The 57,671-nt window shown below is 72.8% G+C and carries 48 protein-coding genes (1 of these 48 running past the window's edge); 12 read left to right on the forward strand and 36 right to left on the reverse strand.

The features are described from left to right. Positions 1–139: 139 nt before the first annotated feature. From J2W20_RS03800 to J2W20_RS03810, 3 genes are all read right to left on the reverse strand, one after another. Positions 140–745 (reverse strand): nucleotidyltransferase family protein, encoded by a 606-nt coding sequence (locus J2W20_RS03800; protein WP_307004739.1) that lies wholly within the window; start codon positions 743–745, stop codon positions 140–142. After that, positions 742–2,367 carry a nucleobase:cation symporter-2 family protein gene (locus J2W20_RS03805; RefSeq protein ID WP_307004741.1) on the reverse strand — a complete coding sequence of 542 codons (1,626 nt, stop codon included), beginning with the start codon at positions 2,365–2,367 and terminating at the stop codon, positions 742–744. Before J2W20_RS03805 ends, J2W20_RS03800 begins: the two co-directional genes overlap by 4 nt. Positions 2,368–2,496: 129 nt before the next feature. Continuing rightward, positions 2,497–2,994, reverse strand: coding sequence for a nucleoside deaminase (locus J2W20_RS03810; protein ID WP_307004743.1), 498 nt, complete (start codon positions 2,992–2,994; stop codon positions 2,497–2,499). Between the two features lie 411 nt (positions 2,995–3,405). Here J2W20_RS03810 and J2W20_RS03815 point away from each other — a divergent pair, with 411 nt between their 5' ends. The 4 genes from J2W20_RS03815 to J2W20_RS03830 are packed head-to-tail and all read left to right on the forward strand — an operon-like array spanning position 3,406 to position 8,970. Continuing rightward, positions 3,406–4,611, forward strand: coding sequence for an XdhC family protein (locus J2W20_RS03815; RefSeq protein ID WP_307004746.1), 1,206 nt, complete (start codon positions 3,406–3,408; stop codon positions 4,609–4,611). Further along, positions 4,602–5,576, forward strand: a complete 975-nt coding sequence (locus J2W20_RS03820) for an FAD binding domain-containing protein (protein ID WP_307004748.1) — start codon at positions 4,602–4,604, stop codon at positions 5,574–5,576. The genes J2W20_RS03815 and J2W20_RS03820 overlap by 10 nt, the downstream gene beginning before the upstream one ends. Further along, positions 5,573–8,431 carry a molybdopterin-dependent oxidoreductase gene (locus tag J2W20_RS03825; RefSeq protein WP_307004749.1) on the forward strand — a complete coding sequence of 953 codons (2,859 nt, stop codon included), beginning with the start codon at positions 5,573–5,575 and terminating at the stop codon, positions 8,429–8,431. The genes J2W20_RS03820 and J2W20_RS03825 overlap by 4 nt, the downstream gene beginning before the upstream one ends. After that, positions 8,428–8,970, forward strand: a complete 543-nt coding sequence (locus J2W20_RS03830) for an iron-sulfur cluster assembly scaffold protein (protein WP_307004750.1) — start codon at positions 8,428–8,430, stop codon at positions 8,968–8,970. Before J2W20_RS03825 ends, J2W20_RS03830 begins: the two co-directional genes overlap by 4 nt. 41 nt (positions 8,971–9,011) lie before the next feature. Here J2W20_RS03830 and J2W20_RS03835 read toward each other — a convergent pair whose 3' ends face one another. From J2W20_RS03835 to J2W20_RS03855, 5 genes are read right to left on the reverse strand one after another with little or no spacing between them, the layout of a single operon-like run. Next, positions 9,012–10,283, reverse strand: coding sequence for an MFS transporter (locus J2W20_RS03835; RefSeq protein ID WP_307004752.1), 1,272 nt, complete (start codon positions 10,281–10,283; stop codon positions 9,012–9,014). 23 nt (positions 10,284–10,306) lie between these two features. Next, complete coding sequence (locus tag J2W20_RS03840; RefSeq protein ID WP_373457955.1) at positions 10,307–11,359, reverse strand: ketopantoate reductase family protein; 1,053 nt, start codon at positions 11,357–11,359, stop codon at positions 10,307–10,309. A gap of 45 nt (positions 11,360–11,404) precedes the next feature. Beyond that, positions 11,405–12,286 carry a zinc metalloprotease HtpX gene (htpX, locus tag J2W20_RS03845; protein ID WP_307004756.1) on the reverse strand — a complete coding sequence of 294 codons (882 nt, stop codon included), beginning with the start codon at positions 12,284–12,286 and terminating at the stop codon, positions 11,405–11,407. A gap of 12 nt (positions 12,287–12,298) precedes the next feature. Then, positions 12,299–13,117 carry an esterase/lipase family protein gene (locus J2W20_RS03850; RefSeq protein WP_307004757.1) on the reverse strand — a complete coding sequence of 273 codons (819 nt, stop codon included), beginning with the start codon at positions 13,115–13,117 and terminating at the stop codon, positions 12,299–12,301. Further along, positions 13,114–13,860: an alpha/beta fold hydrolase gene (locus J2W20_RS03855; RefSeq protein WP_307004759.1), complete on the reverse strand. Its 747-nt coding sequence runs from the start codon at positions 13,858–13,860 to the stop codon at positions 13,114–13,116. The genes J2W20_RS03850 and J2W20_RS03855 overlap by 4 nt, the downstream gene beginning before the upstream one ends. Before the next feature lie 101 nt (positions 13,861–13,961). Here J2W20_RS03855 and J2W20_RS03860 point away from each other — a divergent pair, with 101 nt between their 5' ends. Both J2W20_RS03860 and J2W20_RS03865 read left to right on the forward strand, forming a co-directional pair. After that, positions 13,962–14,414 carry a Fur family transcriptional regulator gene (locus J2W20_RS03860; protein ID WP_307004761.1) on the forward strand — a complete coding sequence of 151 codons (453 nt, stop codon included), beginning with the start codon at positions 13,962–13,964 and terminating at the stop codon, positions 14,412–14,414. 67 nt (positions 14,415–14,481) lie between these two features. Beyond that, complete coding sequence (locus tag J2W20_RS03865; RefSeq protein WP_307004762.1) at positions 14,482–15,933, forward strand: catalase; 1,452 nt, start codon at positions 14,482–14,484, stop codon at positions 15,931–15,933. A 144-nt stretch (positions 15,934–16,077) separates the two neighbouring features. Here J2W20_RS03865 and J2W20_RS03870 read toward each other — a convergent pair whose 3' ends face one another. The 3 genes from J2W20_RS03870 to J2W20_RS03880 form a co-directional block, all read right to left on the reverse strand. Further along, positions 16,078–16,677: a TetR/AcrR family transcriptional regulator gene (locus J2W20_RS03870; protein ID WP_307004764.1), complete on the reverse strand. Its 600-nt coding sequence runs from the start codon at positions 16,675–16,677 to the stop codon at positions 16,078–16,080. A 91-nt stretch (positions 16,678–16,768) separates the two neighbouring features. After that, on the reverse strand, positions 16,769–18,277 hold the full coding sequence (locus J2W20_RS03875) for an APC family permease (protein WP_307004765.1): 1,509 nt from the start codon (positions 18,275–18,277) through the stop codon (positions 16,769–16,771). A gap of 115 nt (positions 18,278–18,392) precedes the next feature. Further along, positions 18,393–19,856: an FAD-dependent oxidoreductase gene (locus J2W20_RS03880; RefSeq protein ID WP_307004767.1), complete on the reverse strand. Its 1,464-nt coding sequence runs from the start codon at positions 19,854–19,856 to the stop codon at positions 18,393–18,395. 63 nt (positions 19,857–19,919) lie between these two features. Here J2W20_RS03880 and J2W20_RS03885 point away from each other — a divergent pair, with 63 nt between their 5' ends. After that, positions 19,920–20,669 (forward strand): ABC transporter permease, encoded by a 750-nt coding sequence (locus J2W20_RS03885; protein ID WP_307004769.1) that lies wholly within the window; start codon positions 19,920–19,922, stop codon positions 20,667–20,669. A gap of 29 nt (positions 20,670–20,698) precedes the next feature. Next, on the forward strand, positions 20,699–21,691 hold the full coding sequence (gene rarD, locus J2W20_RS03890; RefSeq protein ID WP_307004771.1) for an EamA family transporter RarD: 993 nt from the start codon (positions 20,699–20,701) through the stop codon (positions 21,689–21,691). Positions 21,692–21,845: 154 nt separating this feature from the next. On the opposite strand, the gene J2W20_RS03895 is transcribed toward rarD, so the two are convergent. From J2W20_RS03895 to gabT, 3 genes are all read right to left on the reverse strand, one after another. Next, positions 21,846–22,586 carry a hypothetical protein gene (locus J2W20_RS03895; RefSeq protein WP_307004773.1) on the reverse strand — a complete coding sequence of 247 codons (741 nt, stop codon included), beginning with the start codon at positions 22,584–22,586 and terminating at the stop codon, positions 21,846–21,848. 274 nt (positions 22,587–22,860) lie between these two features. Next, on the reverse strand, positions 22,861–23,733 hold the full coding sequence (locus J2W20_RS03900; RefSeq protein WP_307004775.1) for a universal stress protein: 873 nt from the start codon (positions 23,731–23,733) through the stop codon (positions 22,861–22,863). A gap of 199 nt (positions 23,734–23,932) precedes the next feature. Then, a complete protein-coding gene (gene gabT, locus J2W20_RS03905) occupies positions 23,933–25,291 on the reverse strand; it encodes a 4-aminobutyrate--2-oxoglutarate transaminase (RefSeq protein WP_307004777.1) in 1,359 nt (452 codons plus the stop codon). A 125-nt stretch (positions 25,292–25,416) separates the two neighbouring features. Here gabT and J2W20_RS03910 point away from each other — a divergent pair, with 125 nt between their 5' ends. Then, positions 25,417–26,850: a PucR family transcriptional regulator gene (locus J2W20_RS03910; protein WP_307004779.1), complete on the forward strand. Its 1,434-nt coding sequence runs from the start codon at positions 25,417–25,419 to the stop codon at positions 26,848–26,850. 4 nt (positions 26,851–26,854) lie between these two features. Here the strand turns inward: J2W20_RS03910 and J2W20_RS03915 are convergent, their stop codons facing one another. The 12 genes from J2W20_RS03915 to J2W20_RS03970 all read right to left on the reverse strand — a co-directional run bounded on the left by J2W20_RS03915 (position 26,855) and on the right by J2W20_RS03970 (position 42,374). Continuing rightward, entirely contained in the window at positions 26,855–28,306 is a 1,452-nt protein-coding gene (locus J2W20_RS03915) for an FAD-dependent oxidoreductase (protein WP_307005431.1), read from the reverse strand. 25 nt (positions 28,307–28,331) lie between these two features. Continuing rightward, entirely contained in the window at positions 28,332–29,561 is a 1,230-nt protein-coding gene (cobA, locus tag J2W20_RS03920; RefSeq protein ID WP_307004781.1) for a uroporphyrinogen-III C-methyltransferase, read from the reverse strand. Then, positions 29,558–30,448, reverse strand: coding sequence for an ABC transporter permease (locus J2W20_RS03925; RefSeq protein ID WP_307004783.1), 891 nt, complete (start codon positions 30,446–30,448; stop codon positions 29,558–29,560). The genes cobA and J2W20_RS03925 overlap by 4 nt, the downstream gene beginning before the upstream one ends. Then, the gene (locus J2W20_RS03930; protein WP_307004784.1) at positions 30,438–31,163 is read right to left on the reverse strand and encodes an ABC transporter ATP-binding protein; all 726 of its coding nucleotides are present in this window, start codon (positions 31,161–31,163) and stop codon (positions 30,438–30,440) included. The genes J2W20_RS03925 and J2W20_RS03930 overlap by 11 nt, the downstream gene beginning before the upstream one ends. 14 nt (positions 31,164–31,177) lie before the next feature. Then, positions 31,178–32,365, reverse strand: a complete 1,188-nt coding sequence (locus tag J2W20_RS03935) for an ABC transporter substrate-binding protein (protein ID WP_307004785.1) — start codon at positions 32,363–32,365, stop codon at positions 31,178–31,180. 299 nt (positions 32,366–32,664) lie between these two features. Continuing rightward, complete coding sequence (gene katG / locus J2W20_RS03940; RefSeq protein ID WP_373457961.1) at positions 32,665–34,884, reverse strand: catalase/peroxidase HPI; 2,220 nt, start codon at positions 34,882–34,884, stop codon at positions 32,665–32,667. A gap of 262 nt (positions 34,885–35,146) precedes the next feature. Further along, a complete protein-coding gene (locus J2W20_RS03945; protein WP_307004789.1) occupies positions 35,147–36,517 on the reverse strand; it encodes a sulfate adenylyltransferase subunit 1 in 1,371 nt (456 codons plus the stop codon). Continuing rightward, positions 36,517–37,467, reverse strand: a complete 951-nt coding sequence (gene cysD, locus J2W20_RS03950; RefSeq protein WP_307004791.1) for a sulfate adenylyltransferase subunit CysD — start codon at positions 37,465–37,467, stop codon at positions 36,517–36,519. The genes J2W20_RS03945 and cysD overlap by 1 nt, the downstream gene beginning before the upstream one ends. Next, complete coding sequence (locus J2W20_RS03955) at positions 37,464–38,210, reverse strand: phosphoadenylyl-sulfate reductase (RefSeq protein WP_373457956.1); 747 nt, start codon at positions 38,208–38,210, stop codon at positions 37,464–37,466. Before J2W20_RS03955 ends, cysD begins: the two co-directional genes overlap by 4 nt. Beyond that, positions 38,174–39,916 (reverse strand): nitrite/sulfite reductase, encoded by a 1,743-nt coding sequence (locus J2W20_RS03960; protein WP_307004795.1) that lies wholly within the window; start codon positions 39,914–39,916, stop codon positions 38,174–38,176. The genes J2W20_RS03955 and J2W20_RS03960 overlap by 37 nt, the downstream gene beginning before the upstream one ends. A gap of 452 nt (positions 39,917–40,368) precedes the next feature. Beyond that, entirely contained in the window at positions 40,369–41,586 is a 1,218-nt protein-coding gene (locus J2W20_RS03965; RefSeq protein WP_307004798.1) for an MFS transporter, read from the reverse strand. After that, the gene (locus J2W20_RS03970) at positions 41,583–42,374 is read right to left on the reverse strand and encodes a sirohydrochlorin chelatase (protein ID WP_307004799.1); all 792 of its coding nucleotides are present in this window, start codon (positions 42,372–42,374) and stop codon (positions 41,583–41,585) included. Before J2W20_RS03970 ends, J2W20_RS03965 begins: the two co-directional genes overlap by 4 nt. A gap of 70 nt (positions 42,375–42,444) precedes the next feature. Here J2W20_RS03970 and J2W20_RS03975 point away from each other — a divergent pair, with 70 nt between their 5' ends. After that, positions 42,445–42,882: a hypothetical protein gene (locus tag J2W20_RS03975; RefSeq protein ID WP_307004801.1), complete on the forward strand. Its 438-nt coding sequence runs from the start codon at positions 42,445–42,447 to the stop codon at positions 42,880–42,882. 366 nt (positions 42,883–43,248) lie between these two features. Next, the gene (locus tag J2W20_RS03980) at positions 43,249–44,172 is read left to right on the forward strand and encodes a hypothetical protein (protein WP_307004803.1); all 924 of its coding nucleotides are present in this window, start codon (positions 43,249–43,251) and stop codon (positions 44,170–44,172) included. A 108-nt stretch (positions 44,173–44,280) separates the two neighbouring features. Here the strand turns inward: J2W20_RS03980 and J2W20_RS03985 are convergent, their stop codons facing one another. The 4 genes from J2W20_RS03985 to J2W20_RS04000 are packed head-to-tail and all read right to left on the reverse strand — an operon-like array spanning position 44,281 to position 48,554. After that, positions 44,281–45,384: a polyprenyl synthetase family protein gene (locus J2W20_RS03985; RefSeq protein WP_307004805.1), complete on the reverse strand. Its 1,104-nt coding sequence runs from the start codon at positions 45,382–45,384 to the stop codon at positions 44,281–44,283. A 10-nt stretch (positions 45,385–45,394) separates the two neighbouring features. Then, positions 45,395–46,726, reverse strand: coding sequence for a geranylgeranyl reductase family protein (locus tag J2W20_RS03990; RefSeq protein WP_307004807.1), 1,332 nt, complete (start codon positions 46,724–46,726; stop codon positions 45,395–45,397). A 17-nt stretch (positions 46,727–46,743) separates the two neighbouring features. Next, the gene (locus J2W20_RS03995) at positions 46,744–47,517 is read right to left on the reverse strand and encodes a demethylmenaquinone methyltransferase (RefSeq protein ID WP_307004809.1); all 774 of its coding nucleotides are present in this window, start codon (positions 47,515–47,517) and stop codon (positions 46,744–46,746) included. 20 nt (positions 47,518–47,537) lie between these two features. Continuing rightward, the gene (locus J2W20_RS04000) at positions 47,538–48,554 is read right to left on the reverse strand and encodes an L-idonate 5-dehydrogenase (protein WP_307004811.1); all 1,017 of its coding nucleotides are present in this window, start codon (positions 48,552–48,554) and stop codon (positions 47,538–47,540) included. 169 nt (positions 48,555–48,723) lie between these two features. Between J2W20_RS04000 and J2W20_RS04005 the strand changes: the two genes are divergently transcribed. Beyond that, the gene (locus J2W20_RS04005) at positions 48,724–50,073 is read left to right on the forward strand and encodes an isochorismate synthase (protein ID WP_307004813.1); all 1,350 of its coding nucleotides are present in this window, start codon (positions 48,724–48,726) and stop codon (positions 50,071–50,073) included. An 89-nt stretch (positions 50,074–50,162) separates the two neighbouring features. Here J2W20_RS04005 and J2W20_RS04010 read toward each other — a convergent pair whose 3' ends face one another. The 6 genes from J2W20_RS04010 to J2W20_RS04035 form a co-directional block, all read right to left on the reverse strand. Further along, entirely contained in the window at positions 50,163–50,969 is an 807-nt protein-coding gene (locus J2W20_RS04010; RefSeq protein ID WP_307004815.1) for an amino acid ABC transporter ATP-binding protein, read from the reverse strand. Further along, entirely contained in the window at positions 50,966–51,967 is a 1,002-nt protein-coding gene (locus J2W20_RS04015) for an amino acid ABC transporter permease (RefSeq protein WP_307005433.1), read from the reverse strand. Before J2W20_RS04015 ends, J2W20_RS04010 begins: the two co-directional genes overlap by 4 nt. Before the next feature lie 5 nt (positions 51,968–51,972). Further along, positions 51,973–52,914 carry an ABC transporter substrate-binding protein gene (locus J2W20_RS04020; RefSeq protein WP_307004817.1) on the reverse strand — a complete coding sequence of 314 codons (942 nt, stop codon included), beginning with the start codon at positions 52,912–52,914 and terminating at the stop codon, positions 51,973–51,975. Positions 52,915–53,101: 187 nt separating this feature from the next. Continuing rightward, positions 53,102–54,799, reverse strand: a complete 1,698-nt coding sequence (menD, locus tag J2W20_RS04025) for a 2-succinyl-5-enolpyruvyl-6-hydroxy-3-cyclohexene-1-carboxylic-acid synthase (protein ID WP_307004818.1) — start codon at positions 54,797–54,799, stop codon at positions 53,102–53,104. Between the two features lie 39 nt (positions 54,800–54,838). Further along, the gene (locus J2W20_RS04030; protein WP_373457957.1) at positions 54,839–56,917 is read right to left on the reverse strand and encodes a PhoX family protein; all 2,079 of its coding nucleotides are present in this window, start codon (positions 56,915–56,917) and stop codon (positions 54,839–54,841) included. Positions 56,918–57,040: 123 nt separating this feature from the next. Further along, a protein-coding gene (locus tag J2W20_RS04035) for an o-succinylbenzoate synthase (RefSeq protein ID WP_307005437.1) crosses the window boundary here: on the reverse strand, positions 57,041–57,671 show its 3' portion. The gene runs 317 nt beyond the window's last position; the window shows 631 of its 948 coding nt (coding positions 318–948); the start codon falls outside the window, past its right edge; it ends in the stop codon at positions 57,041–57,043.

Consider the following 57,671-nt stretch of genomic DNA (forward strand, 5'->3'; position numbering starts at 1 on the left):
TCCCCCCCGCGCCCACCCCGCCCCGAGCACCCCCCCCCCCCCCGCGCCCCCCCCCCCCCCCGCGGGGGGGGGGGGCGCCCCCCGCCCCCCCCCCCCCCCGGGGGGGGGGGCCCCCCCCGACGTCGTTCTCGCCGCGTTCTCAGCCCAGTCCGGGCCAACGGGCCAGGTCGGCGGCGACGTCGATGTCGTCGTCGCTGCCGAGGTCGGCGCACTCGACCGTGTCGATCGACTCGGGGTGGGCCTGGAGGTACTCGCGGGCCCCCGTGTCCCCGTGCGCCTGGCGCGCGGCGGCCGCGGCGTGGTCGGGGTCGAGGACCACGGGGTGGCCCGGGCGGCCCTGGTAGGCGGCCCTGGTGATCCGCCCGGGGCGGTGGGCCGAGAGCAGCCGGGAGATGACGTCGGGGCCGACGCCGGGCTGGTCCACCAGCACGATCGCCACGGGCAGCCCGGGCTCCAGCTGGAGCGCGCGCCCGACTCCCGCGCGCCAGGCGCGGGACATCCCCTCCTCCCATCCGGTGACGCGCAGGACCACCGGTTCCACCTCGCGGTCCGGGGGCCGGACCGAGGCCGCGATCTCGTCGGCCCGCGGCCCGAGGACCAGGAGGGGCCGGCCGCCCGCCGCGCTGGCGGCCCGGACGGCCCGGGCCGCCAGCGTCTCCCCCTCGAGCGTCAGGAGGGCCTTGGGGCCGAGGCCCAGCCGCCTCCCGAGCCCGGCGGCGAGCACGACGATGCAGGGGCTGCTCACCGGGGCGCCTGGCGTTCCTGCAGGATCCTGTGCACCCCTCCAGTGTCGGTGATCTCTCCGGCCCCGATCATCCGGTGCACGTCCTCGAAGCAGTGCTCGGGGACGACCGCCACCTCGGCGCCGTCGCGGTCCACGATGGCTCCGTTGCGGAGCTGGTCGCCGTCGCGCAGATGGGCCAGGGCATCCGCCCGCACGATCCGCACCGGGGCGGCAGCCAGGACCGACGGGTTCCGGGAGTTGCCCGCCCGCAGCTCGTTGAAGAGGAGGTTGAGGATGATCGCGACGATCGCGGCGGCGCTGATCCCGGATCCCAGGATCGTCTGGGCCCAGGCGGGGAAGTCGCGGTAGAAGTGGGGCGCGGCCACCGGGATCAGGCCGAAGGCGAACGCGACGGCCACGACGACCAGGTTCATCGAGTTCCGGTAGTCCACCTTGGCCAGGGTCCGGACACCGGAGGAGGCCACGGTGCCGAACAGCACGATCGAGGCTCCGCCCAGGACCGGGGCGGGGATGGCCGCGACCACCTGGCCGATGGCGGGGAACATGCCGAGCCCGGCCATGATGACGCCGGCCGCGGCCACCACGAAGCGGCTGCGGATGCCCGTCACGGCGACGAGGCCCACGTTGGCCGCGAACGCCGTCTGCGTGAACGAGTTCAGCAGCGGGGCGCAGGCGGAGGAGAGCATGTCCGCCCTCAGGCCGTTGGCGACGCGGCGCGAATCGACCTTGGCCCCGACGATCTCGCCCACGGCGAGGATGTCCGCCGTCGTCTCCGTCATGGTCACGAGGACCACGATGAGCATCGAGACGATGGAGGCCACCTCGAAGGTCGGCGGCCCGAAGGCCAAGGGGGCAGGGAAGGTGATTGGGGCGCCGCGGCCCACGCCCGAGAAGTCCACCATGCCCAGGGCCGCGGCCACGGCAGTGCCGAGGATGAAGGACAGCAGGATCGACAGGCGCGAGATCATCCCCACGCCCACCTTGGACAGCAGCAGCACGATGAGCAGGGTCGCCCCGGCCAGGCCGAGGCTGCGGAGGTCTGCGGCCCCGTCCGTGCCGTGCCCGGCGGCCCAGGAGATCGCCACGGGGAGCAGCGAGATCCCGATGACGGTGATGACGGTGCCGGTGACGACCGGCGGGAAGAAGCGGATGATGCGCGAGAACGCGCCGGCCGTCAGGAAGCCCACCGCCGAGGAGACGATGACGGCCCCGAAGATCGCGGTGAGATCGTGGCCTCCGGCCAGGATCGCCAGCATGGGGGCGACACCGGCGAAGGAGACGCCCTGGACGAGCGGCAGCCGTGAGCCGATGAACGGGGCGCCCACGCTCTGCACGATGGTGGCGAAGCCGCCCATGAGCAGGCACGAGCTGATCAGCAGTGCGGTCTTCTCGCCGGAGAGGCCGGCAGCCTGGCCGATGATGAGCGGGACGGCGACGATCGCGCCGTACATGGTGAGGACATGCTGGAAGCCGTAGGCGCCGGTGCGTCCCAGCGGGAGCCTCTCGTCCTCGGGGCCCGGGGCGTGGTCCGTGCGTGCTGCACGTCCCCAGCGGGCCGCCAGGGCCTGGGTCTTGGTGCCGGCGGCCGGTGTGGTCGGTCTGGTCGGTGTGGTCGGTGACATGGAAGGAGCCTCCTTCGGCGCGCGGGCGGTGCCCGGCGCGCAAGGTTGGGCGATCCTCTGTTGTTCCCGGGGCCATCGTGGGGGCCCTCGCCGGGAAGTGTCCAGATCTTGTGGGGGGGGTAGGGGGAATCAGTACTCGGTGCGGCTGGCGTTGGCGGCCCAGGCCTCAAACGGTGCGGTCCGGCGCTCCACGGCGATGTGGCGCACCGGGAGGGCCCGGTCCCGTTCCTCGGGGCTGCGGGCGAAGAACTCGTAGAACTCCGCGTCGTCGAACCCGCCGGCGGCGGCGTCGTGGCGGTCCGCGGCGAAGTACACGGCGTCGAGCCGCGCCCACAGCGACGCGGACAGGCACAGCGGGCACGGCTCGCAGCTGGTGTAGAGCACCGACCCGGTGAGGTCGAAGGTGCCCAGGGCGCTGCACGCGGTCCGGATCGCCATGACCTCGGCGTGCGCCGTCGGGTCGTTGTCCGCGGTCACCCGGTTGACGGCGAAGAACTCGCGCCCGTCCGGGGTGACGACGACAGCGCCGAACGGGCCGCCGTCGGCGGCCGCGTTCCGGGCGGCGAGATCGATGGCGCGCTCGAGGAAGTCCTGCGTGCGGAGGGTGCCTTGGGGTGTGGTCGACATGATGCTCACGTCCTGTGCGTCATGGGAGGACCCAAGGGAACGGTTCATGTCCATCGGCGGGTCCACCCGGCTGTCAGATCATGCCCGGTAGATAGCCCCTGAAGCCGGGGCCCGCCATTGGCTGAGACAACCGTAGGGCAGCCGCCCGTGAGGCGCAACACATCTTCGGAAAACTATTTCCATTCTCGGTTCGACGCGCCCGGAAGCCGTTGCAGTCCGCGCAGCCTTTCCGCTACGGTGTGACCCAGCCCATGGCGGGTCCTGACTGGACTATCTACCGGGCGAGCAACCACGCCACCGTGCTGGACTGCCGCCAGAGAGCTCCCGGTACCTCCTCCCGACGTACCGGCGCTCCGCCCCGCGGCGGCCCAGAGCCACCGAGGAGTTGACCGCCGTGACCTTCCCTTCAGCATGCCCCTGCCCCGCCTGGCGGCGGTGACCGTGCTCGAGCGACTCCAGGATTTTGCCCCGGCCCTGTCCGACCCCGAGGAGTGGGCCATCGCCACAGTGGTGGCCGCCTCGGGCTCCGTCCCCCGGCCGCCCGGGACTTCCATGGCCGTCCGGCGCGACGCGCTCGCCGTCGGCTCCCTGTCCGGGGGCTGCGTCGAGGCCGCCGTGGTGGACGCGTGCCTGACCGTGCTGGAGACCGGGACCGCCGGCGTCGTCGAGTTCGGCTACGGCGACGAGGACGGCCTCGGCGTCCGCCTGACCTGCGGCGGAAGCCTCCAGGTCCTCGCCCAGCCGACGACCGACCTCCGCGGCGCGCTCCCGTCCCTGGCCGCCGCGGTGGAGGACCTCCCGGTGAGGGCGGTCGCCCTCCTCCGCGCCCTCCCGGGGGCAGCTGTCGACCTGCCGGCGCCTGCGCTCCTGGACCCGGCCGCCCCGCTGCCGGCCGCGGTGACCGGGATGCTGCCGGAGCGGTCAGCGCAGGAGCTTCGGTCGGCGCTGGAGGCCGGAGGCACCCGGACCGTACCCGTGCACGGCGCGGCGGCTGACGGCTGCCCGGTCCTCGGGCGCCTGCTCGTCGAGTCGCACCGGCCGCCGCCGCGGCTGATCGTCTACGGCGCCAACGACTATGCCGCGGCGCTGGCCGCGGCCGCCCGGCCCCTCGGCTGGCGTGTCACGGTCTGCGATGCCCGACCGCTGTTCTCCACCGCCGCCCGCCACCCCTCGGCGCACGAGGTGGTGGCCGAGACACCGGCCGTGCACCTGCGGTCCGAGCACGCCGCGGGGCGCCTCGACTCGCGGACGGCCGTCGCCGTCCTCGGCCACGACCCACGATTCGACCTCGCCGTCCTGGACCAGGCCCTCCGCATGGACCTGGCCTACGTGGGGGCGATGGGATCGCGCACCACCCATGGGCGCCGCGCCGAGGACCTGCTGCGCGGCGGCCTCCCCGAGGGCCTGCTGAGCCGGCTCCACTCCCCCATCGGCCTGGACATCGGCGCCCTGACCCCGGAGGAGGTGGCCGTGGCGATCCTCGCCGAGATCATCGCGACCCGGCGCGGACGGGACCGCGCGGTGCACCCCCTCCGGGACACCGCCGGGCCCGTCCATGCGCCCCGCGGCATGGACACGGCTCCCGCCTCGTGGAAGGTGCACCCCCGATGGACATGACCAGCGTCGAGGAAGTCCTGATGAGCGCCGACCCCGACACGTGGCGGCCCGGCGACTCCTGGCTCGCCGGCGGGACCGTGCTGCTCTCCTACGGGACCGACATCACCCGGGGGCGGCCGCGGCGCCTCCTGGACCTCACGGGGGCGGGATGGCCGTCCGTGGTCTGGCACGCCGAGGGAGAATCCGAGGCCGGGAACGAGGACGCCGGCCCCAGACCCGGACAGGAGGTGTGGCCCCTGCCCGCGCTCGAGCTGGCCGCGACCTGCCGCGTCGCCGAGGTGTATGCACTGCCCGACGCCGCAGACCTGCCGCTGCCCCGGGATCTCCTGCCCGGGCTCGACCTCTTCCGGCCCTGCTGCGACTCCTTCGTGGCCTCCTACAAGATCTGGAACGTCTCGACCGTCGGCGGCAACGTGGCGACGGCCCTCCCGGCGGGGCCCATGACCTCGCTGCTGGCCGGCCTCGACGCGGTCGCCGTCCTGCTCGGCCCCGAGGGCACGCGCCGCGAGCTGCCGGTCGCCGACCTCGTCCTCGGCGAGGCCCACACGGCGCTGCGCGGCGGCGAGCTCATCCGCTGCTTCCGCATCCCGGTGGGCGCCCTGCGCCAGCCCTCGGCCTTCCGGCGCATCTCCCTCACCGAGCGGGGACGGTCCGCCGCCCTGCTCATCGGCCGCCGCACCGGCCCCGACCGCCTCCGCATCGTCGTGACCGCCTCCACGCGCCGCCCCCTCGTGGTCGACCTCGGAGGGGCAGGACAGCCCCCGGCCAGCGGCGACGGCTGGCGTTCCGCCGTCGACACCGCGGTAGCGGACGGGGGCTGGCACGACGACGTCCACGGCGCCCCCGACTGGCGGCGCGCCATGACGCACCGGCTCGGCGACGAGATCCTCGCCGAGCTGCTGCCCGGCATGGCCGGCGCAGCGAGAACCACCGGCGACATCACCGTGGAGAGGACCACCCGATGACCACTGCACCCAGCACCGCCGGCGATCCGCTGTTCCCCTCGCCCCGGGAGGGCGAGGCCCTCGTCGACGGGCGCCCCGTCCCCGTCCGGCCCGAGCCGGGGCAGTGCCTGCGCACGTGGCTGCGCGACAACGGCGCCCTCGGCGTGAAGAAGGGCTGCGACGCCGGGGACTGCGGCGCCTGCACCGTCCACGTGGACGGGACGCCCGTCCACAGCTGCATCTACCCCGCCCACCGGGCGTCCGGGCGCACGGTCACGACCGTCCAGGGCCTCGGCACCCCGGAGCACCTGCACCCGATGCAGGAGGCCTTCCTGCGGGCCGGCGCCTTCCAGTGCGGCTTCTGCACCGCCGGCATGATCATGACCGCCTGCACCTTCACCGACCGGGAGCGCTCGGACCTGCCCCGCAGCCTCAAGGGCAACCTCTGCCGGTGCACCGGCTACCGCTCCATCGAGGACGCCGTCCGCGGCCGCGTGAACGTGGAGGAGGGCTACGGCGGGGTCGGCTCGAGCACCGGGGCTCCCCAGGGCCCCGGCGTAGTGACCGGCACCGTGCGCTACACGATGGACATCGACCCCGCGGAGCTGCCGGGCGCGCTGCTGCACGCCGCCGTGGTGCGCTCCCCGCACGCCCACGCGCGCGTGCTGGGCATCGACTCCTCCCTGGCACTCAGCGAGCCCGGAGTCGTCGCCGTCCTCACCCACGAGGACGCCCCTGCCCTCCGGTTCTCCTCGGCGCAGCATGAGCTGTCCACGGACGACCCCGACGACACCCGCATTCTCGATGACGTGATGCGCCACGTCGGCCAGCGCGTGGCACTCGTCGTGGCCGAGACGCCGCGGGCCGCCGACCGGGGAGCGCGGCTCGTGGACGTCCGCTACGAGGTGCTCCCCGCGGTGCTGGACCCCGAACAGGCGGACGCGCCGGGGGCCCCGGCCCTCCATACCGGACGCGATGCCGAGGAGTCCCGCATCGCCGATCCCGAGCGGAACATCCTCGCCGTGGCGCACGGGGAGATCGGGAACCTCGACGAGGGGCTCGCAGCCGCGTCCGTGACCCACGAGGCCACCTACCGCACCCATCGCCTCTCCCACGTGGCGCTCGAGACCCATGGCTCCATCGCATGGACTGACGGGGAGGGCCGGCTCGTCGTACGGTCCAGCACCCAGGTTCCCTTCCTCGTCCGCCGCACGCTCTCCCGTATCCTCGGCCTCCCCCAGGACCGGGTCCGGGTCTTCTGCGAGCGCGTGGGAGGCGGCTTCGGCGGCAAGCAGGAAGTGCTCACCGAGGATCTGGCCGCACTCGCCACGCTCGCCACCGGCCGGCCGGTCAAGCTCGAGCTCTCGCGCAGCGAGGTGTTCTCCGCCACCACGGTGCGCCACCCCTTCCGGATCCGGGTGCGGGCCGGTGCCGACGCCGAGGGTCGCCTCACCGCTCTGGGCGTGGACGTCCGTGTGGACACGGGGGCCTACGGCAACCACGGACCGGGGGTGATGTTCCACGGGTGCGGGGAGTCCCTCTCGGTCTACCGCGCCCCGAACAAGAAGGTCGACGCCTGCGTGGTCTACACCAACAACGTCCCCTCCGGCGCCTTCCGCGGATACGGGCTGAGCCAGATGATCTTCGCGGTCGAGTCCGCCATGTCCGAACTGGCCGGCCAGCTGCACCTGGACCCGCTCGAATTCCGCCGCCGCAACGTGGTCGGCGTCGAAGACCCGATGATCTCGATGCACGAGGAGCCCGAGGAGGACGTCCACTTCGGCAGCTACGGGCTGGACCAGTGCATCGATCTGGTCCGCGACGCGCTCGCCCGCGGCCGTGACCGTGAGGAGGCGGCGGAGGCCGCCGGGCACGCCGATCCGCTCGGGGCCGAGTGGAAGGTCGGCGAAGGCACGGCAATCGCCATGATCGACACCGTGCCGCCGCGGGGCCACCACGCCCACGCACACGTGCGCCTCCTGCCGGGCGGACGGTACGAGGCCCGCGTGGGGACGGCAGAGTTCGGCAACGGCACTTCCACGGTGCACGCGCAGCTCGTGGCCACCGCCCTGGGGACCACCACCGAGCACGTGGTCCTGCGCCAGTCCGACTCGGACCTCGTCGAACATGACACGGGCGCCTTCGGGTCCACGGGCACCGTGGTGGCCGGCCGCGCCACCGACGCCGCCGCGCGGGAGCTGGCGGACGCCCTCCGCGCGGCCGCCGCCGCACGCACCGGCAGCGACGCGGCGCGCTGCGAGATCGCGGGCTCGGTGGTGCGCACCCCGCACGGCGACGTGGAGCTCGATGCGCTGCTCGGCGACGTCGCCGGGAGCAGCGACCAGGAGCGCTACGTCGGGCGGGGCCACTGGGGCGGCACCCCGCGGTCGGTGTCCTTCAACGTCCACGGCTTCCGCGTGGCGGTGAACACGGGCACCGGCGAACTGCGCATCCTGCAGTCGGTCCAGGCCGCTGACGCCGGGAAGGTGATGAACCCGCACCAGTGCCGCGGCCAGGTCGAGGGAGGCATCGCCCAGGCCATCGGCGCGGTGCTGCACGAGCAAATCCGCATCGACGACGCCGGCCGGGTCACCACCGACATCCTGCGCCAGTACCACGTGCCGACCTTCGCGGACATCCCCCGCAGCGAGGTGTACTTCGCCGACACCGAGGACTCCCTCGGACCCCGCGGGGCCAAGTCCATGAGCGAGTCCCCCTTCAACCCGGTGGCCCCGGCGATGGCCAACGCCATCGCCGACGCCATCGGGATCCGCTTCACCTCCACGCCGATCGCCCGCGACACCCTCCATGCCGCGCTGCGCGCCCGCGAGGACCAGCACCCGGCGCGGCCCCACGACGAGGACGTTCGCCGGTGAGCGCCGACGAGCGCGGGGAACTCCTCGCGGTCATCGAGCAGCACGGCAGGACGACGCCGGGACTGATGGCCCCCGGCGCCGGCGACGGGGCACGTGGCGCCCCGCGCCTGGAACAGGTCAATCCCACGTGCGGGGACCGGGTGGACCTCACCCTCACGGTCGACGACGGGAGGGCTGTGCTCCGCGGCACGGCCGACGGCTGCACCCTCTCGCGGGCTGCCGCGTCGCTCCTCGCCGCCACCCTGCACGCGATGGCACCCGAGGAGGCCGCAGCCCTGCTCGGCGTCCTGGTCCGGGCCCGCTCGAGCGGCCGCCCCCTCGAGCACTCGGCCCTCCCGGGCCGCATCGGCAGCTGGACCGAGGGGACCGCGGCATGCGCCGGGGCCCCCTCCACCCCGGACACCTGCGCCGGGCCGCTGCTCGCCCTCGCGGAGCTGGCCGTCGCACCCCTGCGCCGCCGGTGCATCCTCCTGCCGTGGACCACTGCCCGGACACTCCTCGAAGCCGCGCTGCCCGAGGCCGCAACGGAGGCGGGCTGAGCCCGCCCGCGCGGGGTGGGCGGCCGGCGTCGTGCTCGCCGCTACGGCGTGGGGCGCTCCGCGTCGTAGCGGGCGAAGCCCGGCTGCGCCACGTGCAGCACCCAGACCAGCGCGATGCACACGAGCGCCCCGACCACGATCGAGGTGCCCTCGCCGAGCCATGACGCCATGCCGCCGGAGAACACGTCGCCGAGGCGCGGGCCGCCGCCGACCACCACGGTGAACACGCCCTGCAGGCGGCCGCGCATGGAGTCCGGCGTGGCCGCCTGCAGGATGGTGGAGCGCAGGGCCGCGCTGACGGAGTCGGCCGCACCCGCGGCGACCATGCAGAGGATGGCGGGCGGCACCCACCAGGTCGGGCCGTCCGGCGAGGTCCGCCCGGCCGAGAGCACCACGATTCCGAACGCGAGGATGCTCGCGCCCCACGCCACCACGGACCACTGGACGCCTCGGCCCTGCCAGCGCAGCCGCGCGACCGGCCCCGAGAACAGGCCGCCGAGGAAGGTGCCGGCGGCGATCCCCGCCAGCAGGGCGCCCGCGGTGGCCGCTCCGCCGCCGAGCGCGAGGGCCGCGACGGCCGGGAGCACGGCGCGCGGCATCGCGAAGACCATGGCGCAGATGTCGATGAGGAACGTCATGCGGATGTTGGGCCGGGTCCCGAGGAACTGGAATCCCTCCGCGACCGAGCGGATCCCCGCCCGCCGCACGGCCCCCTCGGGCGGCAGCGGCGGCAGGCGGAAGAGAGCCCACATGGCCACGGTGAAGCTGAGCACGTCGAAGGTGTAGGTCCAGCCGTAGCCCACCGAGGCCACCAGCGCGCCCGCGAGCAGCGGCCCGGCGGCCCCGCCGAGGCCGAAGGTGATCATATTCAGGGCGTTGGCCGCCGCGAGCTTCTCGGGGCGGAGGAGCCGCGGGATGATCGCGCTGCGCGCGGGCATGTTAAGGCCGGTTCCGAGCGCCTGGATCCCCACGAGCAGGTAGATGAGCAGCACGTTCTCGAGGCGCAGCCACGCCTGCAGCGCGATGAGCGCGCTCGTGCCCCACAGCAGCCACGAGGAGGCGATCGCGACGGTGCGGCGGTCGTGGGCGTCGACGATCGCGCCGCCGTACAGGCCGGCGAAGACGAACGGGACGAGGGCCACGAGCCCGAGCAGGCCCACGTTGAAGCTCGAGCGGGTGAGGTCGTAGATCTGCAGGCTCACGGCCGTGACCGTCAGCTGGGATCCGAGGATGCTCAGCAGCTGGCCGAACCAGAGGCGCCTGAACTCGGGGCTCTCCGTGAGGGGACTCGTGTCGGCCAGATAGTTGCGCACCGCAACAGCCTAGCCGCGGCCGACTACCGCAGGCGGATCCCGCGCGCGACCTCGTGGGGCGTGCGGAAGCGGTGGTCGCGCTCGACCTCGTGCACCAGCTCGGTCATCGCGGCGTTCACGGGGGCGTCGGCGCCGCGGGCCCGGGCCCGGTCGACGATCGCGCCGTTGAGGTGGTCGATCTCGGTCGGGAGTCCCCGCTGGACGCTCTGCAGGGTCGAGCCGAGGACGGGCTCGCGGCCGAGGCGGCGGCCCATGAGGCGCAGCAGGGCGTTCCCCACCGGCGCGGGCGCGGACCGGAGGAGGCCGAGGGCGAGAGAGGGCATGCCGTCGAGGGACCCGAACGCGATGCCCTCGCGCCGCCCGGTGCGCAGGGCCTCGCGCATGCTCGCGAGGATGATCCGCCGCAGGGCCGGATCGGCGAGCGTCTCCTGCACGCTCAGGCCGGTGATGGCCGGCATCGCATTGATCTGGTTGACCACGAGCTTGGTCCACTGGCAGCCGGCGAAGTTGGCCACGGCCCGGCACGGGATCCCCGTGGAGAGCGCCCGGGCGGCATCGGCGGCCTCGGCGGAGGGCGGCTCCGTCCCCGAGCCGAGGTACAGGGGTCCCGGGACGAGCACCCGGGACTCCCCGGGGACCGGGCAGTCGGCGCTGAAGAAGGCGATGGCCCCGATCACCGGGCCCGTGTGGGCGCGGGCGCCGGCTGCGCCGTCGAGCCCGTTCTGGACCACGACGAGGGGCACGCCGGCGAGCGCGGCCTCGTTGGCCCCCAGTGCCTCACCCTCGTCCTGGGCCTTGACGCACAGGAGCGCGAGATCGGGGACGGAAGCGAGCCGCTCGCCGGCAGCGACGGGTGCGCGGTGCTCGCCCCACCGGCCGGTGAGCCGGAGCCCTCGTGCCCGGATGGCGGCGAGGCGCTCGCCGCGCACCGCCACGTCGACGCTGTGGCCGGCGCGGTCCAGGAGGGCGGCGAGGGTGCCGCCGATCGCGCCCGCTCCGATGACGCCAACCTTCATGCGCGACCTCCTGACAATCCCTCCCCCACTCAACCCCGCATCAGGACATGCCGCAATCACTTCGGCATAGCGGCATGTCCTGATGCGGCGTTGGGAAGGAGGGCGTCAGCGGCCGAGCTCGCGGCCGGCCATCTGCTCGAGGCGCACGATCCGGTCCGACATCGGCGGGTGCGTGGCGAACAGCCGCGTGAGCCCTGCCCCGCCGCGGAAGGGGTTGGCGATCATGAGGTGCGAGGTGTTGACCAGCTTCTGGTCGTCGGCGGGCAGGGGCGCCAGGCGCACGCCGCCCTCGATCTTGCGCAGCGCGGAGGCGAGGGCGAGCGGGTCGCCGGTGAGCTGGGACCCGTCCTCGTCGGCGTCGTACTCCCGCGTGCGGGAGATCGCGAGCTGGATGAGCGAGGCGGCGAACGGGGCGAGCAGGCTCAGGATCAGGAGGGCGAAGGGGTTCGCGTTCCGGTCACGGCCCCCGCCGCCGAAGAACATGGCGAACTGGGCGACCGAGGTGATGACGCCGGCGACCGCAGCCGCGATCGAGGACGTGAGGATGTCCCGGTTGTAGACGTGCATGAGCTCGTGGCCCAGCACGCCCCGCAGTTCGCGGGCGTCGAGCAGCCGCAGGATGCCCTCGGTGCAGCACACCGCGGCATTGCGCGGGTTGCGGCCCGTGGCGAAGGCGTTCGGGGACTCCGTCGGGGAGATGTAGATGCGCGGCATGGGCTGGTTGGCGCGCTGGGAGAGCTCCCGCACGATCTGGTACAGCCCCGGCGCCTGCTCCTCCGTCACGGGGTAGGCCTGCATGGAGCGCAGCGCGATCTTGTCGCTGTTCCAGTAGCTGTAGAACGTCATGACCAGGCCGAGGCCGGCGAAGATCAGGACGGGCGAGCCGCTGCGCGACCAGACGCCCACCAGCCCGCCGATGCCCAGCAGGACTGCCCAGAGCACGCCGAAGAGCGCCGCAGTCTTGATCCCGTTGTAGTGGTTGTGCACGGTTACCTCCGCCTACTCAACGTTTCTGCCCTGCCCCTCGGTTCCGCGTTCTCGCGGCGATTTTCTTGCGGTCCCCGCCTCATCGAGCAGCTCGTCGAGGAGCGCGAGGAAGGCCGGGTGGGACAGGATGCGGAAGTGTCCCACGACCGGCAGGCAGACGTTGCGCGCGCCCTCGAGCCAGGTCCCGCCGATCACGATCGGGTCGAGCTCTGCGCTGATGGACACGATGGCGGCGTTCGCGGCGCGCTCCGCCGCGAGCGCGAGCATCACGGGGTCCGTGGCGCGGAAGGCGCGCAGCGCCGGTGTGGGCGCGATGCGCGAGAACGGGTGGCCGCCGTACGGGGTCGAGATCGAGATCATGCCGCGCACGAGCGAGGGCTCCGTGACGAGGAGCTCCTTGCCGATGAGGCCGCCCTTCGAGTGGGCCACGATCAGCACGTCGGCGAGCCCGAGCTCGCGGAGGCGGTCCGCGACGAGGGCGGCCGAGTCGGGGACGCTGCGGAGGTTCCAGCCGAGCTCCTCGACCACGGCGACCTCGTGCCCGCGTTCCTCGAGCCGGCGGCGGAGGGGATCGAGGAACGCCGCCGGCTCGTAGATGCCGGGGATGAGCACGACGGCGGGCGGCCGGCCCCCGCGGGGAGGCTCCGACGTCGTGCGCACGGTCGGGCCGCCCTCGGGACCGGTGGCGACGCGCCGGCCGCCCCGCGCCCGGAAGGCGGCCGCCTGGCGGACCGTCGCGTAGAGGGCATCGAGGGCGAGGCCGCCGGCGACCCAGCCCGCGCGTGCCCCGGCCCGCCGCGCGGCCGCCACCGCCTCCGAGGCCCTGCTCACGCGTCCCCCCGTGCTGCCTCGGCCCGCAGGGACTCGGCCACGGGCACCGCGCCCCGGTACATGACCACGTGCGCGTGGGACGGCACCGAGCGCACGTGGGCGGCCGGGGCGGACCGGGCCAGCCGCTCGAGCCACCGCAGGGGGCTGATGCGGTCCCGGGAACCCCGCAGGAGCAGCACGGGCGCGGCGACCAGGGCGAGCCGCTGCTCGATGCGGTGCCGCATCATCCCGCGCAGCGTGGCCAGATACCAGGCCAGGCCGCAGCGGAAGTAGTCGCGCAGGATGGTCGCGGCCACGACCGGGGGCTCGGTGGCGGTGTCCCAGGCCAGGCGCAGCCCCTGCCGCACCACGCTGTGGGCGTCCGCGTCCACAGTGGGGCCGAGGAGGGCGAGCAGCTGGCCGGTGCGCCGCTGGAGGGCCATCTCGACGGCCACCTGCGCTCCCATGGAGTGCCCGACGAGGACGGGGGCGTGCACCCCGAGCCCGTCGAGGGCCTCCCACACGCACGCGGCGAAGTCCTCGATCGAGAGCGGGTGCCGCGGCCTCGGCGTCTGCCCGAAGCCCGGCAGCTCGACGGCGTGCACCCGGTCCCGGCGCGCGAGCTCCTCGGCGAGGGGCCGGAAGTACGCCGGAGACACGCCGATGCCGTGGACGAGGACGTAGTCCCGCGGGCCCTCTCCGCCCGAGCGCACGCGCAGCTCGTGGCCGCGGGCCACCATGCGGCGCTCCTCGAACTCTCCCATGTGCCTCCCCGTTCCGGATGGACTCCAGCCTACCGACGGCGCGAGGCAAGCTTAGGCTGACCTTATTGTGAGTTGCTAAAAATAAGTGCTCTAATGGGGCCATGGAACGGAGCACCGAGCACAGCGGATGGGCCTCGGGCCTGCGCGCTCACGGGCGCCGGGTGACCAGGCAGCGCCTCGCGGTGCTCGGTGCGGTCGAGTCCCACCCGCACTCGTCGGCAGAGGCCATCCTCGCCGCCGCCCGCGAGGAGCTCCCGGACATCACGCCGCAGTCCGTCTACGTGGTCCTCGGCGACCTCACCGACCTGGGGATGCTGCGGCGCTTCGAGCCGCCCCACTCCCCCGCGCTCTACGAGACGAGGGTCGGCGACAACCACCACCACGCGATCTGCTCGGTCTGCGGCCGCGTCGAGGACGTCGACTGCGCGGTGGGCCACGCCCCGTGCCTGACGCCCTCGGACACCCACGGCATGACGATCATGATCGCGGACGTCACCTACGTCGGGGTCTGCGCCGAGTGCGCAGCCAGGCCGGCCCCCGAGCCGGCGGCCTGACCCCGCCCACAAGCCTTCCTCCCACGGAACCAGTACGGCGCAGTACGCGCGGAACAGAAGGAGAGACATGACGGTCAACTACTCGACCACCCAGTCCGGGGCCCCGGTCGTCTCGGACGCCCACGCCCAGTCGGTCGGCGCCGACGGCGCGATCATCCTCACCGACCACTACCTGGTCGAGAAGCTCGCGCAGTTCAACCGCGAGCGCGTCCCGGAGCGCGTGGTCCATGCCAAGGGCGGCGGGGCCTTCGGCGTGTTCAAGACCACCGAGGACGTCTCGAAGTACACCAAGGCGGCCCTGTTCCAGCCGGGCACCGAGACCGAGATGCTCATCCGCTTCTCCTCCGTGGCGGGCGAGAACGGCTCCCCTGACACGTGGCGCGACCCCCGCGGCTTCGCCATCAAGTTCTACACGTCCGAGGGCAACTACGACCTCGTGGGCAACAACACCCCGGTGTTCTTCATCCGCGACGGCATCAAGTTCCCCGACTTCATCCACTCGCAGAAGCGCCTCCCGGGCAGCCACCTGCGCGACGCGGACATGCAGTGGGACTTCTGGACCCTCTCTCCCGAGTCCGCCCACCAGGTCACCTGGCTCATGGGCGACCGCGGCCTGCCCAAGACCTGGCGCCACATGCAGGGCTACGGCTCCCACACCTACCAGTGGATCAACGCCGAGGGCGAGCGGTTCTGGGTCAAGTACCACTTCCACACGAACCAGGGCGTCGAGAACCTCACGGGCGAGGAGGCCGAGCGCATCGCCGGCGAGAACGCCGACTACTACATCCAGGACCTCTACGAGAGCATCGAGGAGGGCAGCTTCCCGAGCTGGGACCTCTTCGTGCAGGTCATGCCGTACGAGGACGCCAAGACCTACCGGTACAACCCGTTCGACCTGACGAAGACGTGGTCCAAGAAGGACTACCCGCTCATCAAGGTCGGCACGATGGAGCTCAACCGCAACCCGGAGAACTACTTCGCGCAGATCGAGCAGGCCGCGTTCGCGCCGTCGAACTTCGTGCCCGGCATCGCGGCCTCGCCGGACAAGATGCTCCAGGCGCGCATCTTCTCCTACGCGGACGCGCACCGCTACCGCGTGGGCACCAACCACGCCCAGCTGCCGGTCAACGCCCCGAAGTCCGAGGTGCGCAACTACAGCCAGGACGGCGCCGGCCGCATCAGCTTCAACTCCCCGAGCACCCCGGTGTACGCGCCGAACTCGGCCGGCGGTCCCGCCGCGGTCGAGCCCGCCGCCGGCACTGTGGGCGGCGGCTGGGAGAACGACGGCGAGCTCACCCTCGCCGCGCACTCCCTCCATGCCGAGGACGGCGACTTCGTGCAGCCGGGCATCCTCTACCGCGAGGTGTTCGACGACGCGACCCGCGCCCGCTTCCTCACCACGATCGCCGGCGCGGTCGGCGGAGTGAAGCGCGAGGACATCAAGGAGCGCGCGATCCAGTACTGGACCAACGTGGATTCCGAGCTCGGCGCCAAGCTCCGCGCGGAGCTCGGAAAGTAGCCGCTCGGATACCGGCAGTACCCACGGACGACGCCGGGGTCCCCACTCAGGTGGGGACCCCGGCGTCGTCCTTCTGGGTCCGCCGCGTACCCGGAAGGGCGGAACGGCGACGAGATGCGTACCCGCACCGGGTGGTGGTGGGGGCTAGGAGGGGACCCGGTGCGCCGCGCGGTCGAGGTGGGCGACGAACCCGTCGGCCAGCACGTCGAAGGAGTCGAGCGCGGCGCGCCGGTCGCCCGAGAGCACGAAGTCGTACAGCAGCCCCATCACGGCGCCCATGTACGTGCGGGCCATCGCGCGGGCCGTGCGGGGCGGGAGGCCCCGGCCCCGCAGCCACCTGGCCAGCAGCCCGCACCAGTGATCGAAGGACTGGGCCGCCGGCCGGCGCGGGTCGTCCGCGACGACGTCCTGCACCGAGGCCTCGAACTCGAGCCGCTGCAGGTGCCGGCCGCGGTGGTCGAGGCCCAGCTCGAACGCCTTGCGGGCCAGGGCGACCACGTCCTCCGGGGAGTCCGAGGCCGGCCTGAGCGCCGTGAGCGGCTCGAGGCGGCGCATGATGCCGCGGATGATCTCGGTGACCAGCTGCTCCCGGTTGCCGAAGTGGTACACGAGCACGTAGCTGCTGATGCCCAGCGCGTCCGCGAGGCTGCGGAACGTCAGGTCCGCCAGCGTCGAGTCGAGCAGGTGGTCGAGGATCTGGTCGAGCAGCTCGTATTTCCGCTCGGGCCGTGGAGGTCTCGCCATGGCCCCATCCTAGACGCGGACCATCACAGGCGTTGACAATTCCTGCAACGCAAGTGGCTGTCCGGGCAAACTCCCAGACAGCGCGGGCAGACTACTGCGACGTTTCCGACACCGCGTTCCGCTCCGCCGCGAAGCGCTCGTTGAGCCGGGAGTGGCGCTGCCCGTAGGCGAAGTAGATGACGAGGCCCACCACGAGCCAGCCCGCGAAGTAGATCCACGTCTCGACCGCGAGGTTGGTCATGAGGTAGAGGCACAGCACGGCGGAGACGATGGGCAGCACCTTGCCGAAGGGCACGCGGAACGCGGCCTTGAGGTCGGGGCGCTTGCGCCGCAGGACCACGATGCCGAGGCTGACCACCACGAACGCCGAGAGGGTGCCGATGTTGATCATCTCCTCGAGCACGTCCACCTTGGTCAGGCCCGCGACGAGCGCCACGGCGGTGCCGCAGATGATCTGCAGGCGCGCGGGGGTGGCGCGCTTCTCGCTCGTGACGGACAGCGCCCGCGGGAGCAGGCCGTCGCGGCTCATCGCGAGGATCACCCGGGCCAGGCCCATGAGCAGGACCATGATCACGGTGGTGAGGCCCACGAGGGAGCCGAACGCGATGACCTTGGCGGCGTCCGTGTTGCCCACGGCCTCGAACGCCGTGGTCAGGGTCGGGGCCTCGGCCTGGGCCAGGACGGTGTAGGGGACCATGCCGGTCAGCGCGAGCGAGACGAGGATGTAGAGCAGGGTCACGACCGCCAGGCCGCCGAAGATGCCGCGCGGCAGCGTCTTCTGCGGGTTCTTGACCTCCTCGGCGCTCGTGGCCACGACGTCGAAGCCGATGAACGCGAAGAAGACCAGGGCGGCGCCGCCGAAGATCCCGAACACGCCGTACTGCGCGGGTGCGGCACCGGTGAGGAACGAGAAGAACGACTGCTTGAGCACCTCCGTGCCGCCGGAGCCGGAGGCCGGGACGGCGGGCGGCACGAACGGGCTGTAGTTCTGGGCCTTGACATAGAAGAAGCCGACCACGATCACGAACAGCACCACGGCGATCTTCACCACGGTGATGACGTTGCCCACCCGGGCCGAGAGCTTGGTGCCGAGGACCAGGAGCACGGTGAAGATCGCGACGATGAGGAACGGGCCCCACACGAGCTCGACCGGTCCGAGCTGGATGCTCGCCGGCACATCGAGCCCGGCGAGCGAGAAGACCTTGCTGAGGTAGATGCCCCAGTACTTGGCGATCACGGCGCCCGCGGTGAAGAGCTCCAGGATGAGGTTCCAGCCGATGATCCAGGCCAGCAGCTCGCCCATCGTGGCGTAGGTGAACACGTAGGCGGAGCCGGCCACCGGCATGGCGGTCGCGAACTCGGCGTAGCACATGATGGCGAGCGCGCACGCGACGGCCGCGATCGCGAAGGAGACCGTGACCGCCGGCCCCGCGAAGCTCGCGGCGGCCTTGGCCCCGACCGAGAAGATGCCCGCGCCGACGGCGACTGCGACCCCCATGATCATGAGGTCCCATGAGCTCAGCGATCGCTTGAGCCGGCGCCCGGACTCCTGCGAGGCCGCGATGGTGGCCTCGATCGGCTTCGTGCGGAGGATCTGCATCCCACACTCCTGGTCTTCAGTGACGAACAAACCTGTCCACTGTACGAGTCCAGCCTGTGAGACCTTCAGAAGGTCTCACGATGTGAGACCGGCAGCGGCCCGTGCCCAGCCGCGCTCAGGCGCCCGGCGCCGCCTTGCGCGAGATCCGGATCATGTCCTCGCGCGGCACCACCTTCACGCGCTCGCGCCGCACCTGGCCGCCGCCGCCCGCGGCGCCGGCGGCAGCGCCGGCGTCGGCCGTGTCCGCGGCCCACGCCTCGCCGAGGGCCCGCTCGTGGGCGTCCAGCTCGTTCCAGCCCTCCCACGTCGTGTACTCGACGCCGCGCTCCTCGAGCAGCGCGATGACGGCATGCTCGTCCGGGTTCTCGGCGGCGGGGAGCGAGTCGCGGTCCTCGAGGAGGCACCCGATGGTCTCGAGCGCGTCGCCCTTGGTGTGGCCGATCAGCCCCACGGGGCCGCGCTTGATCCACCCGGTGGTGTAGAGCCCAGGCATCGGGGTCCCGTCCTCGTCGAGGACGCGGCCGCCCTCGTTGGGGATCACGCCGCGGCGGGCGTCGTACTCGATCTCGGCGAGCTCCGAGCCGCGGTAGCCGATCGCCCGGTACACGGCCTGGACGGGGTAGTCCTCGAACTGGCCGGTGCCGCGGACGTTGCCCGTCCCGTCGAGCTCCATGCGCTCGAACCGGATGCCGGCCACGTGGCCGGGGGTCTCGGGCGAGTCGTAGATCTCCACGGGGCTCTGCAGGAAGTGCAGGTGGAGGCGGCGGGAGGCGCCGGTGTCCTGGTCCTCCGCGATCCAGTTCGCGAGCGTGTTGACCATGGTCTTGACCTGGTTGTTGGTCTTGATGGCCTCGTCGGAGGCGTCGTCGAACTCGAAGTCCTCCGGGTACAGGACGATGTCCACGTCCCGGGAGTGGGAGAGCTCGCGCAGCTCGAGAGGGGTGAACTTCACCTGCGCGGGCCCGCGGCGGCCGAAGACGTGGACATCCGTGACCGGGCTGGCCTTGAGCGCGCGGTAGACGTTGTCCGGGATCTCCGTGACCAGCAGGTCGTCGGCGTGCTTGGACAGCATGCGCGCCACGTCGAGGGCCACGTTGCCGTTGCCGATCACCGCGACCTCCTTCGCCGTGAGCGGCCAGTCCCGCGGCACGTCCGGGTGCCCGTCGTACCAGGAGACGAAGTCGGCGCCGCCGAAGGAGCCTTCGAGCTCCACGCCCGGGATGTCCATCGGGGCGTCCTTGAGCGCGCCCGTGGCGAAGATGACCGCGTCGTAGAAGCCGCGGATGTCCGCGAGCGTGAGGTCGCGGCCGTAGGTCACGTTGCCGATGAAGCGGATGTCGCCGCGGTCCAGGACCCGGTGCAGGGCGTTGACGATGCCCTTGATGCGCGGGTGGTCCGGGGCCACGCCGTAACGGATCAGGCCGTAGGGCGCCGGGTACTGGTCGAACAGGTCGATGCTGACCTCGACGTCGCCGCCCTTGACCTCGTTGGACTTGGTCAGGATGTCCGCAGCGTAGACGCCGGCTGGACCGGCGCCGATGATGGCAACACGCAGCGGGCGGGCGGGGGCTTCGGACACGTCGGATTCCTTCCGGTGGTCGGCGCGCGGGTGGGGCGCGCCCAGCCCCCTATTGTAGTTCTCGTGCAGACCGGGACGCTTCTGGGACTCGGGCCAGGGGTCATCGTCTCGGTCGTCGTCCTCGCCGCTGCCGCCGCGGCGGTCCACCGGTGGGCGCTCGGCGGCGGCTGGCTTCCCCCGCTCACGGCGAGCCTCCGCGCGGTCGGCCAGCTCGCCGTCGTCGCCCTCCTCGTCTCCCAGCTAGGGCGGGACCCGTGGCTCGCGCTCGGGTTCGCCGCCCTCATGTTCGCCGTCGCGACCGCCACGACCGGCCGGCGCGTGGACCCGGCGCGCTGGTGGTGGGCCGCCGCGCCGATCGCGGCGGGGGTGCTGCCGGCCTCCGCCGCGCTCCTGGCCACGGGGGTCCTGCCGTTCGAGGGCCTCGCCCTCATCGCGCTCGTGGGCCAGCAGGTGGGCGGGGCCATGACGACGGCGAGCCTCGCCGGCCGCCGGGTCGCCGCCGAGCTCGCGGGCCGGCGCGGGGAGGTCGAGGCCGCCGTGGCCCTCGGGTTCGACTGGCCCGCCGCGCGCCTCCTCGTGGCACGCCACACCGCCCGGGAGTCCCTCGTGCCGCCGCTGGACCAGACCCGGACCGTGGGCACCGTGACCCTGCCCGGGGCATTCGTGGGCATGGTGCTGGGCGGCGCGAGCCCCGTCGACGCCGCGATCGTGCAGCTCGTGGTGCTCGTCTCGCTCCTCGCCGTCGACGCACTGGCCGCCGCCGTCGCCCTGTGGCTGTGCACGTCCCACGGCTGGGGGCAGCCGCGGGAATAACCCCGCGCCCGGCGGCGTTGGCTGCAGCCGTGACCTCTGAGCCGACTGCCGCCGCCCCAGCCCCCGCGAGAACCGCCGCCGAGCGCGCCCGCCCGGGCGGGACCACGGGCCTCCTCTACGGCATCGGCGCCTACGGGCTGTGGGGCCTCCTCCCCCTCTACTTCATGACGCTCGCCCCCGCCGGGTCCGTCGAGATCGTCGCGGACCGGGTCCTCTTCTCCCTCGTCGTGTGCCTGGTGCTCATCGCCGTGACCCGCTCCTGGCGGGCGCTGGCCGACGTCTTCCGCAGCGGCAGGACGTTCTGGGCGCTCGCCCTCGCCGCGGGGCTCATCGCCGTCAACTGGCTCACCTACACCTTCGGCGTCCTGAGCGGCCAGACCATCGAGGCCGCGCTCGGGTACTTCATCAATCCGCTCGTGTCGGTGCTGCTCGGCGTGCTCGTGCTCAAGGAGCGGCTGCGTCCCCTCCAGTGGGCGGCGGTGGGCACCGGCGCGGTCGCCGTGGTGGTCCTGACGGTGGCCTACGGGCGCGTCCCGTGGATCGCGCTGATCCTCGCGTTCAGCTTCGGGTTCTACGGGCTCGTCAAGAACCGCGTCGGCGCCAAGGTCGATGCCGTCACGAGCCTGACCATGGAGACGATCGTGCTCACCCCGTTCGCCCTCGGGGTGGTCGGGTGGCTCGGGGCGGCCGGGACGCTGACCCTCACCGGGCACGGCGCCGGGCACTTCTGGCTGCTCGCCGCGAGCGGGATCATCACAGCGGTCCCCCTCCTGCTCTTCGGCGCCGCCGCGCGCCGCCTGCCCATGACCACCGTGGGGCTCCTCCAGTACCTCGCACCGCTGCTGCAGTTCACGATGGCCGTGACGGTCCTGGGCGAGCACATGGCGCCCGAGCGGTGGATCGGGTTCGGGATCGTCTGGGCGGCCCTGGCCGTGCTCACCGCGGACATGCTGCTCGTCTCCCGTCGGCGCCGCGCGGCCCTGCGCCGCGCCGGGCTGCAGGCCGGGCAGCAGCCCGCCTGACGCGTTCCGGGTACGCATCCCGTCGCCCTTCCGGCGTTCCGGGTACGCTCGGCAACCTGCTCCGACGCACGACGGCGGGCGCCCGCCCCGCGCGGGCGGCCCATCCGCCGTCGGCCGTCCCCGCACCCGGCCGGCACGCGCCTCAGGACTGCGGCTAGGCGTCGGGGGCGTCCGACGCCGCGTGGCGGGCCGGGGCACTCAGGCGGCCGAAGATCCTGCCGGCCGTGAGGGTGGAACCGACGAGATACGCCACGCCGGCCGCCGTCCCGACGAGCACCACGAGGACGGTCGAACCGCCGGAGACGGACGAGATGAGCGCGCCGAGCACGCCTGCCACCATCGAGTTGAAGCATGTGAGGAAGAACGCCGTGCTCGAGACGGCGTGCAGCAGCACCGGACGCCGCGCTCCGAGCGTGTAGGTGACGAAGGTTCCCTCGGGGTCGTCGGAGGCCGAGGTGACGAAGGCGGCATCGATGCCCGGCGCGAGGTCACGGTAGGCGCCGCGGAGCCGGTTCATGCCGGCGATCAGCAGGTGGTCCTCCTGGCTGCCGATCGAGACGCGCAGCAGCGTGAGCGACCCGAGCACCAGGAGCATGGACGCGAGCCCGATCGCCATCACCCAGAACCCGGCGCCGAACCCCGTCGCCTGCGCGACGAGCGCGAGCACCACGAGCGACGCCGAGGACACCGTGAGATGGATGCTGATCCGGCTCATGAGCTCGTTCCACAGCATGCCCCGCGTGCCGAGCAGGCTCCAGTGCTCGGTCGCGAGGATCGTGGCCAGGACTGCCGGGGAGGTTCCCGAGGCCTGCGCGGGCGGGGGCGCCGGTGGTTCCCGGCCGGGGGTGCCGGGCGGCGGCGCGGGGTGTGGCGCGATGTGCGGATCTGCGCTCATGGTCCATGGTGGCGCCACCCGTCCCGCCGGTAAAGACGTGCCGCCCGTCCCGACGCGCGGCCGGGCGGCGGGGCTGGAGGATACGGACGACGGCGGGTGGCCGGGCCGCGCGGGCGGGGCACCCGCGGTCGTGCGTACCCGAGAGCCGGAGACCGCGACGAGATCTGTACCAGAGGCGCCAGAACCGCGACGAGATGCGTACCCGAAACCGGGGCCGAGCGGCGGGGGACGCGCGCCGGGCCGGGCTGGGCGCCAGGCGTCCGGCCGCCCGGGCTCAGCCGAGCGGGTGGGACTCCGCCCGCTCATAGTCGCGCGGCACCACAACCATGGGCACGGGCAGGGCCCGCAGGACCTTGTTCGCCGTGGACCCGAGGAAGAGCTGGTTCTTCTGTGCGAGCCGGCTCGAGCCGATGATGACGAGCTCGCCCTCGAGCCACTCGAGGCTGTCCACCGCTTCCTCGAAGGTGCGGCCGTGCGCCACCTCCACGCTCGCCTCGTGGCCGGCCGGGAGGCGGTGGGCTGCCTCGGTCAGGACGGTGTTCGCGTGGCGGTGGGCGGCATTGATGTTCTCCCCGGAGTCCCCGCGCTCGTCGAGCTCGACGAGGGAGACGAAGCGCAGCGGCACGTTGCGCCGCCCGGCGGCAATGAGGGCGACGTCGACCGCGGCATCGGCCCCCGCGCGCCGGCCGATGAACGCCGTGATGCGCTCCACCGGGTCCGTGCGGTGGTACCCGCGGGGGGCGAGGGCCACGGGCACGGGCGAGGCATGCAGGAGGGCATTCGCGACCGACCCGACTGTGGACCGCTTGAAGAGCCCGTTGCTCGCCGCACCCACCACGATCAGTGCGGCCTCGAACTCCACCGCGGCCTCGATCAGGGTCGCGGCGAAGGAGTGGCCGTGGCGCACATGGAAGGCGGCCTCGACATCGGCGGGCACGAGGGCGAGGGCCTGGCGCTGGGCGGTGAGGGTCCGCTGTTCCTCCGGGTGGACCCGCGGCCCATCGGGATTCGCCGCGACGTAGGGGGCGTCCTCCCCCAGCACGAGCATCAGGTCCAGCGTGGCGCCCTGCGCCCGGGCGATTGCGACGGCCAGCGCCACCGCGTCCGCACCCCGCTGGTCCGGCTGGTATCCGACGACATAACGCATGGGTCACCCCTTCACAGGTCGCATCACGGCAGACGGCGAGGGCGCCCGGGATCCCGGGCGCCCTCGTCCGGTCTGCAGCTTGGTACGGCAGACTCTACCGGCAGGCCGGCGCGTTGGGGCCGCCGCATCGCCGGCCGGTGCGGGGCCGCGTCGCCGCGCCTCGTCCCGCAGGCTGCGCCGCTACGCGCAGGCTGTGCCGCTACGCGACAGAGCGGATGGCGGCCTCGAGCACGTCGAGCCCGTCGGCAAGCAGCTCGTCCGAGATCACGAGCGGGGGCAGGAGGCGGATGACGTTCCCGTACGTGCCGCAGGTGAGGATGATGACGCCTTCCTTGAGGCAGTACTCGGCGATCTTCTTCGTCGCCGCGGCGTCCGGGACCTTCGCGTCGCCACTGCCGGCCTTGACGAACTCGAGCGCGAGCATCGCACCGCGACCGCGGATGTCGCCGATGATGCCCGCCTCGCCGAGCTCCGCTTGGAGCTTGCCGAGGCGCTCCTTGACGGTGGCCTCGATCTCGCGGGCGCGGCCCCGGAGGTCCTGGGTCTCCATGGTGTCGATCGCCGCGAGCGCGGCGGCGCATGCGACGGGGTTGCCGCCGTACGTGCCGCCGAGGCCGCCGCCGTGGACGGCGTCGAGCAGCTCGGCGCGGCCGGTCACGGCCGAGAGCGGCATGCCGCCGGCAATGCCCTTGGCGGTGGTGACGAGGTCCGGGACCACGCCCTCGTGCTGGACGGCGAACCACTCGCCGGTGCGGGCGAACCCGGACTGGACCTCGTCCGCGATGAAGACGATGCCGTTCTCCTTGGCGAACTCCGCCAGTCGCGGGAGGAAGCCGTCCGCCGGGACGATGAAGCCGCCCTCGCCCTGGATGGGCTCGATGATGATGGCCGCGATCTGGTCCGCGCCGATCTGCTTGCTCATCATGAGGATGGCGCGCTCGGCGGCCTCCTTGCCCGTGATCTGCGGGTTCTCCTCACGGAACGGGTAGCTCATGGGCGCCCGGTAGACCTCGCCGGCGAACGGGCCGAACCCGTGCTTGTACGGCATGGCCTTCGCGGTGAGGCCCATCGTGAGGTTGGTGCGGCCGTGGTAGGCGTGGTCGAAGGCGACGACGGCGGTGCGGCCGGTGGCGATGCGGGCGATCTTGATGGCGTTCTCGACGGCCTCGGCGCCGGAGTTGAACAGCACGGTCCGCTTGGCGTGCTCGCCGGGGGTCAGCTGGTTGAGCTTCTCGGCCACGGCGACGTAGCCCTCGTACGGGGACACCATGAAGCAGGTGTGGGTGAAGTGCTCGACCTGCTCCTTGACGGCGCCCACGACGGCGGCGTCAGAGGCGCCGACGGTGGTCACGGCGATGCCGGAGCCGAGGTCGATGAAGGAGTTGCCGTCGACGTCGTGGATGATGCCGCCGTCGGCGTCCGCGACGTAGACCGGGACGGACGAGGCGACACCCGCGGCGACGGCCTGGGCGCGGCGGGCGGCGAGCTCGAGCGAGCGGGGGCCGGGGAAGTCCGCGAGGACCTTGCGCTTCTGCTCGAGGCGGTACTGGATGTCCATGACTGGGGTTCCTTTCGTCGGTCCCAACCTAGTGCGAGACACGCCACACGATGAATGGCCGATCGCACGAGGCTTCACCGTCGCTCTCGTGCGATCGGCCAGCCTGCTCCCCTATCATTGAGGGCATGGCTCTGTCCCTCGCCGACCTTCTCGCGCACCCCGACCTCGGCCTGCAGCTCGCCGGCTCGGCCACCTCGACGCTGCGCGAGGAGATCCGCTGGGTCGCCGTCACGGAGCTCGAGAACCCGGCGCCGTTCCTCACCGGCGGCGAGCTCGTCCTCACCACCGGCGTGCGCCAGCGCACCGCTGCCGAGCAGCGGCGGTTCGTGCGCGTCCTCCAGCGCGCCGGGGCCCTCGGGATCGGCTTCGGCGTGGCGCTCGGGCACGACTCGATTCCGCCCGCGCTCATCGCCGAGGCCAACCGGTGGGGCGTCCCCGTGGTCGAGGTGCCCTACCGCACCCCCTTCATGGCCATCGGCAAGCTCGTCGCCGACTCCCACTCGGCAGACCACTACGCGAGCCTCGAGCGCCTCATCGCCGCCCACCAGGTCCTCGCCCGCTCCCTGCTGACCGGCGGGGGCCTGCAGGAACTGCTCAGGCACCTCGGCTCGATGCTCGGCACCGAGCTGATCCTGACGCAGTTCACCGCGCAGCTCTACGCCTCCAGCCCCGAGGCCGGGATGCCCTCCATGGACCGGTGGGTGCCCTTCCCCATCCCCACCGGCCGCCGGGACGCGTGCACCCTCTGGGCGAAGAAGCCCTTCGAGGACACGGGCATCATCTCGTACGCCCAGAACCTCATCAGCATCGAGCTCAGCAACCTCATGAAGCAGCGCCAGGCCCAGCGGGCCCTCACCGGGCAGGTGGTCAACGACGTCGTGCGCGGAACCCTCGATGCGGACGAGGCCTCGCGCCGCCTCGCCGGCAGCGGGATCAACTCGACGAAGCGCAACGTGGTGCTCCTCGCCGAGTCGGCCGCCCACCACCGCAACCTCCGCGGCACCACCCTTCCGGCCGCGCTCGACGGCGCGGTCACCGCGACGCTGGACCGGGACCTCGTCGTCGTGGTGGAGGACGACGGCGCGCGCGCACCCGCGCTGGGCCGCGCGCTCTCCGACCACCTCACCGAGGCGGGGATCCACGCGACGATCGGGATCGGGGGCTCCTACACCAAGCCGAACGGCCTGCGGTGGAGCTACTTCGAGGCCAAGGAGGCGGCCGGGCGCGGGCTGGACGTCAACGAGCCCGAGCGCCTGAGCATCACGTCGCTGCTGCTCGCGAGCGAGGACGTCCCGCTCGCCGACATGGCCGGCGAGGCCGTGGGCCCGCTGGTCCGGTTCGACCGGCAGCACGGCTCAGAGCTCGTGCACACGCTCGAGACGTACCTGAACCTCAACGGCTCGGTGGCGCAGGTGGCCGAGCAGCTCAACCTGCACCGGAACACCGTGCGCTACCGACTGGGGCAGATCGCCGAGCTCACCGGGTACGACCCGGCCGTGACCGCCGACCGCGTCCAGCTGTACCTCGCCCTGGCCGTGAAGAAGGTCGCCAAGGCCTGACCCGTCAGCGGGAGACGGCGGCGCCGTTCGAGATCGCGACCATCTCCTCGCGGGAGACGACCTTGACCCGCTCGCGCGCGACCTCGCCCTTGTGCGTGACCGCGGGCTGGGCAGCGGCACCGAGGGCCTTCTCGTGCGCGTCGAGGGCCAGCCAGCCCTCCCACGTCGTGTACTCGACGCCGCGGGACTCGAGCAGGTCCCGGACCGCGGCTTCGCTGGGCTCAGCGGCGGCGGGAAGCTCCTCGCGAGCGTCGAGCAGATGGCCGATGGTCTCGAGCGCGTCGCCCTTGGTGTGGCCGATGAGGCCCACCGGGCCGCGCTTGATCCACCCGGTCGTGTAGACGCCGAGCACGAACTCGCCGTCGGCCCCGAGGACGCGGCCGCCGTCGTTCGGGACGACGCCGCGGCGGTGGTCGAACTCGAGCCCGGGCAGGGCCGAGCCGAAGTACCCGATGGCACGGTAGACGGCCTGGACCGGGTAGTCCTCGAACTCGCCGGTCCCGCGGACGTTGCCGGTGCCGTCGAGCTCCTGGCGCTCGAACCGGATCCCGGCCACGCGGCCCGGAGTCTCGGGCGAGTCCACGATCTCCACGGGGCTCTGCAGGAAGTGCAGGTGCAGCCGGCGGGACGCGGTGAGCTCCGCGGGGTCCTCGGGCTGCTCGGCAATCCAGTTGGTGAGCGTGCCGACCATGGTCTTGACCTGGTTGTTGGTCTGGATCTCGCGGTCGGAGGCCTCGTCGAACTCGAAGTCCTCCGGGTACAGCACGATGTCCACATCGTGCGAGTGGGAGAGCTCGCGCAGCTCGAGCGGGGTGAACTTCACCTGGGCCGGGCCGCGGCGGCCGAAGACGTGCACGTCGGTGACCGGGCTCGATGTGAGGGCGCGGTAGACGTTGTCCGGGATCTCGGTGACGAGGAGCTCGTCGGCATGCTTGGACAGGACCCGGGCCACATCGAGGGCCACGTTGCCGTTGCCGATCACCGCGATCTCCTTGGCGTCCAGCGGCCACTCGCGCGGCACGTCGGGGTGGCCGTCGTACCAGGAGACGAAGTCGGCGGCCCCGAAGGAGCCCTCCAGCTCGACTCCCGGGATGTTCAGGTCGGCGTCCTTGATGGCGCCGGTGGCGAAGATCACGGCGTCGTAGTGGCGCCGGAGGTCCTCCAGGGTCAGGTCCGTGCCGTAGTCCACGTTGCCGAAGAAGCGGATGTCGCCGCGGTCGAGCACCTTGTGCAGGGCGTTGACGATGCCCTTGATGCGCGGGTGGTCCGGCGCCACGCCGTAGCGGATGAGGCCGTACGGGGCCGGATAGCGGTCGAAGAGGTCGATGCTGAGCGTCAGCTCGCCGGAGGCAACGGGGGCGCTCTTGGTGAGCAGGTCTGCGGCGTAGACGCCCGCCGGGCCGGAGCCGATGATGGCGATGCGCAGCGGGCGCTGCTGGGAGTTCGTCACGGGGATTCCTTCTGGCTTCTTCTTCGGGTCTCTAGCGGTTCGTGGAGAGCGAGGCGTAGGCGATGTCCGACGGCGCGTACGGGCTCACGCGGACGACGTCGCCGATCACGATCACGGCGGGATTCGCGACGCCGACGGCGCGGGCCCGATCAACGATCGTACCCAGTGTGCCGACGGTGACGCGCTGCTCCGGGGTCCAGCCGCGCTCGACGATCGCGACGGGCGTCGACTCCCCCAGCCCGCGCGAGCGCAGCATCGCCGCGGAATCCGCGAGGCGGCGCACGCCCATGAGCAGCACGATGGTGTGGTCGGGCCGCGCGGGGAGCTCGGCGAGCTCGTCGTGGCCCGTGGCGACGCTGAACCCGGTCGCGAGGCCCCGGTGGGTGACCGGGATCCCGGCGGCGGCGGGCACGGACACGGCGCTCGTGACGCCCGGGACCACCTCGACGTCGACGCCGTGGCGCCGGCAGTACTCGGCCTCCTCGCCGCCGCGGCCGAGGACGTAGGGGTCGCCGCCCTTGAGCCGGACCACGACGTGGCCGGCCTGCGCCTCGCGGACGAGGATCGCGTTGATCTCCTCCTGGGTGGCGGTGTGGGCGCCGGGGGCCTTGCCGACCTCGATGACCCGCACGCCGTCACCGAGCTCGTCGAGGAGGCCGCGGGGGCCGAGGCGGTCCGCCACGACCACGTCCGCCTCGGCGAGCAGGGTCCGTCCCCGGACGGTGATGAGCCCGGTGTCGCCGGGGCCGCCGCCCACGAGGGCCACGCGCCCGGCGCCGTGCCGGCTCCGGCGCAGCGGGAGCTTGCCGGTGCGCAGCGCGAGCACCACGGCGTCCTTGAGCGCCTTGGCCCGGCGCGGATCTCCCCCGGCGTTCACGGCGACCGTCACGTCGTCCACCCGGGCGGTTGCCGGCGTCCACGCGGCGGAGGACTCGTGGTCGGCGGCGTTGACGCACCAGACGCGGCGCTCCTCGGCCTCGGCGGCGACGCGCGCGTCCACCGCCGGCACGCCGGTCGCGGTCTGGACGAACCACGCGCCCTCGAGGTCGGCCGTCTCGTAGCCGCGCCGCTCCCAGGCGACGAGCCCCGCCTCAGCCAGGCGCACGACGTCGGCCGCCGCCTCGGGCGCCACCACGGTCACCTTCGCGCCGGCGTCGAGCAGGCCCTGGGCCCGGCGGCCGGCGACCTTGCCGCCCCCGACCACGAGGACGTCCCGGCCGAGCAGGCGCAGGGAGGTGGGGTACAGGTCGATGCCGCTCATCGCGTGCCTCCGGTGAGAAGTCCGCGGCGCTGGAGCATGCGCCGCTCGATGGGTCCGAACACGGACAGTTCAATGAGGATGCCGACCACGAGGATCGTCAGGATCGCACTCATGACCACGCCCATGTCGCTGAGCGTGCGCCCCTGGTCCAGGAGCGAACCGAGCCCGAACCCGAGCGTGCCGCCCACCGCGATGATCTCCGCGGCCATGAGGGAGCGCCACGAGAAGGCCCAGCCCTGCTTGAGCCCGGCCACGTACCCGGGCAGGGCGGCCGGCAGGATGACCTGGAGCGCGAGCTCGGCGCGGGACGCGCCGAGCACCTTCGCGACCGAGCGGTACTGCGGCGGGACCTGGTCGATCCCGGAGATGAGCCCGTTGACGATCGAGGGGATGGCGCCCATAAGCACCACGAAGTACACGGTGGCGTCCGTGAGCCCGAACCAGATGACCGCGGCGGGGACCCACGCGACGGACGGCAGGACCTGCAGGCCGGAGATGAGCGGCCCGAAGGCCCGGCGCAGGGTCTTCACCTGGCCGAGGAGCAGCCCGAGGGGGGTCGCGACGACGACGCTCACGGCGAAGCCGAGCAGGCCGCGCTGGAGGGAGGTCACTACGGCCTCCTGCGCCCTGCCCTCGCTCCACAGCTGCCCGAGCGAGGCGGCGACGTCGAGCGGGCCCGGGACCAGGTCCCGCCGCTTGAGCCCGAGCGTGACGTAGAGCTGCCAGGCGAGGACGAGGAGCACGACGGCGACGAGGGGCAGGAGCACGCGGGAGAGGTCCCGGCTGCGCCGCACGGTGTCCGACTGGAGCTCGTCGAGGCCCGCCTCGATGGCGGCGAGCTCGGCGTCGAGGGAGGCCGGCTCGGTGAGGGTGGGGTTACTTGGCATGGCGGGCGATCTCCTGCCGGAGGCGGGTGGTGAGCTCGTTCGCGAGGGCGGCGGACGCGCCGGCGTCCTGCTTCACGGTCTCCGGGACCGGCCACTCCGCGACGACGCGGCCCGGCCGCGAGGAGAGCAGCAGGATGCGCTGGCCCAGCCGGACGGCCTCGCGGACGTTGTGGGTGACGAAGATGATGGTCCGGCCGGTCTCGCGCCAGATCCGGGTGAGCTCCTCGTGGAGCAGGTCGCGGGTGATGGCATCGAGCGCGGCGAACGGCTCGTCCATGAGGAGGACCTGGCGGTCCTGGGACAGGGCGCGGGCGAGGGCCACCCGCTGGCGCATGCCGCCGGAGAGCTCGTGCGGGCGCTTCTCCGCCGCCTCGCCGAGGCGGACGAGGTCGAGGAGCTCGACGGCGCGCCCGCGCCGCTCGCCCTTGGGCACGCCGCGCAGGCGCAGGGCGAGCTCGATGTTGCCCCGGGCAGTGAGCCACGGGTACAGGGCGGCGTCCTGGAACATGAACGCGGCGCCGTCCGCCGGCACCTCGAGCGCGCCCGCGCTGGGCCGTTCGAGGCCGGCGATGATGTTCAGCAGCGTGGACTTGCCGCAGCCCGAGGCGCCCAGGAGCGCGACGAACTCTCCCTGGCCGATCGAGGCGGTGACGCCGTCCAGCACCGGAGTGCCGGCGCCGAAGCGCTTGCCGAGGTTCTCGAGCACCACAGTCATGGCGGGGTCCCTTCTCAGTCCTGGCCCAGGCCGGCGGCGCTGGCCCTGGCGTGGCCCGCGCCCTCCTGGGCGAGGACGGCGTTGAGGGCGCGCAGGTCGAAGAGGCCGTGGAGGTCGGCGGCCTTGGTGACGCCCGCGGTGACGCCGTCGGCGAGGAGCCTGGGGTAGGCGCCCGCGAGCGGGTCGGTGGTGAACGTGATGTTGGCCAGGGCGCGCTCGACCACGTCCGCCGGCAGGGCCGACCCGGCCGCCTTGGCGAGCGCCGCGTTGACGGCCTTCGCCTTCTCGGCGGCGGATGCACGGTTCAGCCAGTCGACGGCGGCGACGTGGCCCTTGAGCAGGGCCTCCACGGTCTGCGGGTGCGCCGCGGCGAAGGCCCGGTTCACCACGAGGATGGTGGTCGGGAAGAGGCCGGGCTTGCCCGTGCCGGTGCCGTCCCACCGGTCCTTCTCGTCCACGAGCACCTTCGCCCCGGCCTGCAGGACGAGGCGGGAGGACCAGGGCTCGGGCAGCCACGCGCCGTCGATGGTGCCGTCCTGGAAGAGCTTGAGGGTCTGGGCGTTGTCGGTCGGGTTGACCGTGACGTCGCCGCCGCCGTTCGGGCTGGCCTTCAGGCCCTGGGACGCGAGGTAGGCGCGCAGGGCCACGTCCTGGGTGCCGCCGAGCTGGGGCGTGGCGAGGGCGGCGCCCCGGAGCTGGTCCGGACTCGTGATGCCTGGCCGGACCACGAGCTGCGCGCCGCCGGCGGCCGCCCCGGCAATCACCGAGAGGGACTCGCCGTGGCTCTGCACAAAGGAGTTGATGGCCGGGCTCGGGCCGAGGTAGGCCGCGTCGATGGCGCCGGCGTTGAGCGCCTCCACCGCGGCGGGGCCCGCGTTGAACACCTGGGTGGTCAGGGAGTCCGTGCCGGCGGCCTTGAGGGCGCCCGCGATGAGGCCGTCCTGGACGCCCACGAGCGCGGGGGCGTGCGTGACGTTGCCGAAGAAGCCGAGCCGCAGCTGCGGTGCGGGGGCCGCGGCGGCGGAGGCCGGCGTCGTGCGCTGCTCCCCGCCGGTCACCGCGGCGGCGACCGCGGTGGCCCCGCCGAGGAGGGCGACGGCGACGGCGGCGCCGATTCCGAGCGCGAGGCCGCGGCGTCGCTTCGGTGGGCCCGAGTCGGCGGTGATGCGGATGGTGCCGGGGGTCTTGGTGGTCTCGCTCATGTGCGGGAAGTCCTTGGTCTCGCAGGTCGTCAGGTCTCGGATGGGGCCTATCGACGGGCCCGACATCGGGGCATTCGCACCGTGCGGGAGGAGGTCTGCGGGATCATGCGTTCCAGCATGGACGAGCCCCTGCGGGCCGCCCAAGGGTGAGTTCACGCTCGGTCACGCGGAGTCACCGGGAGTCATGTGGGGGCTACGGCGCAGGCACCGCGACATGCAGCGAGGGCGGAGCCTGCGGGGTGCAGGCTCCGCCCTCGGAGCGGCTGAGCGGTCAGCGATGGGCCGTCATCGGCCGGGCATCAGCGCAGGTCGAAGCGGTCGGCCTCCATCACCTTGGTCCAGGCGGCGACGAAGTCGTCCACGAACTTCTGCCCCGCGCCGCTACTCGCGTACACCTCGGAGAGGGCACGCAGCTGCGAGTTGGAGCCGAAGATGAGGTCCGCGGCCGTGGCGGTCCACTTGAGCTGGCCGGTCGCGGCGTCGGCGATCTCGTACACGTTCTCCTCGGTCTCCGAGGCCTTCCACCGGGTGCCCGGGGAAAGCAGGTTGACGAAGAAGTCGGTGGTGAGCGCCCCGGGCCGGTCGGTGAGGACGCCGTGGGCCGAGCCGCCCACGTTGCCGCCGAGGACCCGCAGCCCGCCCACGAGCACGGTCATCTCCGGTGCCGAGAGGCCCAGCATGTAGGCCTTCTCCACGAGCAGCTTCTCCGCCGGGGTCTTCTCCCCGGGGCGGAGGTAGTTGCGGAACCCGTCCGCGCGCGGCTCGAGGTAGCCCACGGACTGGACGTCCGTCTGCTCCTGGGTGGCGTCGGTCCGTCCGGGCCGGAACGGCACGGCCGCCTCGAAGCCGGCGTCCCGCGCGGCCTTCTCGACCGCCGCGGCGCCGCCGAGCACGATCAGGTCCGCGAGGGAGGCCTTCTTCCCGCCTGTCTGGGCCGCGTTGAACTTCTGCTGGACGCCCTCGAGCGCCCGCAGTGCGGCGTCGAGCTGCTCCGGCTCGTTGGCCTCCCAGCCGCGCTGGGGCTCCAGCCGGAGGCGGGCCCCGTTCGCGCCGCCGCGCCCGTCCGTCTTGCGGAAGGTCGAGGCCGAGGCCCAGGCCGTGCGCAGGAGCGTCTCCGCCGGGAGTGCCTCGAGCAGCTGGGCCTTGAGCGCGTCGACGTCCGCCTCGTCCACCAGCTCGTGGTCCACGGCCGGGACGGGGTCCTGCCAGACCTGCGGCTCGGGCACCCAGGGGCCGAGCATGTGCGGGCCCACGGGCCCCATGTCGCGGTGCAGGAGCTTGTACCAGGCCTTCGCGAACGCCTGGGCGAACTCGTCGGGATGCTCGAGGAAGCGGCGGGCGATCTTCTCGTAGGTCGGGTCCACCCGCAGCGCGAGGTCGGTGGTGAGCATGGTGGGCCGGTGCTTCTTCTCCGGGTCGAACGCGTCCGGGATGATCTCCGGCGCGTCCTTCGCCACCCACTGCCAGGCCCCGGCGGGGCTCTTGGTCAGCTCCCACTCGTAGCCGAAGAGGATCTCGAAGAACCGGTTGCTCCACTCGGTGGGCCGGTCGGTCCACGTGACCTCGAGGCCCGAGGTGATCGCGTCGGGGCCCTTGCCGCTGCCGTAGTTGCTCAGCCAGCCCAGGCCCTGGGCCTCGAGGTCGGCGCCCTCCGGCTCGGGGCCCACGTGCGTGTCGGCGGGCGCCGCGCCGTGGGTCTTGCCGAACGTGTGGCCTCCCGCGATGAGGGCGAGGGTCTCCTCGTCGTTCATCGCCATGCGGCCGAAGGTCTCGCGGATGAACACCGCCGCGGCCGCCGGGTCCGGGTTGCCCTGCGGGCCCTCGGGGTTGACGTAGATGAGGCCCATCTCCGTGGCGCCGACCACGGGCACCATCTCGTCCTTGCTGACGTAGCGGTCCGGGCCGAGCCAGGTGTCCTCGGAGCCCCAGAAGATCTCCTCCGGCTCCCACACGTCCTCGCGGCCGAACGCGAAGCCGAACGTCGTGAAGCCCATGGACTCGAGGGCCACGTTGCCGGCGTACACGAGCAGGTCAGCCCAGGAAATCTTCTGGCCGTACTTCTGCTTGACCGGCCAGAGCAGGCGGCGGGCCTTGTCGAGGTTGGCGTTGTCGGGCCAGCTGTTCAGCGGGGCGAAGCGCTGGCTGCCGTCGCCGGCGCCGCCGCGGCCGTCGAACACGCGGTACGTGCCGGCGTCGTGCCAGCTGAGCCGGATCATGAGGCCGCCGTAGTGGCCGAAGTCGGCGGGCCACCAGTCCTGCGGGGTGGTCAGGACCTCGGTGATGTCCCGCTTGAGGGCCTCGAGGTCGAGCGTGGAGAACTCCTCGCGGTAGTTGAAGCCCGCCCCGAGCGGGTTGCCCGCGGGGTGGTGGGCGTGGAGCACCGAGAGGTCGAGCTGGTTCGGCCACCAGTCGGAATTCTTCCGCGGGTGGTCGGTCTTGGCCGTGGGGGCCCCGATGGCGGGATTCTCGCTCTCGCTGCCGCTCGACGTCGCGCTGCCCTGGGCCGCGCTGTCATGCATCACCGGGCATCCGCCCTGCTGGTTGTCGGTCATCTGCTTCCTTCCTCTCCCGAGGCAGGCCTCGGATTCGGGGCAAACCGGTTACGGTGGGCCTTCGACTGCAGGCGACAGGGCCGGCTCCGGGTGCACGGACTGCGGAAGGTGCGGCCGCGGCGCCGTCCTGTTCTCTCCCGACGCTAGCAGCGTGAGCTGGTCGGCGCCTGTCACACGTCCACAGGCCGGACGGTGGAGCGATAGGACGGCGGACGCCGACGAGTGTGCCTCAGATCCAGTACCGCTCGTCCTCCGTGTCGCCCGGGTGCTGGCGGACCATCCCGGCGGCGAGGGTGCTGCCGTCCTGCGGGTCGATCACGAGGAACGCGCCCGTGCGGCGGTGGGCAGCGTACGGCTCGAGGGGCAGCGGGGCGGCCAGGCGGACCTGGACCTCGCCGATGTCGTTGAGCCCCAGCTCGGACGCGGGCGCCACCTCGAACGAGTCCAGGTCCAGCTTCCCGGTCACGGCGCGCACGAGCCCGCGCACCGTGGAGGTCCCGTGTTTGACGAGCACCTTCGCGCCCTCGCGCAGCGGCTTGGCGGACAGCCAGGCCACGGACCCATAGAGGTCCGCGGTGCTCTCCGGCAGGGTCCCGGCGGCCGCGATCGTGTCGCCGCGGGCCACGTCGAACTCGTCCGCGAGCCGCAGCGCCACGGACAGGGGCGCGGCGGCCTCCTCGAGCGAGCGGCCGGCGACGTCGATCCCCACCACGGTCGTCTCCCTGGCGGTCTGGCCCGGGGTCACCACCGAGACGCGGTCGCCCACGTGGATCACGCCCTCCGTGACCTGCCCGGCGTAGGCCCGGTAGTCGCGGAACGCCTCCTCGTCCAGCCCGGGAGCCAGCGCGCCCTGGGGGCGGATCACGGTCTGGACGGGGAACCGGAACGGCTCCTGAGCGTCGCCCAGCTCGTCCGTGCTCGGCAGGGACTCGAGCAGCTCGATCAGCGTCGGGCCCGTGTACCAGGCGGTGCGGCCGGAGCGGTCCACGATGTTGTCGCCCTCGAGGGCGGAGACCGGGACGGCTACGGCGTCGCGGAGGCCGAGCTCGGAGGCCAGCCGCGCGACGTCGTCCGCGATGGCCGTGAAGACCGGCTCGGAGAAGTCCACGAGGTCGATCTTGTTCACGGCGACCACCACGTGCGGGACCCGCAGGAGCGCGGCGACGGAGAGGTGCCGGCGGGTCTGCTCGAGCACGCCCTTGCGCGCGTCGATGAGCAGCACCACGGCGTCCGCGGTCGAGGCGCCCGTGACCGTGTTCTTGGTGTACTGCACGTGGCCGGGGCAGTCGGCGAGGATGAACGTGCGCCGGTCGGTCGCGAAGTAGCGGTAGGCGACGTCGATCGTGATGCCCTGCTCGCGCTCGGCGCGCAGGCCGTCGGTGAGCAGCGCGAGGTCCAGGCCGCCCTTCTCGCCGCCGAAGCCGCGGGCCTCGGAGGTGCGGGCCACGGCGTCGAGCTGGTCGGCGAGGATTGCCTTGGAGTCGTGGAGGAGGCGGCCCACGAGGGTGGACTTGCCGTCGTCGACGCTCCCGGCGGTCGCGAAGCGGAAGAGGGTGCCCTCGGCGAGGGTCGTCTCGGCGGTCTCAGCCAGCGTGCTCATCAGAAGTACCCGTCCTTCTTGCGGTCTTCCATCGCCGCCTCGGAAATGCGGTCGTCCGCGCGGGTGGCCCCGCGCTCGGTCAGGGTCGAGGCCGCGACCTCGCGCACCACGTCCGCCACCGTGTAGGCGTCGGAGAGCACGGCGCCGGTGCAGGACATGTCCCCCACCGTCCGGTACCGCACGGTGCGCACGACGACGTCCTCCCCCTCGCGCGGCGGGCTCACCTCCCCCACGGCGCGCCACATGCCGTCGCGGACGAACACGTCGCGCTCGTGCGCGTAGTAGATGCTCGGCAGCTCGATGCCTTCGCGCTCGATGTAGCGCCAGATGTCCAGCTCGGTCCAGTTGCTGATCGGGAAGGCCCGCACGTGCTGGCCGACGGTGTGGCGGCCGTTGTACAGGTTCCACAGCTCGGGGCGCTGGTTGCGCGGGTCCCACTGGCCGAACTCGTCGCGCAGGGACAGGATGCGCTCCTTGGCGCGGGCCTTGTCCTCGTCGCGGCGGCCGCCGCCGAACACGGCGTCGAACCTGTTGCGCTCGATCGCGTCCAGGAGCGGGACGGTCTGGAGGGGGTTGCGGGTGCCGTCGGCCCGCTCGGCGAGCTCGCCGCGGTCGATGAACTCCTGCACGGAGCCGACCACGAGCTTGAGCCCCAGCCGGGCCACGGTGCGGTCGCGGAAGTCGAGGACCTCGGGGAAGTTGTGGCCTGTGTCCACGTGCAGGACGGGGAACGGGATCTTCCCGGGCCAGAAGGCCTTGGCGGCCAGGTGGAGCATGACCACGGAGTCCTTGCCGCCGGAGAAGAGCATGGCGGGGCGCTCGAACTCGGCGACGACCTCGCGGATGATGTGGATCGACTCGGCCTCGAGCGCGTCGAGGAGCGGCAGTGCCGGAGCCGCTCCCGGGGCGGCCGTGCCGGCTCCGGTGGTCTCTACTACGTGAGTGCTCATACGTGGAGTCCGCATTCTGTCTTGTCGGTGCCGGACCAGCGGCCGGCTCGGGGGTCCTCTCCGGGGGCGACGGCCCGGGTACACGGGGCGCAGCCGATGGAGGGGAACCCCTGGGCAAGGAGGGGATTGACGGGCAGGAGGTGGTCTTCGGAGTGCTGCACGAGCTGGTCGAAGGACCAGCCCGCGACGGGGTTGACCTTGACGAGGCCGTTCTTCTCGTCCCAGGCCACGAGCGGGGTGCTGCTGCGGGTCGGGGCCTCGTCGCGGCGCACCCCGGTGAACCACAGCTCGTACCCGGCCAGCGCGGCGTGCAGCGGCTCGACCTTGCGCAGCGCGCAGCAGCGGCCGGGGTCCCGGGAGAACAGGTCCTTGCCCTCCGCGGCGTCCTGCTCGGCGACGGTCTGCTTGGGCGTGACGTCGACGATGGTGACCCGCAGGTTCTCCGCGACCTCGTTGCGGGTCTGGTACGTCTCGGGGAAGTGGTAGCCGGTGTCGAGGAAGAGCACGTCCACGCCCGGGAGCTGCTCGGCCACCAGGGCCGGCAGGACGGCGTCGGCCATCGAGCAGGCGACGGCGGTCGCGTCCACCGCGAAGTTCCGCGCCACCCAGCCGATCACCTCCTGGGCCGAGGCGTCCCAGCCGAGCTCTGCGGCGCCGGCCTCGGCGAGGGCCTTGAGCTCGTCCTGCGAGCGCTTCGTCGTGGCCGTCACTGGAGGGCCTCCTCGTCCGCGGCGTGGGCCCATTCGGCGAAGGTCTGCTCCTCGCCCGCTCGCTCGGCGAGGTAGCGGCGGGTGACGCGCTCGACGTAGTCGGGCAGGTCCTCGGCGGTGACCTTGAGCCCGCGGACGGTGCGGCCGGTGCCGGCCTCCTCGCGCGAGTCGGAGGCGAGGCCGCCGCCGAGGTGCACCTGGAAGCCCGGGGTCTGGCCGCCGTCGCCATCGGGCAGGAGCTGGCCCTTGAGGCCGATGTCCGCCGTCTGGATGCGGGCGCAGGAGTTGGGGCAGCCGTTCACGTGCAGGGTCAGGGGGCGCAGGAGCCGGTTGGCCGCGTCGTCGCCGTCCTTCTCGGGCGCGAAGCGCTGCTCGAGCTCGTCGATGGCCGCGGTGGCGGTGTCCTTGGTGTCCACGATCGCGAGCTTGCAGAACTCGATGCCGGTGCAGGCGATGGTGGAGCGGCGCCACGGGCTCGGGTTGGCATAGAGGCCGAGCTCCTCGAGGCCGGCCACGAGCGAGTCGACGCGGTCCTCCTCGACGTCGAGCACCACGATCTTCTGGTGCGGGGTGGTGCGCAGCCGGGCCGAGCCGTGGGCCTCGATGAGGTCGGCGAGCGCGAGGAGGGTCTGCCCGGAGACGCGGCCCACGGTGGGGGTCGCGCCGATGTAGAAGCGGCCGTCCTTCTGCCGGTGCACGCCCACGTGGTCGCCGGGCGTGGCCGGCTTGGCGGCGGCGGGCCCGTCGGGCAGCGGCGAGGCGAGGTACTCGGTCTCGAGCACGTGGCGGAACTTCTCGGCGCCCCAGTCGGCCACGAGGTACTTCAGGCGGGCGCGGTTGCGCAGGCGGCGGTAGCCGTAGTCGCGGAAGATGCTGGTCACCCCGACCCACACCTCGGCCGCGCGGGAGGGCTCCACGAAGGCGCCGAGGCGGACGGCGAGGTGCGCCGAGGTGGAGAGCCCGCCGCCGACCCAGAGGTCGTAGCCGGGGCCGAGCTCGGGGTGCACCACGCCGACGAGGGCGAAGTCGTTGATCTCGTGCACCACGTCCTGGGACGGGTGGCCCGTGATCGCGGTCTTGTACTTGCGCGGGAGGTTCGCGAAGGACTCGTCGCCGATGTAGCGGTCCGCGATCTCGCGGATCTGCGGGGTGGGGTCGAGGATCTCGTCCGCGGCGATGCCGGCCACCGGGGACCCGAGGATCACGCGCGGCACATCGCCGCAGGCCTCGGTCGTGTGCAGTCCGACGGCCTCGAGGCGGCGCCAGATCTCCGGGACGCTCTCGATCTCGACCCAGTGCAGCTGGATGTTCTGCCGGTCGGTGATGTCCGCCGTGCCGCGGGCGAAGTCGCGGGAGATGCCGCCGATCACGCGCAGCTGCTCGGTGGTGAGCGCGCCGCCGTCGATGCGCACGCGCATCATGAAGTAGCGGTCCTCGAGCTCATGCGGCTCGAGCGTGGCGGTCTTCCCGCCGTCGATCCCGGGCTTGCGCTGCGTGTAGAGGCCCCACCAGCGGAAGCGGCCGTGCAGGTCGGTCGGGTCGATGGAGTCGAACCCGCCGGCGGCGTAGATCGACTCGATCCGCTCGCGGACGCTGAGCCCCCCGTCCTCCTGCTTCCAGGCCTCGTTCGGGTTGAGCGGGGCGGTGCCGTCCACCTTCCACTGCCCGTTCGGCTTGGCGGCACGCGGGCGTGCTGGGCGCGCGGAGTCGGTGCGCGGGTGCGTGGCGGTCTCTGTCATGCGTTCGAGGGTACGGAGCCTCGCACCCGGCCTCCACGGCGCTGCAACGCTGGGTCACCCGGGGACGCATTTCGTCGCACAGGGCGCCGATGCCGGCGCACTCCTTGACTCCCGCCCCACCCCCGTTCCGGGTACGCATCTCGTCGCCCTTTCGGCGTTTCGGGTACGCATCTCGTCGCCCTTTGGGCGATTCGGGAACGCCGCCGTCGCCTCCGTGCGCCTCCCAGGGCCTCCCCGGGGCCTTCCGTCGTCTCCGCAAGCGGCCCGTTCACGGGGCTCGGACATCCTGGTGGCGCGCACGACGCCGGGTGGGGCGCCGCGCGCGGCCGGGGAGCCCGCCGTCGTGCGTACCCGAGAGCCGGAAAGGCCGCCGAGATGCGTACCCGGAAGGGGAAAAAGACGACGAGATGTGTACCCGAAACGGGGAAAGGGGGTGGGCGGCGCGGGCGGCGTCAGTGGGAGAACGACGTCCACGGGTGCGTGGCGCCATAGCGCCTGAGCCACAGGGCGAGCCCCGCGCACACCAGGTAGCCGGCGCCCACGGCGAGCCAGCCGGCGTCGTACGAGCCGGTCGCGTCGGCCAGGACCCCCATGACCAGCGGCCCGAGCGAGAACCCCGTGTACATGCCGGCGGCGAGCACGCCGGACGCCACGCCCACCCGTTCGGAGGGCACCACCACGAGCACGGCCGCGTTCATGATCACGTTTGCGCCCAGCACGGTGGCCCCGTGCAGCGCGACGCCGGCCCACACGAGCCACGGCTGGTGCAGCGCGCCGGCTCCGAGCAGGCACGCGACGCCCACGATCGCCCCGAGCGCCAGGGCGAGCAGCAGCCCGGACGGCCGGGCGCCGCCGGCCATCCTGCGCCCCCACACGATGCGCGACGAGACCCCGACGATGCCCGAGACGCCCGCCGCGGCCCCGGCCAGCACGAGCGGGAAGCCGAGCTCGCGGACGGCGTAGAGCGGCAGGTACACGTTGGTGGCCTGCATCCCCAGGCCGGAGAAGAACGCGAACCCCGCGAACAGCCACATCGAGAACGGCAGGGGGCCGCCCGAGCCGCGCCGGGCGGCGGACCGGGGCCTCGCGGGCTCGGAGGGCACCTGCGCGAACCCGTACGCGAGCAGGCCGAGGGCGATCAGCGCGGCGAGCCCGAACGCGCCCTGCCACCCTAGCCACAGCGCCACCGCGGGGAAGAACAGCCCGGAGAAGAGCTGGCTCGCCTGCACCCCGGACTGCTTGATCCCGATCCACCCGGCCCGCTTGTGCGGAGGCACCGAGGTCACGATGACCCGGTTGGTGGTCGGATTGGAGATCGACTGCGCCGGCCCGGCGATGATCACCGCGGCGAGGAGCACCCAGAAGCTGTGCGCGAGCGCGGCGATGACGAGCGCCACGACCGTCCCGCCGAAGATCAGCACGAGCTGCGTGCGCGTGCCGGCCCGGTCGCTGAGGCGCCCGAGGGAGAAGCTGCTCACGGCGGCCGAGGCGAACACGGCCCCGGCGAGCAGGCCGAACTGGGACTGGCTCATCCCCAGCGAGGCCAGGATGAGCGGGCTCACCGCGCTGAGGCCGTAGTTGAGGATGGGCCCGACGCCCATCGCGGCGACCAGGACCACGAGGAGCCCGGCAGTCGCCCTCCGGGGTGCGTGTCCCGTCTCGGCGCTCACTCGGCCGGCTCGGCCGGGGTCGCCGGTTCCACTGGGGCGGCGGGCTCGACCGGGGCGGCCGGTTCCACCGTTCCGCTCGCCGCGTCGGCCGCGGCGAGCGCGGCGTCGTAGCGGTCCAGCGCGATCCGGGCGATCACGGGCGCCGGCAGCAGCGGCGCGGCGACGGCGTCGGCCCCGGCCTTCGCAAGCTGGTCGTGGAAGAACCCCGGCGCGAGGAGGTAGGAGGCGACGACGACCCGCGCGGCGTCGCCCGTCCCGCCAGCCTCCTCGGCGCGCAGCTCGGCGACCGCCTGCGGGACGCTCGGCGAGGCGCTCGCACCGTACCCGGGCAGGACACGGTTCGGGACACGGTGGCGGAGCATGTCGGCGAGGCGTTCGACGTCGGCCGCGGCCTGTGGGTTCGACGAGCCGGCGGCGGCGAGCACCACGGCGTCGTCCGCGCGGAGCCCGGCGTCGGCGAGGCGGGCCGCGAGGAGGTCGGCGAGCCGCTCGTCGGGCCCGAGGGGGCCCGCGGCGAGCGTGCCCGGCCGCGACGCCACCGCCCGGGCGATGTCGACCTTCACGTGGTAGCCGACGCTGAGGAGGAGGGGCACGACGACGGCGCTCGCCTCCGCGGGCAGCCCGGCGACGACGTCGGGCAGCTCGGGACCGTGCACGTCGACGTAGGCGTCCACCACGGTCAGGCCCGGGCGGGCGGCCCGGATCTCGCCGATGACGGCCAGGATCGCGGCCCTGCCCTCGGCGCTGCTGGTTCCGTGGGCGCATGCCACGAGGATGTCCTGGCTCATGTGCCGAGCGTACCGGCCGCCCGTTCACGCGGCCGAAACCCGCGGACGCCGCCCGACTAGGATGAAGCACATGAACGAAATGTTCCTGGAGAAGTTCCGCGCGCTTGTCCCGAAGTACCTCGAGGATCCCTGGAAGCCCGCAGACGGGATTTCGGAGAAGGAGCTCGACCAGGCCCTCGAGGAGCATGCGTTCACCATCCCGCAGGTGCTGCGCGAGTTCTACCTCGCCCTGGGCAACTCGGAGCTCATGGAGGCCTACCACTACTTCTGGGATCCCGAGGAGCTCGAGATCGACGACGAGGGCTTCCTCATGTTCCTCGAAGACGAGGAGGAGCAGTTCACCTGGGGGTTCCGCGCCGGCGACCTGCGCGTCCCGGACCCCATCGTGTACCGCAAGAACAACGCCCGGGGCGAGTGGGCCTCGGAAGACGGCACGTTCTCGGAGTTCACGTTCGACATGTTCGAGTGGGTCTTCAGCGAGGATGACGAGGAAGACGAAGAGGGCTGACACCACTCGCTTCAAACTGATTGACCAGTATCGCTGGACTTTTTACAGATCTGTCATATGCTTGTCAGTGGGTTCACTTCTTAGCCTCCAGTGAATCCGGGTGCGAACGGAAACGGTCCCGGGAATCGGCGCTAGCCGAGTCCCGGGACCACCCGTTTAACCGTTGTGGGGTTATGTCCCTCCGTTGAGGGGTCATGTCCCTGCGTTGAGGGGTCATGTCCCTGCGTTGAGGGGTCATGTCCCTGCGTTGAGGGGTCACGCCCCTAGGGCTGTGGAGGACAAACAGCGCCCCGTCATCCCGGGGTTCCAGCGCGGCACTGTGGATAACTCAGCGCAGGATCCCGGGAAGAGTGCCACCATTCCGGCATGACAACGCCCACCGCGCTCGAGATCATGCTCTCCTCATCGTTCACGTCGACCGAGGCCCAACGCCACGGCCTGGACTACTTCGACCTCCTCCGCCAGAACGTCAGGCACGTCAGCCGCGAGCTGTACCTCCCGGGCGATGGCGATCCGTCCCTCGCGGACCGAGTCCGGGCGCACCTCGCCGTGACGTCCGGATCGTGGGCGTCCCACAGGACGTCGGCCGCCCTGCACGGGCTGTGGCTCCCCGATCCGGCAGCCGACCACTCATTGCTCCACCTGAGCAAGCCCAGCCACCTGCCCAGAGTGAGGCGGGATGGAGTCGTGGGGCACCGTGTCCACGTTCTGCCGGACGAGGTCGTGCAGCTCGGGCCGGGCATCCTCGCCAGTTCGCCGGCCCGCACCTGGCTCGACCTGGGCAACGAGCTGGGGCCGGTCGCCCTCGTGGCACTCGGAGACCAGCTCATCCGCCGTCCCCGGGCCGATTTCGAGGGCCGGAGCCGGCCGCACTCCAGCAAGGACGCCCTCGCGGAGATGCTCCGCTGCCACCCGAAGATGAAAGGGGTCGCGCGGTGCCGCGCCGCCCTGGCCGACATGCGGGTCGGCGCCGACTCGGTCCCGGAGACCCTGCTCCGGCTCTGTCTCCTCGCCTACGGCTTCCCTGAACCGGAGCTGCAGATCGTCCTCAAGCCCTCCGACCGCTTCTCCTTCAGCGCGGACATGGGTTACCGGAGCATCCGGGTCGCGATCCAATACGACGGCGACCATCACCTCACCGACGAACAGCGCCGACGCGACGCTCGCCGGGACGCAGCCTTCCGCGCCGCAGGGTGGGTGGTCATCATCGTCACCGCGGAGGACCGCCGGGACGACTTTGCCCGAGTCCGCGCCGCCCTGCGCTCCCTCTTCGCAGCGCGCGCGGCCTAGCGACCCCTCACGACAGGGACATGACCCCTCAACGGTGGGACATGACCCCTCAACGGTGGGACATGACCCCTCAACGCGGGGGCGGGGGCGACGCGCGGGGGCGGGATGTCAGGCCCGGCGCTCCACCACCGCGTCGGCGAACGCCGCGAGCGAGTCCTTCACGACGCCCTCGGGCAGCGGCCGGAGGGCGGACTTCGCCGCGTCGGCCCACTCCCGCGCCACGGCCCACGACTGCTCGGTCACGGGGTGCGAAGCGATCTCCCCGACGGCGGCAGCGAGCGCGTCGTCGCCGGAGAGGTCCGCGTCCAGGAAGCCGAGGACGCGCTGGGCGGAGGCGTCGCCGTCGGCCGCGGCGCGGCGCAGCAGCAGCACGGGCAGGGTCGGGACGCCCTCGCGCAGGTCCGTCCCGGCGATCTTGCCGGAGGTGACCTTGCCGCCGGTGACGTCGATGACGTCGTCGGCCAGCTGGAACGCCACGCCCACCTTCTCGCCGTAGTCCACGAGCACCGACTCGTACTCGGACGGGGCGCCGGAGAAGATCACGCCGAACTGGCCGGCGGCGGCGATGAGCGAGCCGGTCTTGTCGGACAGCACGGAGATGTAGTGCTGCAGCGGGTCCTCGCCGTCGCGCGGGCCCACGGTCTCGTGCAGCTGCCCGAGGCAGAGCCGCTCGAACGTGCGCGCCTGGATGGACAGGGCGCGGCCGCCGAGGTCGGAGACGAGGATCGAGGCGCGGGCGAAGATGAGGTCGCCGGCCAGGATCGCCACGGTGTTGCCCCAGACCTCGTGGGCGGTGGGGGCGCCGCGGCGGTAGGGCGCGGAGTCCATGACGTCGTCGTGGTACAGCGTGGCCAGGTGGGTGAGCTCCACGACAGCGGCGGCCTGCAGCACCTCGGCCCGCTCGGAATCGCCCAGGTGCGCGGCGAGGATGGTCAGCAGCGGCCGGATGCGCTTGCCGCCGGCCTCCATGAGGTGCTTGCTCGTCGCGTCGGCGAGGGGGTCGGAGTTGGAGATGGCCTCGCGCAGGACCCGCTCGACCCGCGCCATGCTCGTGGTGATCGCAGGGCCCAGCTCAGCGTCCTCGGCAATGGCGGCGAAGCCGGCAGGCAGCTGCATGCCGGCGGCGATCGCCGTGGTGGTGGGAGGCGGCTCGGAGGACTCGGGGCGTCCGTGCCCCGCGTGCGTCCAGCGGCTGTCTGCAGATTCAGTCACGGTGTCAAGCCTAGCTTCCGGGGCGCGCTGCGGGCGCCGGGCGGGGTGGGGCGGTGTTCGACGTCGCGGGCACGAGCGCCTCGAGCACCCGGATCGCGGCGTCCGGCAGGCTCGTGCCCGGTCGGTCGGTGAGGTTGGCGAGCAGCCGCACCACGAGGCGCATGAGCGGCGGGACCGGCATCCCGGTGGCGAGCGCCGCGCGCATCGCGGCCGGGTGGCCGATCAGCGCCGCGAAGGCGCGCCCGAGCGTGAAGTGGCTCCCCCACTCGCGCCGGACCCGGTCCGCGTAGGCGCCCAGGCGACGGTCGACGTCGGCCTCCTCCGGCCGTGCCCGGCCCGCCGCGCGCTGGGCTGCTGCGGCGTCCACGAGGTGCTGGGCGGCGAACCGCCCGGACTCCATGGCGTACGAGATGCCTTCGCCGTTGAAGGGGCTGACCATGCCGCCGGCGTCGCCGAGGAGGGCCATGCCGGGGACCACGTGCGGGGTGCGGTTGAAGCCCATGGGGAGGGCTGCGCCGCGGATGGGCCCGACCTGGTTCTCCTCGGCGAAGCCCCACTCCCCGGGCATTCCGGCGGTCCATTCGCGCAGCACCTGGCGGTAGTCGAGCCTGCCGAACTCCTTGGAGGAGTTGAGGATGCCGAGCCCCACGTTGCAGGTGCCGTCGCCCACGCCGAACACCCAGCCATAGCCGGGCAGGGGCTTGCCGTCGGCGCCGGGCAGCTCGAGCCAGCCCTCCATCCAGTCGTCCTCGTGGCGGGGACTCTCGAAGTAGGTGCGGTAGGCCACGCCGAGGGGGCGGTCGTCGCGCTTGGCCAGGCCGCGGGACACCGCGGCGCGGGTCGAGTTGCCGTCGGCCGCGAGGACCACGTCGGCGCGGAAGTCGCGCGTCTCGCCGGTCTTCTTGCCGGCCTCGTCGAGGAGGTGGGCGCGGGCACCCACCACGCGGCCGGCGTCGTCCGTCAGCACCTCCGTGACCGAGTGGCCTTCGAGGATCTGCGCCCCGGCGGAGCGGGCGTGCGCGGCGAGGGCCTCGTCGAAGCCGAGCCGGGTGCGCACCAGGCCGTAGTCGGGGAAGCCGTCGAGGTCGGGCCACGGGAGCTCGAGGGTGCGGCCGCCGGCGATGAGGCGCAGGCCGCGGTTGCGGCGCCAGCCGTCCTCGGCGGCGTGCGGGAGCCCGAGCAGCTGGATCTCGCGCACGGCGCGGGGCGTGAGCCCGTCCCCGCAGACCTTCTCGCGCGGGAAGCGGGTCTTCTCGAGCACGGTGACGGGCACGCCCGAGCGCGCGAGGTGGTGGGCTGCGGTCGAGCCGGCCGGGCCGGCTCCGACGATCAGGACGTCCACGGTGGATCCGCCTCGCGTCAGCGGGACGCGGAGCGGCGCGCGCGCCGGACCTGGGCAGCCGCCCCGGACGGCGCCTCGGCGGCGGCGTCGGGCTTGTAGGCGCGGTGCACGGCCACGATCCCGCCGGAGAGGTTGCGGTAGGTCACGTCGGTCCAGCCGGCCTCGGACAGCCAGGCGGCCAGATTGTCCTGGTCCGGCCAGGCGCGGATCGACTCGGCGAGGTACACGTAGGCGTCCGGGTTGGAGGAGGCGCGGCGGGCGATCTCGGGCAGGGCGCGCATGAGGTACTCGACGTACATGGTGCGCCAGAGGGGGTTCACCGGGGAGGAGAACTCGGCGATGACGAGCCGGCCGCCGGGCTTGGTCACGCGCAGCATCTCGGCGAGGGCCTTGCGGGGGTCGGTCACGTTGCGCAGCCCGAAGCTGATGGTGACGGCGTCGAAGGAGCCGTCTGCGAAGGGCAGGTTGGTCGCGTCGCCGGCGATGAAGTCGATGTCGGGGCGGCGGCGCTTGCCCACCCGGAGCATGCCGAGGGAGAAGTCGCAGGCGACGACGTCGACCCCCGCGTCCGCGTAGGGCTCGGAGGAGGTGCCCGTCCCGGCGGCGAGGTCGAGGACCCGCTGGCCGGGGCCGGCGTCGACCGCATCGAGCACGATCTTCCGCCAGCGGCGCGTCTGGCCGAGGGAGAGGAGGTCGTTCATGACGTCGTACCGCGGTGCGACCTCGTCGAACATGGTGGCGACCTCGTCGGGCCGCTTCTCAAGGGATGCCCTGCTGCCTGCGCTGCTCACCCGCACCATTCTGCCAAACTTCAGAACCGCAGCAGGACCTTGGACGAGCCGGTGCGGCGGTCCCCCGCCACGCGGAAGGCTTCGACGGCGTCCTCGGCGGCGAACTCGTGGGTGAGGAGGGGCCCCACGTCGAGTCCGTCGGCGAGGTACTGCAGCGCTGCGGCCATCTCGTCGACGAAGCGGAAGGTGCCGCGGTAGTCCACCTCGCGGAACACGAGCGCGCCGAGGGACACCGGGATGTCCCCGGCGGGCAGGTTGCCGACCTGGACCACGGTGCCGCCCCGGCGGACGGCACGCAGGACGGCGGTCACCGCGGCGGGCGCGCCGGAGGCCTCGAAGACCACCTCGGCCTCGGGCAGCGCGGCGCCCCCCGAGAGGTCGACGGCCTCGTGGGCGCCCATCCTCCGCGCCACCTCGAGTGACGCCGGGGCGAGGTCTGCGGCGATGACGCGGGCGGCGCCGGCCCGGCGCGCGGCCGCGACGACGAGTGCGCCGATGGGGCCGGCGCCGTTGACCAGGACGGTGCGGCCGCGCACGTCCCCGGCCCGGCTGACGGCGTGGATCGCGACGCCGAGCGGCTCGGCGACGGCGGCCTGGCGCGTGCTCACGCCCTCGGGCACGGCGCGCAGCTGGCCCGCCGGGACCACGGTGCGGGCGGAGAAGGCGCCCTGGGTGTGCGGCCGGGACGCGGCGGAGCCGAGGTAGCGCACTGACTCGCACAGGTTGGGCCGGCCCTCCGTGCAGTGCGCGCACCGACCGCACACCGTGGCGGGGTGGACGGCCACCCGCTGGCCCACCTCGAAGCCGGTCACGGCCTCGCCGAGGGCCGCGATGCGCCCGGCGACCTCATGGCCGAGCACGAGCGGATCGCGCAGGACGCTCAGCCCCGAGGCGCCGTGCCGGAGGTAGGAGAGGTCGCTGCCGCAGATGCCGCCGTACTCGACCGCCACGACCGCGTCGTGGGGTCCGGGCTCCTGCTCCGGCACCGGATCGAGGCGCAGGTCCCCGGCGGCGTGGACAACGACGGCAACGCTCACGGGACCTCCTGTGCAGGGCAAGCGGACGGCCGTCAGGATAGCGGCGCCGCGCTCGTCCCGTCTACGGCGAGGCGGCGCCCCCGGCGGCTCCCCGCGCCCGCGGGCCTGCTCCCCGCGCCCGCGGGCCCGCTCCGGAGCCCTGCCGGTTACCGCGTAGGCTTGATCCATCATGAAGCACCCCTTGCGCGCCCTCACGGTCACTCTGGGCCCGGCCGTCCTCGGCGCCACCGACCTCGCCGCAGGCCTCACGGACGCGCAGGTGCAGTGCTGGATCCGCCGCGGCGAGGGCCAGATCGGGTTCGGCGAGACGGCCCGCTTCACGGCCACCGGCGCGGACCGGTTCATCGACGCCGAGGCGTGGTGGAAGCAGCTCACGCTCGAGGCCGAGGTGGTGGACCGCGTGGGCCACCCCGGGACCGGCCTGCTGGCATTCGGCAGCTTCGCCTTCTCCCGCACCTCCCACTTCCTCTCCCGCCTCGTGGTCCCCGAGCTCGTGATCGGCATCCGCGACGGCGCCGCCTGGGCCACGCTGGTGACCAGCGACGGGACCGAGCCCACCGACGCGGCGGTGCAGGCCGCCGTCGGGCGCGTCCTCGATCCCGCCGGCGGCTCGCGCGGCCCGGTCGCGGGGGGACGCACGACGGCGGGTGCGGGCTCGGGCACGGACCGCGCCGGCGGCGGGCCGGTGACCCTCTCCCCCGGCTCGCTGGGCGAGCAGCGGTGGATGGACGCCGTGGCCGCCGGGGTCGAGCGGATCGCGGCGGGCGGGCTCGAGAAGCTCGTCCTCGCCCGGGACATCGTGGTGCACCGGGGCGCCGGGATCGACCGGCACGAGGTGCTGCGCCGGCTCGCTGCGGCCTACCGCGACACGTGGGTGTACGGGGTCGACGGCCTGGTGGGCGCCACCCCCGAGATGCTCATCCAGGTCGAGGGGCGCACGGCGCAGGCCCGGGTCCTCGCGGGCACGATCGACCGCCGCGACGCCAACGGCCAGGGGCTCGAGTACGCGGAGCGCGTGCTGGCCGGCTCGCCCAAGCAGCGGCACGAGCACGAGATCGCCATCCAGTCGCTGACCACGGCGCTCGCCCCGTTCTCCGAGGCCATGAACGCCCATGACGAGCCGTTCATCCTCGAGCTGCCCAACGTGTACCACCTCGCCTCCGACGTGAAGGCCGAGCTCGTGGACGTGGAGGGGCACATCCCCACCTCGCTCGCGCTCGTCAACGCGCTGCACCCGACCGCCGCGGTCTGCGGCACCCCCACCTCCGTGGCCGGGGCGCTCATCCGCGAGCTCGAGGCGCTGGACCGCGGGCCCTACGCGGGGCCGGTGGGATGGCTGGACGCGGCCGGCAACGGCGAGTGGGGCATCGCGCTCCGCGGTGGGGTCATCGAGACGCCGACGTCTATGCGCCTGTACGCGGGCTGCGGGATCGTGGAGGCGTCCCAGCCGACTGCCGAGCTCGCCGAGACGTGGGCCAAGTTCCGGCCGATGCTCGAGGCCCTCGGCGTCGAGCGCTGACGCAGGACCCCACAAGCGGACGCCAGAGACCCCACAACCTCTTGGGGAGGTTGCGGGGTCTCTGGCCGCACTGTGCGGGGTCTTCGGCGCTAGAGGACCTTGCCGAGGAAGGCCTGGGTGCGCTCGTGCTGCGGGCTGGCGATGACGTCCCGCGGCTTGCCGGACTCCACCACGACGCCGCCGTCCATGAAGGTCAGGGTGTCGCCGACCTCGCGGGCGAAGCCGATCTCGTGGGTCACCACGATCATGGTCATGCCCGAGGCCGCGAGGTCCTTCATGACGTTCAGGACGTCGCCCACGAGCTCCGGGTCGAGCGCGGAGGTGGGCTCGTCGAACAGCATGAGCTCGGGTTCCATGGCCAGCGCCCTCGCGATGGCCACGCGCTGCTGCTGGCCGCCGGAGAGCTGGGCCGGGTAGTGGCCCGCCCGGTCGGACAAGCCGACCTGGTCGAGGAGCTCGAGGGCCCGCTTCTTGGCCGTGGCCTTGTTCTGGCCCTTCACCTGCACCGGCGCCTCGATGACGTTCTCGAGGGCGGTCTTGTGCCCGAAGAGATTGAACCGCTGGAACACCATGCCGATGTTGCGGCGCTGGCGCGCGACGTCCTTGACGGTGAGCTCGTGCAGCTTGCCGCCGTGCTCGCGGTAGCCGATGAGCTCGCCGTTGACCCGGATCCGCCCGGCGCTGATCGTCTCGAGGTGGTTGATGCAGCGCAGGAGCGTGGACTTGCCGGAGCCGGAGGGCCCGATGAGCACCGCCACCTCGCCCTGCCTGACCGTCATGTCGATCCCGCGGAGCACGTGGTGCTGGCCGAAGTACTTGTGCACGCCCTCGACGCGCACGATCTCCTGGGTCCCGGGGGCGACGCGGTGCGTGCCCTCGGCAGCTGCTGCGCTCATCGTCCGCTCTCCTCGATGTCCTTGCCGGCCACGGTGGGGCCGCCGGGCATGGTGTCCGACGCCGGCCCCAGGCCTGCCGCCGCGGCCTTCGCCGCCGCCGCATTCACCGGGGCGGGGACGAGGTTGTCCACGCCCTTGCCGTAGTACTTCTCGATGTAGTGCTGGCCCACCATGAGGATGCTCGTCACGAGCAGGTACCAGGTCGCCGCGACCATGAGCAGCGGGATGGGCAGGTAGGTGCGGTTGGCCAGCGTGTTGGTCACGAAGGTGAGGTCCAGCGTGAACGGCACGGCCAGGACCAGCGAGGTGGTCTTGAGCATGCCGATCGTCTCGTTGCCCGTGGGCGGCACGATCACGCGCATGGCCTGGGGCAGCACGATCCGCCACATGATCTTGGTCCCGCGCATGCCCAGCGCCTCGGCGGCCTCGGTCTGGCCCCGGTCCACGGACTTGAGGCCCGCCCGGAAGATCTCCGCGAGGTAGGCGGACTCGTTCAGGCCCAGACCGAGGACTGCGGCCCAGAAGGAGTTCAGCAGGTCCTGCGTGGTGAAGCTGAACAGCTCGGGGCCGAACGGGACGCCCACGGCGATCTTCGGGTAGAGCACCGCGACGAGGCCCCAGAAGATGAGCTGCGTGTAGACCGGGGTCCCGCGGAAGAACCAGACCCAGAACCAGGACGACCAGCGGAAGATCGGGTTGTCCGACTGGCGCATGAACGCCAGCAGGACCGCGAGCACGATCGCCAGGACCATCGAGAGCACGGTGAGCAGGAGCGTCCACCCGACGCCCCGGACCACGTTCACATCGAGGATGTACAGGACGTAGGTGTCCCAGTGGAAGTTCTCGTTCGTCGCCAGGCTCTGGACGGCCAGGGCCACGATCACGAGGATGACGGCGGCCCCCACCCACCGCCACGGGTGGCGCACCGGGACGGCCTTGATCAGCTCCGGTGCACCGCCCTTGGACGTCTGGACTGTCTCAGCCCGGTGTGTGGTCATCTCAGTCACGAGGAGGGGGTCGGGTTGACTTCAGACTTGGTGACGGCGCCCTCGGAGTTGTTCCACGTGTCGAGGATCTTCTTGTAGGTGCCATCGGCCATGAGCTTGGTCATGACCTTCTGGACGAGGTCGGCCAGCGCGGTGTCGCTCTTGGCGACCGCGATGCCCTGGGGGGCGGCGTCGTAGGTGTCGCCGAGCTTCTCGACGGCGCCCTTGGTCTGCTGGACGGCGTAGCCGATGATCGGCGAGTCCGCGGCCATGGCGTCGAGGCTGCCGTTGACCAGGCGCGTGTTGAGGTCCGTCTGGGCCTTGAGCGAGACGATGTTGATGGCCGGCTTGCCCGCCGCGGTGCACTTGGCGTTGCGGTCCTTGAGGTCCGGGTCCTCCTGGACGGTTCCGGTCTGGACGCCGATGGTCTTGCCGCAGACGTCGTCGAGGGAGAACTTCTTCGGGTTGCCCTTCTGGACGGCCCATGCGGTGCCGGCGTTGAAATAGCTCACGAAGTTGACGGCCGCGAGGCGCTCCTTGTTGATGGTGAAGGAGCTGATGCCGAGGTCGTACTTGGGGCCGAGGGCGGGCAGGATGCCCGTGAACTCCGCGGTCTGCACGTCGGTCTTGAGGCCCAGCGTGGCGCCGATGGCCTTCGCGAGGTCGACATCGTAGCCCATCGGGGTGTGGTTGTCCGCGCCGCCGAGGAACTCCGCCGGGGCGTAGGACGTGTCGGAGCCGACCACGAGCGTGCCCTTGGACTTGATCGAGGCCGGGACCTGCGAGGCGAGGGAGTCGTCCTTGGCCACGGTGCTCGGGTCGAACGACGCCGACGCCGAACCCGAGGGCTGGCTCCCCCCGCCGCCCGTCTCGGAGGCGTTGGTGCAGGCCGTGAGGGCGAGGGCACCGACGGCGAGCACGGCTGCGCCCTTGGCCGCGAGCTTCGCGGAGAAAGTCATGTCTCTACCTTTACTTTTCAGGTACGTGTCGAGAGTGCTAATGCGACGTCCCATCCTACCCCCGCCGGAAGCGAGGTGAGATGTGCATCACAGGCAACTAATGTTCATCATTGGACAATATTGTGGGCGGCTGCGCAACCCCGCCGCGGACAGCGGGTTCCGGAATACCAGACGGCGGCGTCCAGGATCACGACCGGACGCCCACCGCGTCCTCGACCGCGGACCGGATCCGCGCGTGGAGTCCGCGGAGCCCGGCCCGGTCGAGGCGCGCCTCGATGATCTCGCGTCCCGCCCGCCGGGGGGCCGAGAGCGCGGCGGCCGCCTCCGCGGTCGTGCGCACGAGGGTGTGCCGGACTCCGTACGCGGCCGCGAGCGCGCGGAGGTCGGCGCGGTGCGGCGTGCCGAAGAGCCGCTCGACCGCGGCCGCGGCGCCGGGGCGGCCCTCGGGGTCGCCGCCCACGCGGCCGTGCTCGAGGACGCCGAAGATGGCGCCGCCGGCGTCGTTGAGCACGACGGCGCGCAGGTCCGGTTCCGCTTCCCCCTCGCCGATGAGCAGGCCGCCCGCGTCGTGCAGGAGCGTGAGGTCACCCAGGAAGAGCGTGGTCTCGGCGCGGCGGCCGAGCCACAGGCCCGTGGCGGTGGAGACGGCCCCGTCGATCCCCGCCAGGCCCCGGTTGGCGAACACGCGGGCCAACGGCTGGGTGGGCGGCGTCGCGGCGAGGTCCACGTCGCGGATCCCGTTGGAGGACCCGAGCATCAGCTGGCCGCGCGACGTCTCCCACACGAGCTGGGCGAGGCGGGGCCCGGTGAGCACGGCGCCGGGCCCGGCGATGATCCTGTCCACGGCCTCCTGCGCCGCGGCGCCCGCGAGCAGCCACGCGTCCAGCCAGCCCTCGGCGCCGCGGCCGGCGAACCCTGAGAGCACGTCGAGGTCGTCGATGAGCCGCTCCCGGCGCCGGCCCTCGCGGAACCAGGCGGCGGGGCGGGCGTGGTACAGGGCGGTCTGGACGCCCTCGCGGGCGAGGAGCTGGGTGACCGGCCGCGACAGCGTGGGCCGCCCGAACAGGACCACGCGCTCGATGAGCTCGCCGGGGTGGCCGTCGAGCAGGAGCCGGTACGGCCCCACGGCATGGCCGCCGAAGCGGGCGTTGGACGTGGGCTCGGCGAGCAGCGGCAGGCCGTGCGCTGCCGCGAAGGCCTCGGCGAGGGGACCGGCGCCGTGCCCGGCGAGGACCACGGTGCGCCGCGGCGGGAGGCCTCCGAGGGCCGCGACCGGCGGCCGGCGGTACGCGTAGGGCTGCACGGGCGGGGCCTCCCACCCGCCGGGCGGCGGCTCCCAGCCCTCCTCCGGCACGAGCGGCTCGCGGAAGCACAGGTTCAGCTGCACCGGGCCCGCGGGGACTCCCTCGAGCGCGCCGATCGCCGCGGAGAGCGCCGTCCGCACCGGGGACGACGGCGCGGCCCCCGCCTCCACGGTGGCGGCGAAGCGCACGTGCTCGCCGAACAGGTCGAACTGCTCCGTGGTCTGGTTCGCGCCGGTGCCGTGCAGCTCCTCGGGCCGGTCCGCCGAGAGCACGATCAGCGGGACCTCGGCGTGGTTCGCCTCCATGACGGCCGGCACGAGGTTGCCGACGGCCGAGCCGCTCGTGGTGACGACCGCCGTCGGCCGCCCCGAGGAGAGGGCGGCGCCGAGCGCCGTGAAGCCGCCGTCCCGCTCATCGATCCGGACCGCCAGCTCGAGGTGTCCCCGCCCCTCGGCCTCGGCGAGCGCGTACGCGAGCGGCGCGCTGCGGGAGCCGGGGCAGACGACGACACAGCGGACGCCGCCCGCGAGCAGTGCCGAGACTGCCTCGCGGGCGGCGTCGAGGGAACTGAGGGGACTCACATTCCCATCGTAGGGTTTCGGCCGCGCTGGGCCACCGGGCTACTTGGCGTGGACCGCCGGGAGGACCTGGACCACCGACGGGCGGGGCGCGCGGGCCTGGCCGCGGGCGGTGCCGCGGGCGGCGTAGTCCGGGAAGAGGGAGTGCGGGTCCTCGAACGTGCCCTCCTCGCCGGGGTGCTGGACGGAGACGTACACGTGGCGCTCCTCGTCGTGGACGATCGGGCCGCAGGTCTCCGCGTCCCGCGGCACGGAGAGGAACTGCTCGACCTTGCCGCGCTCCGGGCCCTCGAGGGTCACCCTGAAGAGCCCGTCGTTGTAGCCGATCGTGCTCGGGGCGCCGTCCGTGGCGACCCAGAGGTGGCCCGAGGAGTCGAAGGCGACGTTGTCGGGGCAGGAGATCGGCGAGACCTTCTCCTTGGGGTAGCCGGCGAAGTAGGTGCTCTGGTTCGCGGCGGGGTCCCCGCAGACGAGGAGCAGGTTCCAGCCGAACGCGGTGGCGGTCTGGTCCCCTCCGTCCTCGGTGATCTCGACGATGTGGCCGTCCCGGTTGAGTGCGCGCGGGTTGACCTCGGTGGCGCCCTCCTTGCCGGCCTTGCCGCGGTCGGTGTTGTTGGTGCAGACCACGTACACCCTGCCCGTGCCGGGGTGGGACTGGACGTCCTCGCAGCGGTCCATCTTGGTGGCGCCGGCCTTGTCCGCGGCCAGGCGCGTGTGGACCAGCACCTCCTCGACGCCCATGCCCTCGATCGCGCTGCGGCCGTCGACGACGAGCGGGAGCCACTCGCCGCGGCCGTCGAAGGCGCCGTCGGAGGGGAGCGCGCCTGAGCCGTCGATCTCGGCCGCCGGGGAATCCCCGGTGAACTTCGCCACGTAGAGGTTGCCCTCGCTCAGGAGGGTCTTGTTGTGGGCGCGGTCCGCGGCCGAGCTGCCGGGCCTGTAGGTGCCCTTCGAGACGAACTTGTAGAGGTAGTCGAAGCGCTCGTCGTCGCCCGAGTACGCCACGGCCCGGCCGTTCGCGGCAAGGTGCACGTTCGCGCCCTCGTGCTTGAAGCGACCGAGGGCCGTGTGCTTCTTCGGCGTCGCGGTAGGGTCCATGGGGTCGATCTCGACGACCCAGCCGAAGCGGTTCGGCTCGTTCTCGTATCCGGGGGTGCGGGCGTCGAAGCGGGGATCGTCGAGCTCCCAGCCGCGCACCGTCGCCTTGTCGGAGAGGCCGTAGCGCCTGTCGGCCGCCGAGGTGCCGGGCGTGCGGAAGTATCCGTTGAAGTTCTCCTCGCCCGAGAGGACGGTGCCCCACGGGGTGGTGCCGCCCGCGCAGTTGCCCAGCGTTCCCCTCACGGTGCGCCCCGCCGGGTCCGCGGCCGTCCGCAGGAGGGCGGAGCCGGCCGCCGGGCCCGTGAGCTCGTACTCGGTGTCGAGGAGGTAGCGGCGGTTGAGCGGGGCGGCCTGGACGTACGTCCACGCGCTGTTCCTGTCCCGGCGGGTGAGCTCGACGACGGAGAGGCCGTGCGCTGCACGCGCGACTGCGCGGACGCGGGCGGCGTCCCCGGCGAGCTGGGCGGCGGGGAACATGATGTTCTCGTTCGTGTACTCGTGGTTGGCCACGAGGACCGCGCGCCGGCCGTTCGGGCCGTCGAGCCGGATGATGTCGGTGTAGTCGTTGTTGTAGCCGAACTGGCGCGCCTGGGCCTCGGCGGTCTGGTTCTCGAGGTCGAAGGCGGGGGCGTCGGCGAAGAGCGGGTCGCCCCAGCGGATGATTGGCCGCCACGCGTAGCCCTGGGGGACGGTGAACTCGTCCACGAGCCTGTCCACCGGCCTGATGGGGGTGAAGTCGAGCGGGCTGTTGGTCCCGGGGGCGGCGGGCGCGAGCCGCGTCCCGGCCGCCTCGGCCCGGCCACCGCCGGTGAAGGCGAGGGTGAGCGCGCCGGCGAGGCCGAGGCCCAGCGCCGAGCGGCGCGAGATGGCGCCGGCGGCGATGTCGCGGAAGTAGCTGTTGTCGGAGCCGTTGCAGACCTCGTTGAGGCAGGCGTTGTCGCACTTGAGGGCGCAGGTCACGGCGCTGCGCTTGCCGCGGACGTGGGCCAGCATCGGCAGGAGGTTTCGGCGGGTTTCAGACACGGGTTCATCCTTCGGGTGCGAGGTTGGTGCACTGCCACCCGATCACTGCCAGGAAAAACTCAGCCTATGTTGAGGTTAAATCAAGGTTAATGCGCATCCCGGTCCTCGCGGGCCGGCCCGGCGCTAGTGCCGGGCCGCCAGGAGTGCGTGGCACCGCCGCAGCCGGCCGAGCCACCACTGCCGGCGCTCCTCGGGCGCGGCGTACCGCGCGAGCAGCTCGGGGTCCGGTTCCGCGCGCTGGGCGAGGCGGTCCGCCGGCAGGAAGCCGCCGTCCGGCACCAGGGCCGGGGACACGACGTCGTGCGCCAGCAGCGCCCCGGTGCCGAGCCCGCACGCGTGTGGCAAAGACGGCAGCGCGGCGGCGAGGGCCACCCCGGCCGCGAGTCCCACGGAGGTGTCCAGGGCCGAGCTGACCACCGCGGGCAGGCCGGCCTCCCGCACGATCTCGAGGGCCCGGCGCACGCCCCCGAGCGGTGCGGCCTTGACGATGATGAGGTCGGCGGCGCGGGCGCGGGCCACGCGCAGGGGGTCCTCGGCCTTGCGGACGGCCTCGTCGGCGGCGATGGGCACGGGCGTCCCGCGCGCCTCGAGGAGGGCCCGCACCTCGGCGAGGCCGTTGATCCCGGGGACCGGCTGCTCGGCATACTCGAGGCTGAACTCGCCGAGCCGCACGAGCGCCTCGACGGCCTCCGGCACGGTCCAGCCGGCGTTCGCGTCCACGCGCAGGTCCGCCTCGGGCAGGGCGTCGCGCACC

It is taken from the genome of Sinomonas atrocyanea, from assembly GCF_030812675.1.
Taxonomy (GTDB): Bacteria; Actinomycetota; Actinomycetes; order Actinomycetales; family Micrococcaceae; genus Sinomonas; species Sinomonas atrocyanea_B.

Excerpts from the sequence above, each read along its gene's own strand:
- J2W20_RS03925 (WP_307004783.1), bottom strand. The coding sequence starts at position 30,448 with ATGCCAAGTAACCCCACCCTCACCGAGCCGGCCTCCCTCGACGCCGAG.
- J2W20_RS03900 (WP_307004775.1), bottom strand. The coding sequence starts at position 23,733 with ATGCGTTATGTCGTCGGATACCAGCCGGACCAGCGGGGTGCGGACGCG.
- J2W20_RS03935 (WP_307004785.1), bottom strand. The coding sequence starts at position 32,365 with ATGAGCGAGACCACCAAGACCCCCGGCACCATCCGCATCACCGCCGAC.
- J2W20_RS03860 (WP_307004761.1), top strand. The coding sequence starts at position 13,962 with ATGGAACGGAGCACCGAGCACAGCGGATGGGCCTCGGGCCTGCGCGCT.
- J2W20_RS04020 (WP_307004817.1), bottom strand. The coding sequence starts at position 52,914 with ATGACTTTCTCCGCGAAGCTCGCGGCCAAGGGCGCAGCCGTGCTCGCC.
- cobA (WP_307004781.1), bottom strand. The coding sequence starts at position 29,561 with ATGAGCGGCATCGACCTGTACCCCACCTCCCTGCGCCTGCTCGGCCGG.
- J2W20_RS03825 (WP_307004749.1), top strand. The coding sequence starts at position 5,573 with ATGACCACTGCACCCAGCACCGCCGGCGATCCGCTGTTCCCCTCGCCC.
- J2W20_RS03945 (WP_307004789.1), bottom strand. The coding sequence starts at position 36,517 with ATGAGCACGCTGGCTGAGACCGCCGAGACGACCCTCGCCGAGGGCACC.
- J2W20_RS03895 (WP_307004773.1), bottom strand. The coding sequence starts at position 22,586 with ATGAGCGCAGATCCGCACATCGCGCCACACCCCGCGCCGCCGCCCGGC.
- cysD (WP_307004791.1), bottom strand. The coding sequence starts at position 37,467 with ATGAGCACTCACGTAGTAGAGACCACCGGAGCCGGCACGGCCGCCCCG.
- J2W20_RS03815 (WP_307004746.1), top strand. The coding sequence starts at position 3,406 with ATGCCCCTGCCCCGCCTGGCGGCGGTGACCGTGCTCGAGCGACTCCAG.
- J2W20_RS03855 (WP_307004759.1), bottom strand. The coding sequence starts at position 13,860 with ATGGGAGAGTTCGAGGAGCGCCGCATGGTGGCCCGCGGCCACGAGCTG.
- katG (WP_373457961.1), bottom strand. The coding sequence starts at position 34,884 with ATGCATGACAGCGCGGCCCAGGGCAGCGCGACGTCGAGCGGCAGCGAG.
- J2W20_RS04015 (WP_307005433.1), bottom strand. The coding sequence starts at position 51,967 with ATGACCACACACCGGGCTGAGACAGTCCAGACGTCCAAGGGCGGTGCA.
- J2W20_RS03875 (WP_307004765.1), bottom strand. The coding sequence starts at position 18,277 with ATGCAGATCCTCCGCACGAAGCCGATCGAGGCCACCATCGCGGCCTCG.
- J2W20_RS03870 (WP_307004764.1), bottom strand. The coding sequence starts at position 16,677 with ATGGCGAGACCTCCACGGCCCGAGCGGAAATACGAGCTGCTCGACCAG.
- J2W20_RS03975 (WP_307004801.1), top strand. The coding sequence starts at position 42,445 with ATGAACGAAATGTTCCTGGAGAAGTTCCGCGCGCTTGTCCCGAAGTAC.
- J2W20_RS03810 (WP_307004743.1), bottom strand. The coding sequence starts at position 2,994 with ATGTCGACCACACCCCAAGGCACCCTCCGCACGCAGGACTTCCTCGAG.
- J2W20_RS04005 (WP_307004813.1), top strand. The coding sequence starts at position 48,724 with ATGAAGCACCCCTTGCGCGCCCTCACGGTCACTCTGGGCCCGGCCGTC.
- J2W20_RS03970 (WP_307004799.1), bottom strand. The coding sequence starts at position 42,374 with ATGAGCCAGGACATCCTCGTGGCATGCGCCCACGGAACCAGCAGCGCC.
- J2W20_RS03930 (WP_307004784.1), bottom strand. The coding sequence starts at position 31,163 with ATGACTGTGGTGCTCGAGAACCTCGGCAAGCGCTTCGGCGCCGGCACT.
- J2W20_RS03865 (WP_307004762.1), top strand. The coding sequence starts at position 14,482 with ATGACGGTCAACTACTCGACCACCCAGTCCGGGGCCCCGGTCGTCTCG.
- J2W20_RS04010 (WP_307004815.1), bottom strand. The coding sequence starts at position 50,969 with ATGAGCGCAGCAGCTGCCGAGGGCACGCACCGCGTCGCCCCCGGGACC.
- gabT (WP_307004777.1), bottom strand. The coding sequence starts at position 25,291 with ATGGACATCCAGTACCGCCTCGAGCAGAAGCGCAAGGTCCTCGCGGAC.
- J2W20_RS03955 (WP_373457956.1), bottom strand. The coding sequence starts at position 38,210 with ATGGGCCCACGCCGCGGACGAGGAGGCCCTCCAGTGACGGCCACGACG.
- J2W20_RS03820 (WP_307004748.1), top strand. The coding sequence starts at position 4,602 with ATGGACATGACCAGCGTCGAGGAAGTCCTGATGAGCGCCGACCCCGAC.
- J2W20_RS03805 (WP_307004741.1), bottom strand. The coding sequence starts at position 2,367 with ATGTCACCGACCACACCGACCAGACCGACCACACCGGCCGCCGGCACC.
- J2W20_RS03910 (WP_307004779.1), top strand. The coding sequence starts at position 25,417 with ATGGCTCTGTCCCTCGCCGACCTTCTCGCGCACCCCGACCTCGGCCTG.
- J2W20_RS03980 (WP_307004803.1), top strand. The coding sequence starts at position 43,249 with ATGACAACGCCCACCGCGCTCGAGATCATGCTCTCCTCATCGTTCACG.
- J2W20_RS03960 (WP_307004795.1), bottom strand. The coding sequence starts at position 39,916 with ATGACAGAGACCGCCACGCACCCGCGCACCGACTCCGCGCGCCCAGCA.